General features: G+C 61.2%; 38 protein-coding genes. 24 read left to right on the plus strand and 14 right to left on the minus strand.

Translation table 11 applies throughout. From position 1 onward, the window contains the following. The 4 genes from KVQ74_RS27170 to KVQ74_RS27190 form a co-directional block, all read left to right on the plus strand. On the plus strand, window positions 1–698 hold a 698-nt coding region (locus tag KVQ74_RS27170), incomplete at its 5' end, for a bacteriophage T4 gp5 trimerisation domain-containing protein (RefSeq protein WP_404822766.1). Beyond that, window positions 688–1,431, plus strand: a complete 744-nt coding sequence (locus KVQ74_RS27175) for a DUF4123 domain-containing protein (protein ID WP_217834461.1) — start codon at window positions 688–690, stop codon at window positions 1,429–1,431. The genes KVQ74_RS27170 and KVQ74_RS27175, both read left to right, overlap by 11 nt. Then, the gene (locus KVQ74_RS29375; RefSeq protein ID WP_225930208.1) at window positions 1,428–6,338 is read left to right on the plus strand and encodes an RHS repeat-associated core domain-containing protein; all 4,911 of its coding nucleotides are present in this window, start codon (window positions 1,428–1,430) and stop codon (window positions 6,336–6,338) included. Before KVQ74_RS27175 ends, KVQ74_RS29375 begins: the two co-directional genes overlap by 4 nt. Next, complete coding sequence (locus tag KVQ74_RS27190) at window positions 6,335–6,760, plus strand: HEAT repeat domain-containing protein (protein WP_217834463.1); 426 nt, start codon at window positions 6,335–6,337, stop codon at window positions 6,758–6,760. Before KVQ74_RS29375 ends, KVQ74_RS27190 begins: the two co-directional genes overlap by 4 nt. Before the next feature lie 517 nt (window positions 6,761–7,277). Here the strand turns inward: KVQ74_RS27190 and KVQ74_RS27195 are convergent. The 8 genes from KVQ74_RS27195 to KVQ74_RS27230 all read right to left on the minus strand — a co-directional run bounded on the left by KVQ74_RS27195 (window position 7,278) and on the right by KVQ74_RS27230 (window position 15,624). After that, window positions 7,278–8,090 carry a VanW family protein gene (locus tag KVQ74_RS27195; protein WP_217834464.1) on the minus strand — a complete coding sequence of 271 codons (813 nt, stop codon included), beginning with the start codon at window positions 8,088–8,090 and terminating at the stop codon, window positions 7,278–7,280. Between the two features lie 354 nt (window positions 8,091–8,444). Further along, window positions 8,445–9,023, minus strand: coding sequence for a hypothetical protein (locus KVQ74_RS27200; protein WP_217834465.1), 579 nt, complete (start codon window positions 9,021–9,023; stop codon window positions 8,445–8,447). An 81-nt stretch (window positions 9,024–9,104) separates the two neighbouring features. Continuing rightward, a complete protein-coding gene (locus tag KVQ74_RS27205) occupies window positions 9,105–9,278 on the minus strand; it encodes a hypothetical protein (RefSeq protein ID WP_217834466.1) in 174 nt (57 codons plus the stop codon). An 11-nt stretch (window positions 9,279–9,289) separates the two neighbouring features. Then, window positions 9,290–9,532: a hypothetical protein gene (locus KVQ74_RS27210; RefSeq protein WP_217834467.1), complete on the minus strand. Its 243-nt coding sequence runs from the start codon at window positions 9,530–9,532 to the stop codon at window positions 9,290–9,292. 64 nt (window positions 9,533–9,596) lie between these two features. Continuing rightward, entirely contained in the window at window positions 9,597–10,667 is a 1,071-nt protein-coding gene (locus KVQ74_RS27215) for a lipocalin-like domain-containing protein (RefSeq protein WP_217834468.1), read from the minus strand. Then, on the minus strand, window positions 10,657–13,128 hold the full coding sequence (locus KVQ74_RS27220; RefSeq protein ID WP_217834469.1) for an ABC transporter permease: 2,472 nt from the start codon (window positions 13,126–13,128) through the stop codon (window positions 10,657–10,659). Before KVQ74_RS27220 ends, KVQ74_RS27215 begins: the two co-directional genes overlap by 11 nt. Further along, on the minus strand, window positions 13,125–13,778 hold the full coding sequence (locus KVQ74_RS27225; protein ID WP_217834470.1) for an ABC transporter ATP-binding protein: 654 nt from the start codon (window positions 13,776–13,778) through the stop codon (window positions 13,125–13,127). The genes KVQ74_RS27220 and KVQ74_RS27225 overlap by 4 nt, the downstream gene beginning before the upstream one ends. 133 nt (window positions 13,779–13,911) lie before the next feature. Then, window positions 13,912–15,624, minus strand: a complete 1,713-nt coding sequence (locus KVQ74_RS27230; protein ID WP_217834471.1) for a sulfatase-like hydrolase/transferase — start codon at window positions 15,622–15,624, stop codon at window positions 13,912–13,914. A 391-nt stretch (window positions 15,625–16,015) separates the two neighbouring features. Here KVQ74_RS27230 and KVQ74_RS27235 point away from each other — a divergent pair, with 391 nt between their 5' ends. The 19 genes from KVQ74_RS27235 (at window position 16,016) to KVQ74_RS27325 (ending at window position 35,544) form a co-directional block, all read left to right on the plus strand. After that, window positions 16,016–17,368 carry a UDP-glucose dehydrogenase family protein gene (locus KVQ74_RS27235; protein WP_217834472.1) on the plus strand — a complete coding sequence of 451 codons (1,353 nt, stop codon included), beginning with the start codon at window positions 16,016–16,018 and terminating at the stop codon, window positions 17,366–17,368. After that, window positions 17,365–18,402: an NAD-dependent epimerase gene (locus tag KVQ74_RS27240; RefSeq protein WP_217834473.1), complete on the plus strand. Its 1,038-nt coding sequence runs from the start codon at window positions 17,365–17,367 to the stop codon at window positions 18,400–18,402. Before KVQ74_RS27235 ends, KVQ74_RS27240 begins: the two co-directional genes overlap by 4 nt. Before the next feature lie 17 nt (window positions 18,403–18,419). Further along, window positions 18,420–19,166 (plus strand): sugar transferase, encoded by a 747-nt coding sequence (locus KVQ74_RS27245; protein ID WP_217834474.1) that lies wholly within the window; start codon window positions 18,420–18,422, stop codon window positions 19,164–19,166. Continuing rightward, window positions 19,166–19,813 (plus strand): CpsD/CapB family tyrosine-protein kinase, encoded by a 648-nt coding sequence (locus tag KVQ74_RS27250; RefSeq protein WP_217834475.1) that lies wholly within the window; start codon window positions 19,166–19,168, stop codon window positions 19,811–19,813. The genes KVQ74_RS27245 and KVQ74_RS27250 overlap by 1 nt, the downstream gene beginning before the upstream one ends. A 21-nt stretch (window positions 19,814–19,834) precedes the next feature. Beyond that, window positions 19,835–20,860, plus strand: coding sequence for a polysaccharide biosynthesis/export family protein (locus tag KVQ74_RS27255; RefSeq protein ID WP_217834476.1), 1,026 nt, complete (start codon window positions 19,835–19,837; stop codon window positions 20,858–20,860). A 17-nt stretch (window positions 20,861–20,877) separates the two neighbouring features. Continuing rightward, entirely contained in the window at window positions 20,878–22,470 is a 1,593-nt protein-coding gene (locus KVQ74_RS27260; protein ID WP_217834477.1) for a GumC family protein, read from the plus strand. Continuing rightward, entirely contained in the window at window positions 22,455–23,558 is a 1,104-nt protein-coding gene (locus tag KVQ74_RS27265; protein ID WP_404822770.1) for a glycosyltransferase family 4 protein, read from the plus strand. The genes KVQ74_RS27260 and KVQ74_RS27265 overlap by 16 nt, the downstream gene beginning before the upstream one ends. After that, window positions 23,555–24,925: an O-antigen ligase family protein gene (locus KVQ74_RS27270; RefSeq protein ID WP_217834479.1), complete on the plus strand. Its 1,371-nt coding sequence runs from the start codon at window positions 23,555–23,557 to the stop codon at window positions 24,923–24,925. The genes KVQ74_RS27265 and KVQ74_RS27270 overlap by 4 nt, the downstream gene beginning before the upstream one ends. After that, entirely contained in the window at window positions 24,922–25,890 is a 969-nt protein-coding gene (locus KVQ74_RS27275; protein ID WP_217834480.1) for a glycosyltransferase, read from the plus strand. The genes KVQ74_RS27270 and KVQ74_RS27275 overlap by 4 nt, the downstream gene beginning before the upstream one ends. Further along, window positions 25,883–27,019, plus strand: coding sequence for a glycosyltransferase (locus KVQ74_RS27280; protein ID WP_217834481.1), 1,137 nt, complete (start codon window positions 25,883–25,885; stop codon window positions 27,017–27,019). The genes KVQ74_RS27275 and KVQ74_RS27280 overlap by 8 nt, the downstream gene beginning before the upstream one ends. A 15-nt stretch (window positions 27,020–27,034) precedes the next feature. Further along, window positions 27,035–28,036, plus strand: a complete 1,002-nt coding sequence (locus KVQ74_RS27285; protein ID WP_217834482.1) for a polysaccharide deacetylase family protein — start codon at window positions 27,035–27,037, stop codon at window positions 28,034–28,036. Continuing rightward, on the plus strand, window positions 28,033–29,340 hold the full coding sequence (locus KVQ74_RS27290; RefSeq protein WP_217834483.1) for a lipopolysaccharide biosynthesis protein: 1,308 nt from the start codon (window positions 28,033–28,035) through the stop codon (window positions 29,338–29,340). Before KVQ74_RS27285 ends, KVQ74_RS27290 begins: the two co-directional genes overlap by 4 nt. Further along, complete coding sequence (locus KVQ74_RS27295; RefSeq protein ID WP_217834484.1) at window positions 29,337–31,256, plus strand: hypothetical protein; 1,920 nt, start codon at window positions 29,337–29,339, stop codon at window positions 31,254–31,256. The genes KVQ74_RS27290 and KVQ74_RS27295 overlap by 4 nt, the downstream gene beginning before the upstream one ends. A gap of 86 nt (window positions 31,257–31,342) precedes the next feature. Continuing rightward, entirely contained in the window at window positions 31,343–32,032 is a 690-nt protein-coding gene (locus KVQ74_RS27300; RefSeq protein ID WP_217834485.1) for a GNAT family N-acetyltransferase, read from the plus strand. Window positions 32,033–32,036: 4 nt separating this feature from the next. Then, window positions 32,037–33,227 (plus strand): GNAT family N-acetyltransferase, encoded by a 1,191-nt coding sequence (locus KVQ74_RS27305; protein ID WP_217834486.1) that lies wholly within the window; start codon window positions 32,037–32,039, stop codon window positions 33,225–33,227. Then, window positions 33,199–33,990, plus strand: a complete 792-nt coding sequence (locus KVQ74_RS27310) for a ChbG/HpnK family deacetylase (RefSeq protein WP_217834487.1) — start codon at window positions 33,199–33,201, stop codon at window positions 33,988–33,990. The genes KVQ74_RS27305 and KVQ74_RS27310 overlap by 29 nt, the downstream gene beginning before the upstream one ends. A 113-nt stretch (window positions 33,991–34,103) precedes the next feature. Continuing rightward, a complete protein-coding gene (locus KVQ74_RS27315; RefSeq protein WP_217834488.1) occupies window positions 34,104–34,796 on the plus strand; it encodes a GNAT family N-acetyltransferase in 693 nt (230 codons plus the stop codon). Between the two features lie 143 nt (window positions 34,797–34,939). Continuing rightward, the gene (locus KVQ74_RS27320) at window positions 34,940–35,233 is read left to right on the plus strand and encodes a type II toxin-antitoxin system RelE/ParE family toxin (RefSeq protein WP_217834489.1); all 294 of its coding nucleotides are present in this window, start codon (window positions 34,940–34,942) and stop codon (window positions 35,231–35,233) included. 2 nt (window positions 35,234–35,235) lie between these two features. Beyond that, window positions 35,236–35,544 carry an addiction module antidote protein gene (locus KVQ74_RS27325; protein ID WP_217834490.1) on the plus strand — a complete coding sequence of 103 codons (309 nt, stop codon included), beginning with the start codon at window positions 35,236–35,238 and terminating at the stop codon, window positions 35,542–35,544. On the opposite strand, the gene KVQ74_RS27330 is transcribed toward KVQ74_RS27325, so the two are convergent. Further along, window positions 35,525–36,346, minus strand: coding sequence for a class I SAM-dependent methyltransferase (locus KVQ74_RS27330; protein WP_217834491.1), 822 nt, complete (start codon window positions 36,344–36,346; stop codon window positions 35,525–35,527). The genes KVQ74_RS27325 and KVQ74_RS27330 overlap by 20 nt on opposite strands. 163 nt (window positions 36,347–36,509) lie before the next feature. On the opposite strand from KVQ74_RS27330, the gene KVQ74_RS27335 reads away from it, so the two are divergent. Further along, window positions 36,510–36,860 (plus strand): hypothetical protein, encoded by a 351-nt coding sequence (locus tag KVQ74_RS27335; protein WP_217834492.1) that lies wholly within the window; start codon window positions 36,510–36,512, stop codon window positions 36,858–36,860. Between the two features lie 136 nt (window positions 36,861–36,996). Here the strand turns inward: KVQ74_RS27335 and KVQ74_RS27340 are convergent, their stop codons facing one another. The 5 genes from KVQ74_RS27340 to KVQ74_RS27360 form a co-directional block, all read right to left on the minus strand. Beyond that, window positions 36,997–38,424, minus strand: a complete 1,428-nt coding sequence (locus KVQ74_RS27340) for a sigma-54-dependent transcriptional regulator (protein WP_217834493.1) — start codon at window positions 38,422–38,424, stop codon at window positions 36,997–36,999. Beyond that, window positions 38,393–39,886: a sensor histidine kinase gene (locus tag KVQ74_RS27345; RefSeq protein ID WP_217834494.1), complete on the minus strand. Its 1,494-nt coding sequence runs from the start codon at window positions 39,884–39,886 to the stop codon at window positions 38,393–38,395. Before KVQ74_RS27345 ends, KVQ74_RS27340 begins: the two co-directional genes overlap by 32 nt. 105 nt (window positions 39,887–39,991) lie before the next feature. Next, a complete protein-coding gene (locus KVQ74_RS27350; RefSeq protein WP_225930209.1) occupies window positions 39,992–41,083 on the minus strand; it encodes an SCO family protein in 1,092 nt (363 codons plus the stop codon). Window positions 41,084–41,100: 17 nt separating this feature from the next. Continuing rightward, complete coding sequence (locus KVQ74_RS27355; protein WP_217834496.1) at window positions 41,101–43,908, minus strand: multicopper oxidase domain-containing protein; 2,808 nt, start codon at window positions 43,906–43,908, stop codon at window positions 41,101–41,103. Window positions 43,909–44,075: 167 nt separating this feature from the next. After that, window positions 44,076–45,524 (minus strand): sensor histidine kinase, encoded by a 1,449-nt coding sequence (locus KVQ74_RS27360; protein ID WP_217834497.1) that lies wholly within the window; start codon window positions 45,522–45,524, stop codon window positions 44,076–44,078. Window positions 45,525–45,684: the final 160 nt, after the last annotated feature.

The following is a 45,684-nucleotide window of genomic DNA, read 5'->3' on the forward strand; positions in this document are numbered from 1 at the left end:
TGATCAGCGGCTGCCTGTACCACAAGGAAAACACCGCCCCCTACGAGCTGCCGGCGAACAAGACCCGCAGCACCTTCAAGACCCTGAGTTCGATAGGCGGTGGCGGCTATAACGAGCTGCGCATCGAGGACAAGAAAGGTCAGGAGCAGATTTTCCTGCACGCCCAGCGCGACTGGGACGAGAACGTCGAGCACGACCAGAAGATCCGCGTCGGCAACGAACGCCACGACACCGTCGAAAAGAACAGCTACAGCGAGTTCAAGGCCGAGGAACACCACACCGTCTACGCCGACCGCAAGGTCGAGGCCCGCGCCAACGACCACCTGACCGTCGGCGTCAACCAGCACATCAAGATCGGCACCGGCCAGTTCATTGACGCCGGCCAGGAAATCCACCTGAGCAGCGGCATGAAAGTCGTGCTCGAAGCCGGCAGCGAACTGACCCTGATCGGCGGCGGCAGCTTCATCAAGATCGACGCCAGCGGCGTCACCCTGAGCGGCCCGGCGATCAAGATGAACTCCGGCGGCGGTCCCGGCAGCGGCACCCCCGCCGCTCCGCTGATGCCCGGCGTGCTGAAACAGGCCGACGCCGACAAGGCCGGCCAGGTCCTCACCCCGGCCCAGATCAACACCCTCAAACGCAACGCGCCGTTCTGCGAAGAATGCGAGAAATGCAAGGCAGGTGCCTGTGCCATCTGATCGACTGACACCCCAGCAATGGTTGGCACAACAGCCGCTGCAAAGCGGCGAGCGGTTGTATCTGGTCATCAGTGCGGCGAGTGATGCCGACGCCCTGAAAACCCTGTACATGACCGAACCCACCACCCAGCTCATCCCGATCTGGGGCGATACGCCCTACGCCACCTGGCAGCCGGTGATGCCCTACGTCACCGAGCTCACGCCGAACTCGGCCTTCCTGCCCTGGATCGCCGAAACCGACGCCCTCGACTGGGGCTGGCTCGCCGTCTCGCGCTCAGAGCCAAACGAGGTGTTCGAACACTTGCGCAGCCTGACCCAGGTGAAAATGCCGGACGGCACGGAGGTGTTCTTCCGCTTCTGGGACGGGCGGCATATTCATCCGATTCTTGAAGGCCTTGGGGAAAAGGCCGGAGAACTGTTACCGGTGTTTGATCGGTATCTGATCAATGGCCGCCGTCTGGACATCGGGCCGAGGGTTGTGCCGAAAGTGAAGGACTGGCCGTGGTGGGAGGTGCCGAAGACCTTGCTGGACGGTTTGATGGCGGAAAACCCGTCCACGGTGATCAGCAACATGATGCAGTGGTTGCAGGAGGAACATGCCGAACTGTACTTCGCGTTTCCCGAATCCAACCTGCAGCAAAAAGTGGCGCGTTTTGTAAAACGCACGCCACTCACGGAAGAAAATTTTACCGGGCTGTTGAAGGCCCATCTGGAGAGTGAGGTGGCGGTATGAGCATTTTGATGGGTGAGATTGTTGGCAACCTCACGGCAAAACAGCCTGATGCTCAGGCCATCATCAATGACTTCAAAAAGTGCCTGAAGGATTACCGTGAACATGCCGAAGCCTGGTATGGCGGCATATTGGATGCCGAACAGCAGTTCAAGGTCGGCGACGAAGTCGGTACGCAGGACAAGGACAGCAAGAAGGAAAACACCCTTTATGCCAACTGCCCGGCCAATGGCAAGCTCACGCTGATACACAGCTTCGAGTCCGCGCGCTTTGTTCCGATCGGCAATACGCCCGTGCGCCTGGTGCCCGTGGTGGATGGCCGGTTCATTGGCAAGAATGAAGTCGGTCCGGAAATCAACAAGACCATCGACTCGACCGGGATTCTGGAGGTCTCCGGGCTCAAGCCTAATCAGCAATACAAGATCACGTTCTTCCCGAACCCTACTCCCGCGCAGATCGACAGCTTGTTCAACTCCTATCAGGGTGTCATCGGCGAGCTGGGCGGCTGGCTGCAAACCGAGTGGAGCACCAGTTTTCTGCCACTCTGGCAGGCACATACTGACGCTTCGCTGGGCGGTCGCGCGCTGCAGGAGCTGGAGGCGGCGTGGGAAGGTTTTCTGAAAGCGATCATGGGGCTGTGGGGCGATATCAAGAGCCTCTACAACCTGGTTGCCCACCCTCGCGAAAACTACGAGAAGCTGAAAAAATTCTTCACCGAAGAGCAGATCAAGAAAATTTACGACGCCTCCGCCGAGGCCATTCACACCGCATTATTGATTGCCAGCGATGAACCACTGATGTGGATCTACGTGGCCGCGATCATGGCCTGGGTGAAGATGCTGCCACCGCAGACCTGCACCGAAGTCCTGGCCCAACTGACCACCGAATTCCTGCTGAACATTCTGGTGGGTATCGTCCTGACCGGCGGCCTCGGTCTGGCCGTGCGTATTGGCACGAAGGTCATCAAAGGTGTGCAAAGCAGCGGCAAAGTCGTGAAATTGATTGAAGACTTTACCGGTATGTTGATGAAGGTCAGCAAGACCAAGGCCACTCCACATACCGAGGCGGCAAGACCTTTGCTGCTCAATGGCAATTCGGGGTTCAATCCTGCCCGAAAAGCCAACGTCGAGATCGCCCCGCCGAAACCCGCCGAAACCGCTAGCGCACCGAAGACGAAACCCTCCACTTCCGGCGGAAAACTGGAAACTGACGCACAGGTTCAGGCGCGTGGAAAAACGGAAGCCGCTTCGCGGGTCGAACAGGTTGAACCGGTTGACAAGGCTCCCAAGCAATCGAAGAACCCGGCCGACGAACCCAGCGAATGCGCAGCCAACACCTGCAAGAACGGCGACCCGGTGTCCATGGTCACCGGCGAGGAACTGCTGACACTGACTGATGGCGAACTGGCCGGACTGCTGCCTTTCGAGTGGACACGCCTGTACCGCAGCAGTGCGGTAGAAATCGATGGTCGGCTCGGACACGGGTGGAGTCACTCCCTGTCCCATCACTTGCAACTCGACGATGAGGGCGTGCTGTGGACGGATAACGAAAACCGCCAGACCCGCTTCCCGATGCCGACCGAGCAACGTCCGGCCATCACCAACAGTCTGGCGCAAGCCGCGATTTTCCTGGGAGATGCACCGGGCGAGCTGATCCTCACCCAGGCTGGATCAAAGGCACGTTTCTATCATTTCCGTGCCGGACGCTTGATCACCATCAGCGACGCCTACGACAACCGGTTGCACATCAGCTACGACCTGGTTGATCGCATCCAGCGCATCGACAACGGTGCCGGTCGCTCCCTTCTACTGCGTTATGACAACCGGCACATCGTCGCGGTGGATTATCAGCAGCAACGCTCCGAGTACAACGACCGTGGCGAACGCCAGGATCCCTGGCTGACCATTCAGACACTCGTCACCTATTGCTACAACGCACAAAACCAGCTCGTCTCATCGACCAACGCCGTCGGCGAAACCGAGCATTACCGCTACAACCAACAGCACGTCATTCTGGAGCGGCAACTGGCCGGTGGCGCCAGCTTTTTCTGGGAATGGGGGCGTGAAGGCAAACATTCCCGCTGCGTACGCCATTGGGCGAGTTACTCAGAACTGGAGACGCGCTACGAGTGGGACGATAAAGGCTCGGTCACGGTCTTCAACCCCGACGGCAGCGAGCAGATCTATGTGCATGACGAAAATGCACGTCTGGTCAGCGAAACCGCGCCTGACGGTGGGGAAACGCAGAAAGCCTATGACGATGAGGGTCGACTGGTCGCAGTCAAGGATCCGATGGGCGCCATCACTGAGTACCAATACAGTGCAGCCGGCCGCTTGATGGCGGTGATTCCTCCTGAAGATGCACCGACTCGCTACAACTATTTCAATGGCCAGCTCATCGATGTCCAGCGGGGCAAGGCGCGCTGGCAGTACGACCGCAACCGTCAGGGCGACATCACACGGCAAACCGATCCTCAAGGCCACGAAACCCACTACAGCTACGACCGTCAGGGCCGCCTGCTGGAAATCCAGCACCCCGATGGCAGCCGCCATCAACTGGGCTGGAACAACCTCGGCCAGTTGCTGGAAGAACGTCTGCCCGACGGCGGCCAGCGCAAGTATCGCTACGACGCACTCGGCCGACAGATCACCCGTCAGGACGAAACCGGGGCTATCACTCAGTACCAATGGGATGCGGTCGATCGCCTGATCCAGATCACCTTGCCCGGCGGTGCCACCCGCGCGCTCACCTACAACCCGTATGGCCGCGTGACCGCTGAACGCGACGAACTCGGCCGTGTCACCCGCTACGAATACGCCGACAACCTGCACCTAGTCAGCCGCCGCATCAATCCCGACGGCAGCCAGTTGCGCTACCGCTATGACAACGCCGGGTTGCTACTCACCGACATCGAAAACGAACGCGGCGAGCACTACAAACTCGATTACTACTCCAACGGCCTGATCCAGCAGGAAACCGGCTTCGACGGACGCCGGACCGCTTACGAGTACGACCTCAACGGCCAATTGCTGAAGAAGACCGAATTCGGCGACGACGGCAGCGAGCTGGTGACCGAATACCAGCGCGATGCCTCTGGCCGTCTGCTGGTGAAGACCCTGGCTGACGGTGAAGAAATCCATTACAGCTACGACGCCCTGGGGCGACTGGTCAACGTCGACGACGGGCACTGGCCGCTGGCCTACGAATACGACGTACAGAACCGTCTGATCACCGAGCACCAAGGCTGGGGCACCACACGCTACGAATACGATAACGTCGGCCAACTGAGCCACTGCCGCCTCCCCGACGGCAGCAAGCTCGACTACCGCCACCAGTCCGGCGGTCGCTTGAGCAGCATCGATCTCAACGGCTCGCGCCTGACTACTCACCAGTTCAGCGCCGGTCGCGAGCACAAGCGCCAGCAGGGCCTGCTGCTCAGTCAATACGAGTACGACGAACAAGGACGTCTGCAAGCGCACAACGTGGATCAGCGTGACAAAAACCTGTTCCAGCGCCGCTACGCCTACGATGCCAACGGCAACCTTGCCGGAATCGACGACAGCCGCAAAGGCAACCGCAGCTACCACTACGACCCGCTTGATCGTCTGATCAGCGTCCGTGGTGCCACCCCGGAAAGCTTCGCCCACGACCCGGCCGGCAACCTGCTCGGCCAGAACGACCTGCCCGTCGCCAACCTCGCCAACGTCAAAGGCAACCGCCTGCTGATGCAAGGCGACCGCCACTACGACTACGACGCCTACGGCAACCTGACCAGCGAACGTCGCGGCGCCAGGCAGAAACTCGTCACCGAATACCGCTACGACTGCCAACACCGCCTGATCGGCGTCAGCCTGCCGGGCGGCAACAGCGCCAGCTACAAATACGACGCCTTCGGCCGCCGCGTCGAAAAAACCGTCGACGGCCACACCACGGAATTCTTGTGGCAAGGCGAACGCCTGATCGCCGAAAGCGCCGACAACCGTTATCGCAGCTACATCTACGAACCCGGCACCTTCCGCCCGTTAGCCATGCTCGACGGCCAAGGCCCACTGAAAGCCACGCCGTTCTACTACCAACTCGACCACCTCGGCACCCCGCAGGAACTCACCGACTACAGCGGCGAAATCATGTGGTCGGCCAAGTACCGAGCGTACGGCAACCTAGCTGCGCTGGATGTCAGCGAAATCGACAACCCGCTGCGCTTTCAAGGGCAGTATTTCGACACGGAGACAGGGTTACATTACAACCGACACCGCTACTACAATCCGGGGACTGGACGGTTCTTGACGCCGGACCCGATCAAGCTCGCGGGTGGGTTGAATAACTACCAGTATGTCTCGAACCCTACCGGGTGGGTGGATCCGCTGGGCTTGAGTGAATGTCCTGGAGCTAATGAAAAAGAATCTTCAGCAGCCTCCGAAAAAAAGCCAGAAGAAAAAACCAAAGTAAATGAAGGGAATCCTGATGCGCCATACACCGGGCCAATACCCAAAGCAATGCAGGACAAGATTTTGTATGGTACTCGTAGCCCCGGACATAACAAACCCGTCGGTGGACACTCTCCCCAGGTAATGAACTCTCCTAACTATCAATTCGACGTTGTCAGCACCAACAAAGATGGAACGACTAGCGTTAGAAATTTCAAAATGATTTTAGAACGCAAAGACGGGACTACTGGCTGGTCTGCGGCAAAATCCCCAAATAGGCATACCATTGCACCTAAGGACTGGAGCGACTCAAAAATCCTTAGAGTTACTGATGAGGTGGGGGCAGAACCTGGAAAAATCTTAAGGAACGAAAATGGAGTACTCGTCACGGAACACACAAAAATCATTGATGGTGTCGAATGGCAAGTAATTAAAGAAAATGATGTTATTACCTCTTCTTATCCTACAGGGGGAACCCCATGAACGATTCTGAAAAAGACGAAATCTATGAAACCCTCTGCTCTCGAATTGGTGATTCCGAAAGTTCAAACTGGACGGAGTACACTACAGAAATTGTTGCAAAAACCGTTCTTGCAGATTTCAAGGACGATCAATGGCATCGACTTGAGAAAGAAATACTCTCAAAACCTGAATTTTGGCAGCAACGTTGCGCAGCTGCGATGGGAGAGGATCGAACAGAACATTCAATAAGAATACTAAAACTTTTACTTTCCAACTCAAGTTATATTGACGTGAAGATCATATCAATATACGAGCTAGACTGGGCGGAGGTTAATATAGAAAAAAAATACGCTCCCTTTATAAGAGAGGTCATGGAAAAAATACCTTCTGACGAAATCGAACCAGAACTAACAAGATTGCTTGCCAAGGCAGAGTCCGCTTAAAAATGTACTTATTCACTACCATCCAAACACATGAACATATGAACATATGAACATATGAACATATGAACATATGAACATATGAACACAATCGAAAGCCAGACCAAAAAAAAACACAAACTCAACAAAAACATTCACCTACAAAAAACCAACCAACCCTAATACCAAATCTATAAAATGAATACGAAAATATAAAAAAAACCAGGTGGAAATATAGTCTTTGACGACATTTTTCATTTAGATCGCACCCTCTCCACCTCACTAATAGCAAATCAATTAAAGGAAGATCCACTCCAGGCAAGTCCCCCCAACAACCGAATTCTAGATATCGGCTGGCACCCGGAATTCGACGAAAAAATGCTGTTTTAGAGTTTCACTAATCTCAAACTTCGATTGGGAACATCCTCTATTCTCCGAAACAGCAAAAAACCGGATCGAACTCGACAACGTCCTGCAAAACGCTATGACGATACTTCAGAGCTCAGCGCCGTGATTGCAAGTCACACGAATAGCAACGACGCTACTCAACCACGCCCTCCAAAACCTCATACTTAACCACCACCCGATTCCGATAAAGCATCCCCCGCTCCACCACTTCCCCTACCTGCCCCTTGTTCCGCACCTCCCGCCAAATCTCGTTCTCCCGATACACCCGCTCCCCTTCCCGCACAAACCGGTGCTCCAACTGAAACACGTGATAGCGAAACTCCCGCTCCCGATCACACAGCAACTCTCCTTCCAACTGCTGTTCCCCGACCTTCAACTTCAACTGGAAACTCCGATCCGTCGGGTTGTGCAGTACCAGATCGACATAGTTGTAAAAGATCGCCGCGCCGGAGCCGAATGGCAGTACGCGGCCGTCATCCGGAAAGGGATCGAAGCTATGGTTCGAGCGTTCGACCACAACCAGGGGTGAGTGAATGGCCATCCAGTGAATCAGGTTGCTGAGTTGGCAGATTCCTCCGCCGATGCCTCGTCTGGCTTCGCCAAAGGACAGTTCCATGCCTTCGACGTAGCCGAGTTTGCGGCTGGGGCGGCCGACGAGGCGGCAGAAGGAGAAGTATTCGCCGGGGGCGATGGTGACGCCGTCGATGGCGGCGACGGCGAGTTTTAAGTTGATGACTTTGTTGTGCTGCAGCGTGAGGTCAGAATCGCCAAGTTTGCGGATGAGTTTCGAGGTGTGTTTGAGGTAGCGGAACGGCAGGCGTTCAGCCATGGCAACGGGTTGTGCGTAGCGCTTGCGAGTGCAGTGCCAGGCGAGTTGGCGGAACAGTCTTTTTTGCCACACGCGCATCCAGTAGAGGATCGGGTGATAGAGGGAAAGTGGTTTCATCCGTGATGAAACGGCGATGGCCGTTATCGTCCTTGCGTTGAAAAAGGGCGGCGCATCTTAACGTGTTACTGAAGGGAAGTGCTTGATGCACTCCGGAGATGGTGTCCGCCCAGTGTAATGGCCTGGCAATCCATGCACCGGTAAAGAGCCCTGACACTGGGCGAACGGGGTGGATTTTAATGGAAGTTGGCGGATATGTCCTCATTCACATGGATGAAAATTTATGTACGAAAAAGTTAACGGATATTCATCGACAAACTTTGTTAAAACTCACCGCTTCGGACATTTAATATGATTGTTCTCATACAACAAGCTGTACAAGAACAATCCCTTTGTAGAGTTAAAACTCCACCCTTAATGTGTGGTAGTCACTTTTAACGTATCGGTATAAGTGACGATGACGTTTTGCCCGACTTTCAGATTTTTCAGTTTCGCTTGAATTTCAGGCGTTTCGACGTCGAGTACTTTCGATTGACCGGAGGGGTTCTTCAAGGTGACCTGATTCTTCGCCAAATCAATTTTGGTGATCTCCAGTTGTACCTGAATCTGCCGGTAGGCTTCGCCGCCCGGATTGCTGCTGCCCGGCGCGTTGCGTAATTCCCCGGTTCGCTCGACGGTGCCGGGCAAACCTTTACTCACTTCGGTATCCAGAACAGAGACGAATGAGCGGGTGACTTCGATGTTTACCTGATCCCCGACCTTGAGGTTGGCCAGGTTTTTTGCCTTGTCCGTGAGCTGAACGTGGACTTGCTGGCCTTGCTGCCCCTCCAGAACCACTTGATGACTGGCCGGATCGACCGCCAGCACCTTGGCGCTGACCCGATTGGCCTCCAGAACACCCGACAGCGGAATTTCAGCAGCCAGCGCCGTGAGGCTGGTGGCAGACAGCAGGGTTGCGAGGGTGATGGCGTGCGTCAGTGCTTTGAGCTTCATAAGCGCTACTCTCCCTGAGATGAAATGACGCCCGGCACTTGATCGCTTCGGTGCCGGGGTGCCAAGGAGCATAGACGCAGATCAGCCCTGCTTCGCGGTTTCCTGCGCGGTGGACTCACCGCTGGGCGTGCCTTTGCCGCTGTCTTTGCGCCGGTTCGGGTCGGTGGGTCGCAGGGCGTCATTGTCACGCTCGGTCTCGCCCGGCGGACGGGGTTCGTCGGGGTGCTGCGTCGTATCGGCGGGATCATGGTTCATGGTGGCTGTCCTCAGGCTCCGGGGTCGTCGAGTTCCCGGGCGACGTTCGCGCCGGGTGCGTCCTTGTGCAGGTCGTCAGCCTTGGCCCGGAGGATCTGCCACTGCTCCAGATCAATGGCGCCCTGCCCCAGCATGTCATCGGCGATGCGTTGCAGGTCGAAGTAGTGAGCGTCGGGCGACTGCTGCCGGTAGGTTTCGTCATCGAACAGACGTTGCCAGGTGGTGAGGTCGGGAGGCTGGAGATCGTCGCTCATGATGGAATCCTCGACTGGGTTCTCCCGGTAGAGGTTCACAGGGCCGACAGAGTTCAGAAGGGATTCAGTACCCGGTCATTTCCAGGTAACCCTGCCCGCCCTGACTACCGCTGATGCGCACCGGGCCTTCCCAGTAAGGAATGCGCAGGTTCATCCAGGCCTGCGGGTTCAGCGCATCGATGCGGATGTCGAGGTGTTTTTCCGGGATGGCGATCGACCAGCGCACCGGCATCGAGCGACCGGCGACGCTGGCGGTGTCATGTGGGACGAGCTGGATTTGCCCGGCGTGCAGGGTCTGGGTCTGGCCGTCGGCGGCGATCCAGGTGCCGGTGAGGTACGGCGCACCGTCCTTCTGGCGCATGCGGTAGAGCATGACGTGCTCGCCGCTGTCCAGGTGCAGGGAGAACCAGTCCCAACCGGTCTGGTTGGCGGTCAGGGGTTGGCTGCTCCATTCGCGGTCGAGCCAGGCCGGGCCGCTGACGGTGTAGGTCTGGCCGTCGATCTGCAGGGTGCCGTTGGCCTGGAAAAACGGCTGGCTGTAGTAGTACGACGCCTGGCCCTGTTCGGATTTCTGGCTGAAGCCCTTGTCGCCTTGCAACACCAGCGGGCGGCTGGAGGTCAGGCGCAGTTGGTAGCTGAAGTTCTTGTCACGGGCGCTGAGTTGCAGATCGCTCAGCGGATCGCTGGCCTGACTGACGAAGCGCCAATCGTCGATCCACGCGTCGAAGGGCGTGAGTTGCACGTCGGCCTGACCCACACCACCGCGAGCATAGCGTTCGGCGGCGTGATGGACGCTGGCTGAAGTCACTGCCGCATGGCCGAGCCAGACGGTCTGGTTGGCCCAGCCGGGTTGCTGTGGATTGGAGTTCAGGGCGCTGCGAAACAGCGTCCATTGCACGCCGAAGTCGTTGCCGTTCTGATCCTTGAGATTGGCCGTGACGTACCACCACTCGATGCGAAAACCGTCATGGGCGCCGTGATCCGCCGGGAAACTGAACACCCGCCCCGGCACCACCGGGGTAAAGGCCTGCGCCTGATTGCCCATGCCGGCGAACCCCTTCTGCTCCGGTGCCGGTGGTTGGTCGCAGCCCGCCAGCAGCAACGCGAACAGCAGCGCAATCGCGTTAATCCTCATGGGCAAACGTCCTCAAAAGATCCGCCGGTTGCGTGCGGTACAACGAATACAGCGGCCACGCCGACGCCAGCAAGGTCGCCAGCAACGCCAGTCCCAGCAATTGCAGCAACTGCCACGGGAACACCCGCAACGGCAGGCGCCAACCGAACGCCTGAACGTTGATCACTGCATCCAGGCACCACGCCAGGGCAATCCCCAACGGCAGCGCCAACATCAGAGTCAGTACCGCCAGCAACCAGGTCTGGCCGAGGTTGAGCAGCATCAATTGGCGGCGCGTCACGCCCAGCGCCCACAGCGGCGCGAGTTGGCCGAGACGACTCTGGCTCTGGGTCAGCAGGCTGATGAACAGCGCCACGCCCGCGACCGCCAGGGTCAGGCTGTTGAGCGCAGCCGTCGCGGCAAAGGTGCGCTCGAAGACCTGAACCGACCAGCCCTTGAGTTGCGCCTGCTCGACAATGCGGCTGTCATCGAGCTGAAAGCGCGCCTGCAAGGCACTGAGCAACGGCGGGATGTTCGCCGGATCGATACGCAGATTGAAGCGGTTCGGCGTCAGTTGCGGCCAGACCCGCAACAGATGAGTGCTGTTGACCAGCACATGACCCCGGGGGTTGCCGTAATCGGCGTAGACCCCGACGATACGCGGCGACCACGGCCCGCTTGGGGTCGGAATCGTCAGGTGATCGCCCGGCCCCACCTTCAGGCGGCGGGCCAGTTGTTCGCTGAGCATCACCGCATCATCCGCAGCCAGCGACGCCCATGGGTTTTCACCCCGCGCGTCGAGCAACGGCCAGTGCTGGCGATAATGCGGATGATCGATCACTCCGAACACGTCCGCCGGCCAGCCTTGCAGGGTCACCGACACCTGCCAGTTGGGCAGCACCGCCGCCACGTTCGGCTGCTGCTTGAGCCAGCTGTACATCTCGCGGGACTGCGCCGGGTTGCTCGGGTTGAGGTACAGCTCGGCGGTCAGGCGTTGTTCGAGCCAGTCGTTGAAAGTCTGGCGAAAACCGGACGTCATGCTGCCGGCGCCGATGTTCGCCGCCATCGCCAGGAGCAACGCCATCAGCGCCAGACTCAATGCCGGCAACTGTTGTCGGCAATCGGCGAGAAACCATTGCCCGAGCACCGAGCGACTGCGCCCGAGCAACCCGTTCAGGCCGACGCTGAGCAACACCGGCAACGCCAGCGCGGCGCCGAGCAACAGCCCGGCCATCAGCACAAAGCCACTGCCCAGGCTGTCGCCCCAAAGCAATGCCACCAGGGCGATCGCGACGAACACGCCGGCCACCCAGCCCTGACGTCGCAACCAGCGTGCATGTTGCTGATGCCAGGCCTGGGGATCGGCCACCGCCAGCAACGGCAGACGCGCCGCCCGTACCAGGCTGTTGGCGCCCGCAAACAACGCACCGAGCAAGCTCAAACCGATGCCGCTGAACCACCACCAGGGACTCAGGCGCAATTGCCCCGCCACTTCTGCGCCGTACAGACCACGCAGGCTGGCGGCGACGTCCGGCAATAACACGCTCGCCAGCCAATAGCCGCTGATGACGCCAAGCATTCCTCCGAGCAACGCCAGCACGCCGAGTTCGAGGATCAGGCAAGCGATCAGCATCCGCGCGCTGACGCCACAGGCTCTCAGGGTGCGCAGCAACCCTCGACGTTGTTCCAGCGCCAGGCCGATCGCCGCGTGGACGATGAACAGGCCGACGATGAATGAGAGAAATCCCAGGGCATCGAGGTTGAGGTGAAAACTTTCGGTCAGCCGCGCCAGGTTGTTTTCTTCACCACTGCTCTTGAGCTGTAGCAAGCCTTTGAACGCCGCCGGCAACTCATCGTGAAAGTCCTTGGGCAGCAACAGCCGCGACAGTTGCCCGGGCTGATCGAGTACGCGCTGGGCAACGCCGATGTCCACCAGCAACACACCGGGGGCCATGTCCTGTTGTGCCAGCAAGGGCGGTAACGGTTGGCCGCTTTCAGTCTGTGGCGTGGCACCTTCGGAGAGATTCAGCGCGTGCAGGGTTTCCGGGGAAATCCAGGTGCTGCCCGACCCACTGAAGAACTCGACGACGCGCTCGATCGGCATCGCCTGCCCGGCCACCGCGCTGTCGCCGGGCAACGACACCGGTTCAATGCCCATCAGTTGCAGACGCTGGTTGTCATGACCCTTGAGAATCAGCCGACCTTGCAGCACCGGCGACACCGGCCAGCCCTGGCGGCGCAGGTCGATAAACCATTGCTGGGTGAAGGTTGCGCCATTCGGCGTGCTCAGGCTCGCCTGGGGCTGGCCGCCGATCAACTGGCTGGCCCGGGCATAGCTGTCCCGCGCCTGACTGTTCAGCGCTTCGACCCCGGTCAGCAGACTGGTGGCCAGCCACAGCCCGGTCAGCACACTGAAGAATTGCACCGGATGCCGGCGCCAATGGCTGAGCAGCGCGATCAGGGTCTGACGCAGGACGTTCACGTCAAGCGCCCGCTGGACAGCACCGCGCGTTCCGCCAGCCGCGCCGCTACCCGTTGACTATGGGTCACCATCAGCAGAGTGGTCGGGGTGTCGTCGAGCAGTTCCAGCAACAGGCGCAGCACCTCATCACTGGTGGCCTCGTCGAGGCTGCCGGTGGGTTCGTCGGCCAACAGCAGTTTCGGCTGCGACGCCAGCGCCCGGCCGAGCGCCACCCGTTGCTGCTGGCCCCCGGACAATTGCTCGGGATAGCGTTTGAGCAACTCGCCCAGACCGAGGCGCTGCACCAGATGATTCTGCCAGCGCGGATCGTGACGTCCGGCCAGACGCGCCTGAAACGCCAGATTGTCCTCGACACGCAGACTGCCGATCAGGTTGAACTGCTGGAACACCAGGCCGATTTCCGTGCGGCGCCAGTTCGCCAGTTGGGTTTCGTTCATGGCATCGAGGCGATGTTCAGCGCTGTGAATGCTGCCGCTGTCAACCTTGTCGAGCCCGGCGATCAGGTGCAACAAGGTGCTTTTGCCACTGCCGGACTCGCCCATCAGCGCCAGGCTGCTGCCGGGTTTGAGCGTCAGGTCGACCCCTTGCAGCACGGGCAACGGGCCTTGGGGGGTGAGGTAACTCTTGAAGACGTTTTCAACGCGAAGCATGCCGCCACCTGATCGGTCAGTGTCGGGCAAGGATAGCGGATGAGTGGGGTGAAATGCGTTTTGTAATCGGGTCTGGATTGTGTCTGGCTGGGGATCTTACCCCCTCATCCCGGCCCTCGCCCTCCGGACAGGGCTAGGGTGAGGGTTGAGCTTGTCCAATCGCCACATTGGTCGCGGACTCACCCGGCGTCACAACACTCCCCAAATCAATATGCTTCCATTCAGGCTTGGCCCCCAGCCGCGCATTGAACCGATAGTTGAAGGTGAAGTCATCCGCCGTCGGCACCGTCAGCGGCTTGCCATACACCGCTTCGATCCCCGCCAGGTCATAGCCCATCAACTGCAGCAGCGTCGGGAAAATGTTGTAGTGGCTGGAGCGATCCTTGTTGCCGGCCAGTTGCGCCGACCAGTCCAGCGTGTGCAGTTGATCGCCCTGAATCACCACCAGCGGCACCAGCCCTTCCTCCTCCACCGGGTCCCCGCCGCAATGGGTGTTGAGCCCCGGATTGCCGCGTTCATGCAAATCCTGCCCGTGATCGGAGGTGTAGATCAGCAGCGCATTGTTCAGATTGGCCTGGGCAAACACCCGGGCGAAAAACTCGCCGACGTTCCACAGCACGGTGTTCTTGTAGGCGTTGCGGTACAGCACCCAGTCATCCGGTTGCCCGTTGAAGCCGTCGCGTTTGCCGGTGTCGGCCACTTCGGTGAACTGCCCGCGTGGCAGGGTCGGACGGTAGGCCATGAAGGCGTCCGGGTATTTGTCGTGGACCGGGAAATGCGCGCCGACCTTGTTGATCAGCACCAGCTCCGGCTTGTCGTTGTTGAGCAGTTCGATCAGCTTGGCGGCCGCTGCCATGTCGCGGTCGCGCACGCTGGTCTGGTCGAATTGCACGAACTCGTCGATGTCCTTTTTCTCGGCGTCGGTCATCAGGTTCTGCAGGTTGCCGCCGGTGCGCTGGGCGTCGATGTACACCGTGCGCATGCCGGCCTTTTTCGCGTACTGCCAGATCGACGGCAAGGTGCTGTTGATGCGCATGTAGTCGGCGCGGGTGCCGCCGTAGCGCAGGGTGACGTTGGTGTCGGCGCTGCAATTGGCGATGGAGGCGGCGTAGCCGTAATTGAAGATGTCGACGCCTTCGTGCGGCTGCTTGAGGTTGCTGCGTACGCCGAACGGCGCGTTGATGTCCAGGTAGTTGCCGGAAATGCTCTCGTCGATGATCAGCACGATGTCATGGCTGATCGCCTGACCGTTGCGCGCCAGGGTCACCGACTCGCGCGGCCCGACAGTGTTGTGCAACGCTTCGTAGCCGAACAGATTGAGATAGGCCAGCGGCGTGTACATGACCGGCAAGCCCCGCGCGCCCTCCCCGGCGCGCACGAACAGCACCGCACTGAGCAGCAGCACCGCGCAAACCGGTGCCGCCACCCGTAACGCATTCGGCACCGGCATCCCGTGCCGGGGCTTGAGAGCGATGCCAAACAGAAGCAGCAGCCCGTTGAGCACGGCGTGAAGGATCGCCTCGCGGTACTGATACGCCGCCTCCTGGATGAACCCGCCGGAGTACACCAGCGAGACGAAACTGCTGTAGGTCAGGTAATCGGCCGTGACTCTTGTATAAACATCGAAGAACACCGCCGATAAAAACATCGCCAATGCGAACAAGTGGCGAATGAAACTCTGCCTTATATAGGCGGTTAGTAATAATGCGAAAGTCAGCGCCAAAAACATCGCGCCAAAAAGCAGTACTGCAAAACCGCCCCCGATAGTATTTAACCGATCAAGGTAATAATCGGAATAAAGCAGCAGATAGATAATTAAAAGCAGTTCTTTCAGATATCGAAACATGGCGATTCCGGGCGTGACCGACGGCGGCTGGTCAACGATTTGTCGGTCAAAACCTGACACTAGCACCGAGCCATCAAAGCGCAAGAAGTGTCGGACTATTCCAAAAAGCGTCAAAAAAAAGTTGACTCAAATCTGACACACCCGACTCTCTGAAAGCCCCGTATTTCGAGGCCTACGACCGTTTATCGATTTCTTTTAAATGTGAAAAACATGTCAAGAACGGGACAAACCCAGCTACAGCAAGCACTTGATGGCCAATCGCCCCCAAAATTGGGGCTGTTATACACCTGCAACATGTCATTTTGCTGACACGCTTTTCAAACCCTGCGCTATACCCCTTTTGACAGTTCCAATTCGATCATCTTTCCAGAACCTTACGAGGCACGCCGATATGGACGTGAGCGTATTTGGTACGGGCTATGTTGGCCTTATACAAGCTGCAGCACTTGCCGATGTCGGACATCGAGTTATGTGCGTTGATATTGATCCGAACAAGATCAAGCAATTACAACAAGCAGTTCCGCCAATTAGTGAGCCTGGTTTATCGGCAACTTTGGAAGAGAACATCAAGGCCGGCCGTCTGCTGTTCAGCACCCAGGCCAGCGATGCCGTTGAACATGCCGAAATGATCTTCATCGCCGTCGGTACGCCGGCCGATGAGGACGGCTCCGCCGACCTCAGCCACGTACTCAACGTCGCCCGCCAGATCGCCAGTTTCATGGAGGCCGACCGCACGCTGATCATCAAGTCCACGGTGCCGGTGGGCACGGCGGACCAGGTGTTGAGCACCGCCCGCAACGAGTTGCAGCGGCGCGGCAAAAGCGAGCTCACCGTGCGGGTGGTCTCCAATCCTGAGTTTCTCAAGGAAGGCAGCGCCCTCGCCGACTGCATGCGCCCGGACCGGATCATCGTCGGCACCCGCGATGACGAAGCGCGCGAGCAGATGAGCCAGCTCTACGCGCCGTTCTGCCGCAACCACGAAAAACTGATGTTCATGGACAACCGCAGCGCCGAGCTGACCAAGTACGCAGCCAACGCGATGCTCGCCACCCGCATCAGCTTCATGAACGAATTGGCCAACCTCACCGAACTGCTCGGCGCCGACATCGAAGCGGTGCGCAAGGGCATCGGCTCCGACCCGCGCATCGGCTACCACTTCATCTACCCCGGTTGCGGCTTTGGCGGTTCGTGCTTCCCCAAGGATCTGCGCGCCCTGCTGCACACCGCCGAACACAACGGCATGCCGCTGAAACTGCTGCGCAGTGTCACCGACGTCAATGACAGCCAGCGGCACATCCTGTTCAACAAGCTCAAGGCCCAGTTCCCCCAGGGACTCGCCGGAAAATCCATCGCGATCTGGGGCCTGGCGTTCAAGCCGAACACCGATGACATGCGCGAAGCCCCCAGCCGTTACCTGATGGACGCGTTGTGGGCCGAAGGGGCCAGCGTGCAGGCCTACGATCCGGAAGCGATGTCCGAATGCCGGCGCCTCTACGGCTACCGCGACGACCTGCACCTGTGCGCCACCCGCGACGACACCCTGGAAGACGCCGACGCGCTGGTGATCTGCACCGAATGGAAAAACTTTCGCGTGGTGGATTTCGAGTTGCTGGCCGACAAGCTGCGCTCGAAGGTGATCGTCGACGGCCGCAACCTCTACAACCCGGAACAAGTGGCCGCCGCCGGCCTGCACTACAGCGGCATCGGCCTGCGCCACATCGTCCCCGAAGGACTGCGGCCATGAAGGTTCTCGTCACCGGCGCCGCCGGGTTCATTGGCGCTCATTGCGTGCTGCGGCTGTTGCGCGACGGCCATCAAGTGCTGGGCCTGGACAATTTCAACGGCTACTACGACCCGCAGCTCAAGCATGATCGGGTGCGCTGGGTACGCGGACAGGCCGGGGATTTCCAGCTCGACACGGTGGACCTGGCCGACGCACCGGCAATCAAGGCGCTGTTCGTCCGCGAACGGCCGCAAGTGGTGGTCCACCTCGCGGCGCAGGCCGGGGTGCGTTATTCGCTGGAAAATCCCCGGGCGTATCTGGACAGCAACCTCAACGGTTTCCTCAACATCCTCGAAGGCTGCCGCCATCACCCGGTCGAGCATTTGATCTACGCCTCGTCGAGTTCGGTATACGGCGCCAACCAGCACACGCCGTACTCGGTGAAGGATGGGGTCAACCACCCGCTGTCGCTGTACGCCGCCACCAAAAAAGCCAATGAGCTGATGGCCCACAGCTACAGCCACCTGTTCGGCATTCCCAGCACCGGTCTGCGTTTTTTCACGGTGTACGGGCCTTGGGGCCGGCCGGATATGTCGCCGATCCAGTTCGCCCGGGCGATCAGTGAGGGGCAACCGCTGAAGTTGTTCAACTACGGCGAGCACCAGCGTGATTTCACTTACATCGACGACATCGTCGAAAGCATCGCGCGGCTGGTGCAACTGCCGCCGCTGGCCCACCCGGAATGGGACCGCGAACAGCCCGATCCGGCCAGCAGCATGGCGCCGTGGCGGCTGTTCAACATCGGCGGGCAACACCCCGTCGCACTGAAAACCTACCTGGCCCTGATGGAAAAACACCTCGGCCAGAAAGCCATTGTCGAGCTGCTGCCCCTGCAACCGGGCGACGTGCTCAACACCTGCGCCGAAGCGGCCGATCTGGCCCAGGCCACCGGGTTCCAGCCCCGGGTAGAGCTGGATGAAGGGCTGGGGCGTTTCATCGCCTGGTTCCGCGATTACTACCCCACTGCCTGTCGCCCACGAGCCGTTCACGGCTGATTTCAGCAGAGGACTTTATGACTGGACATGAAAAAGGTGTGCCGCTCCAGCAGTTGCAGCGTGACAAGCGTATGGATCCCGAGCAACGAATGCGCCTCGATGCCGCGATCCACCGTCAGGGTCGCGGCTGGGTTACCGGGCGCGATGGCGGCCGGCCCTGGACGCTGTCGCGTACCAACCGGGTCATGGCGTGTCTCGGCGCACTGATGATTCTGCTGCTGATTTCCCCGCTGCTGCTGGGCCTGGCGCTGGCCATCAAGTTCACCAGTTCGGGGCCGGTGATGTTCGTGCAGAAACGCACCGGTTATCGCGGGCGCAAGTTCGGCATGTTCAAGTTCCGCACCATGGTCGCCAATGCCGAAGAGTTGAAAGAGTCGCTGCGCCACCTGAACAAGCACGGTGTCGACGCCATCGACTTCAAGATCGACAAGGACCCGCGAATCACCGGCATCGGCAGTTTTCTGCGGCGCACCAGCCTCGACGAACTGCCCAACCTGATCAACGTGGTGACCGGTGACATGCGCCTGGTCGGCCCTCGCCCGACCTCGTTCAATGCCTACCGCTACAAGGACAGTCACCTCGCCCGCCTGGCGATCTACCCCGGCATGACCGGCCTGTGGCAGATCTCCGGACGCAGCAACATCGACTTCGACCAGCGCGTTGAGTTGGACCTCAGCTACATCGCCGAGCAGAGCCTTTTGCTTGATCTGAAGATCCTGTTGAAAACCCCCTTCAAAGTATTCAGCGGCCACGGAGCAAGCTAATGGACGGTTCAACCAACAAAAGCCTGAGCATTGCCAGCCCCAGCGAGTCGAACCTGACCTCGACCGTGCTGGATCTGGATCTGCGGATCCTGTTCCTGACCGCCGCCAACCCCGGCGCCGGCACCACCACCAGCGCCCTGGCGCTGGCCAGCCAACTGGCGCAGATGAGCAGCGGCCTGGTGCTGCTGGTCGACGCCAGCCAGTCGGCGAACAACCTCACCCAGCAACTGAACCTGAGCAAGGAGCGCGGCCTGCGCGACCTGCTGTTCAACCCGGACAACCCGCCGCTGTTGCAGGACTGCGTGGTGCAGGTCTCGAGCCTGCCGTTCCATGTGCTGCCCAACGGCCGGCCGATCCGCACCATGGAACACCTGACCGCCGAGCGCCTGAGCCCGCTGCTCGACCAGTTGGGCAGCCAGTACCGCTTTGTGGTGATCGACGGCGACGCGGTGTACTCCGCCGCCGACACGCTGGTCATCAGCACCCAGGTGGACGGCGTGGTGTTCGTGGTACGCGCCGAGGACACCCGTTGGGAAGTCGCACAAGCGGCCGTGCAACGGTTGACCCAGGCCGGGGCGAAAGTCGTCGGCAGCGTGTTCAACCGGCGCAAGTACTACATGCCCAAATGGCTCTACAAAAACCTGTAAGCGAACGCGAAGGATGACGCCATGAACGCCAAAATGCTTGTCCTGCTGTTGCTGCCGCTCGCAGGTTGCTCCAGCACTTCCGAAACCCAGACCATGCCGGTGAATATCCTCACCGCCGCCCCGGCCAACGCCCAGGCCACCGACATGCCGATGGTCGAGCAGACCCTGCGCCCGCAGGATGTGCTGGACGTGATCTTTCACATCAGCACCAGCGGTTCGGACGCCTACCGCGTGCAGTCGGGTGACCAGATCGGCCTGAACTTCACCGCCGCCAGCCAGCTCAACGGCAATCAACTGGTGCTGCCCGACGGCACCATCGAACTGCCGGGCGCCAACACCTCAGTGAAAATCGCCGGGCTGACCAGCGATGAAGCGCGCCAGGAAATCCAGCGCGCCTACCAGCGCAAGCAACTGTTCCAGCCCAACCGCAACCAGTTGACGGTGCAGATCATCAGCCCGCTGACCAACGAGCAGAATCTGAAAAGCGCCCTCAACCACCCGGCCACCGGCATGAGCCGGGAGATCACCGTGGGCACCGACGGCTACGCGAGCTTCCCGGAAATCGGTTCGGTGCCGCTGCAAGGCATGACCATCAATCAACTGGAAACCTTCCTCAACCAGAAGTACGCGCAACTGCCGGGACGGATGAGCGTGGACGTGCTGCTCAAGTCCACCGCCGGCAACGAGATCTATGTGCTGGGTGAAGTCGGCCAGCCCGGTTCCTACCCGATCCGCCGGCCGGTCTCGGTGCTTGAAGCGCTGACCCTGGCGCGCGGCACCAACGTCAAGGCGCGGCTCGATTCGGTGGTGATCATGCGCCGCAACGGCAATCAGGTGCAGGCGGTGCATTACGACGTCGAGAAGGCCCTGTCCGGCGAAGCGCCGCAAATCGCCTACCTGCAACCGAACGACATGCTCTACGTGCCGAAAACCAAACTGGCCAGCGCCGGCGATCTTGCCCGGCAACTGGCCGACGTAGTGCTGTTCCAGGGCGTGGGCTTCAGCTTCGGCTATCGCGTTGACAACAAAGGCAGTAACAACAACTGACTCTCAGGTGACCGATCATGAATCCAAAGGAAAACTACCTGCATGAGTTCTTCAGGATCTTTTTCGCCAACAAACAACTGGTGAAACGGGTCTTCCTGATCTTTGCAGTGATCGCGCTGGTGCTGCCGCTGGTGCTCAAACAAAGCTTCGATATCACCGCTCAGGTGATCGTGCAGTCGAAAAAACTCTCCCAGGGCGATGCGACCACCTCCCTGACGGTGGACAACGCCACGTTCATTCCGCCGTCGCTGGCGGACATGGAAACCGAAAGCAACATCCTGCGTTCGCCGGCATTGATCCGCCAGACCATCAGCGAACTGCGCGACAAGGGCGAATACACCCCCTCGCCGGGCATGTTCAGCAAACTGGTGGGCGAACCGTTCAAGCGCTACGTCACCTCGCCGCTGCGTCAGCATGTGATCAACCCGCTGCGCAATGCCCTGGGGCTGGAAACCGATCCGGTGCGTGACACCGCGCTCGACGCCCTGACCCAGCAAGCCGTCGACAGCCTGAAGATCGAAACCCTGCCGGGTTCCAACGTGATCTCCATCGACTACAGCTTCAACGATCCGAAACAAGGCACCGCGTTCGTCGCCGCGCTGTTGCAGAACTATCTGGTGAGCCGTCAGGCGCTGCAATCGATCGACCTGCCGCAGTCCTTCTACGAAACCAAGAAGCATCTGTATCAGGTGCGCCTCGATGGCCTGGAAGGCAACCGGCAAGCGCTGCTGGAAAGTGTCGGCTCGTCCGATCCGAAAGAGGAAATCACCTTCCGCCTCAACGCGATCAACACCGAAGAGCAAGCGCTCAGCCTGTATCAGGATCGTCTGCTGCAAAGCCAGCGCTGGCTCGAATACCTGAAAACCGCCCTGGCCGCCGCCAGCAACAACAAGCTCAACGACTACACCTTCCCCTTCACCTTCACCACCACCGTGGACAACGTCGCGTTCGAAGACCGTGAGGTGAAACAGCTCGGCGAGCAACTCACCACCCAGGTCAGCCGTTACATGAACGATCTGGCGGTGTTCCAGCCCGGCAGTGAGCCGATGCTGCTGACCCGCGAGCAGATCGCCCGCACCCGCCAGCAGTTCCTCAAAGTGGTGAGCAACCGCATCCAGGAACGCACCACCGATCTGACAGTGGTACAGCAGGTGATCGATCAGAAGACCGCGCGCATCGCCGAGTTCAAGAACCGTATCCATCAGTTGCAGCAGACCCAGAGCAAGCTGCGGCAGATGGACACCGAGATCGATGCCCTGCACGCCGCATTCTCGACCTACGCCCAGCGCTTTGCCGAGAGCAGCACCAACGGCTTGCTCAACGACGACCTGTCCAACGCCCGGGTGTTGAGCCCGCCGTACGAACCGACCGAAGCGGCGTTCCCCAAACCGATGCTGATCATTCCGTTCGGCCTGTTCACCGGTCTGCTGCTGGCGATGGCCCTGGTGTATGTGCGTGAGTTCTTCGATCACCGCTTCAAACACCCGGCGCAAATCAGCCACGAACTCGGCTTGCCGGTGCTGCTGGTGCTCAACGACGAGAACACTCAGCCGGGCAATCCGCACAAGAACTGGACCGTGCCAAGCTTTGTCCACTGGGTGCGCAATTGAATACGCCAGCCACTCCGACCGCCGCCCTGCCGATCATTCATTTGCTCAGCAGCGGCGGCTTCTACGGGGCCGAGCGGATGTTGCTGGATCATTGCCTGGCGACGCCGGGACAGCATCAGGTGCTGTTCCTCGACGCGCCACCCGCGTTGATCGAGCGCTTCCGCCAGGCCGGAGTCGCCGCGCAGGGTTGCACGGGGCTCGGTGGCTTGTTGCGGCACCTGCGCCAGCGCCGGGCCGAGCGTCCGCTGATCAACACCCACAACTTCAAAGGGCTGTTGTTCGGCTGGGTCGGCGCCAGCCTGTTGCGCCTGCCGCTGGTGATTACCCAGCACGGTTTCACCCCGCGCAGCCGCAAACAGAAGTTCTACACCTGGCTGAGCCTGCAACTGTGCCGCACCGCTTCGGTGGACCGGGTGGTGTGCGTGGCCGAAAGCATCGCAAGGCTGCACCGCCAGGCCAGCGTGCGCGCGGACAAGCTGCAAGTGATCCCCAATGGTTTGCCGGCCGGCGTCGCGCTGACGCCGGACGCCAACCGCCAGCGCTGGCTCGCCGGATACGTCGGGCGGCTGAGCAGCGAAAAAGGCCCGGATCTGTTTCTCGACGCGTTGATCCCGCTGTGCCTGCAACACCCGTCGCTGGATGCGGTGATGCTCGGCGACGGCCCGGAACGCGAGACATTGCAGGCGCGGATCGACAGCGCCGGACTGGCGCAACGCATCCACCTGCCGGGTTATCAGACCGATATGCAAGCCTGGTGGCAACGCCTCGATGCGCTGGTCATCAGCTCGCGCACCGAAGGCACGCCGATGATTCTGCTGGAGGCGATGCAGGCTGGCGTGCCAGTGGTGGCGTTCGCTGTCGGCGGAATTCCCGATGTGCTGGAGGATCGGCATAACGGTCTGCTGGCAACACCCACTGACACCCGCGCCCTCGCCCGCCAGCTTGACGCGCTGCTGAGCGAGCCCGGTCTGGCCCGCCACCTGCGGGACAACGCACGACGCACGCAACAGGATCGCTACGACCTCAAGGCCCTGGCCGAACGCTGGTCGCAGCTGTACATCCGCACGGCACGGGAGGCACGCGCATGATTTTCCCGCTCTCGATCATCAGTCTGCTGGGCCTGGCCTGCATCGCTCTGCTGGCCAGTCCTTATCCGTATCTGGCGCCGGGTGCGGTGCTGGGTCTGGTGGGCTTCGCGGTGCTGTTCCGCAAGCCGACCTGGGGCCTGCTCGGCATCGCCGCGCTGGTGCCGTTCGAGGGCTTCTTCAAGGACAACGCGCTGTCGGGCAGCAAACTGCTCGGCGCTTCGCTGGCGGTGATCCTGATGCTGCAACTGGCGCTGCACCAGATCCCCGCCGAACGCCTGCGCAGCAACATCTGGCGCTACCTGCTGGCGTTCATGGCGCTGTACTTTCTGAGCACCCTGACCACCGATGACCTGGGCATGTCCCTGGGGCACCTGCGCGAGCTCAGCGTCGGTCTGATTCTGTTCGTCATCACCTTGCTGATCGGTCGTGAATTGAACCTCGACCTGTTCGCCCGACTGGTGACCCTGGCCGTCAGCGCCACCTGCGCCATGGCGATGTTCTCCAGCAAGTTCCAGGATCAGGGCCGCGCCGCCGGCCTGCTCGAAGACCCCAACGCGTTTGCCCTGTTGATCGCGTTTGCCGTGCCGCTGGCGCTGCTGCTGGTGATTCGCGCGCCGAACTGGCTGCAGCGTCTGGTCTGGGGCGGTTGCTTCCTGCTGCTGCTCGGCGGCATGACCAAGACCGAATCCCGCTCCGGGCTGGTGGTACTGGCGCTGAGCCTGATCATCGGTTGCTGGCACTACCGCACCCAACTGGCACGCATCCGCCCCCGGCACCTGGGTTTCGCCATGCTTGGCGCGGTCATCCTCATTCCTCTGGCGATCGCCGTGATGCCCGCCGGTTACATCGCTCGCATCCAGTCGTTGAGCGTATTGAGCGCTGGCGCCAGCGGTCACCACGACGAATCCCTCGGCCGGCGCGCCTCGTACATCGTGGTCGGCAGCCAGATCATCCGCGAGAATCCGCTGCTCGGCTCCGGCCCCGGCACCTTCCCGCTGCACTATGCGACCACCGGTTACGCCAAGGCGTTTTCCGCCAACCGCAAGATCGGCGACCTGTACCGCCGGGCGCACAACACCTACCTGGAAATCTTCAGCGAGCTGGGGATTCCCGCCGGCCTGCTGTTCGTCGGCATGCTCGGCCTGGGCCTGTACAACCTGCTGCGGGCGCGCAAGGCGTGGATGCAGCGACGCAACGCCGAGCAGGCAGACATGATGACGCACCTGGGCATGAGTTTCCTGTCGCTGACGCTGTTCCTGATGTTCCTCAGCGCGCCGAACCAGAAATACCTGTGGATCATGCTCGCGCTGACCAGCGTCCTGCGCCTGAAAGCCGAGCAGGCACCGTTGGCGGAGGCCAGGACATGAGCCGGATCAGCATCGTCATCCCGATGTTCAACGAGGCGCGGCACATCGGCCGCACACTGCTGGCCGCGCAAAAAGCCGCACACGCGGCGAATGTCGAGTGCGAGCTGATCGTGGTCGACAACGGCTCCAGCGATGACGGGCCGCAGATCGCCCGGCAGTTCGGCGCCCGAGTGCTGAGCATGCCGGGACTGACCATCGGCGCCCTGCGCAATCGCGGCACGGCCATCGCCAGCGGTGAATGGCTGGCGTTCATCGACGCCGACATCGAGATGCCCGAAGACTGGCTGACCTCGCTGTTCAAGCTGGAGGGCGATGGCATGGCCAACGTGTTCAGCCTGGATCTGCACACCCCTGCCGCCGCCCCGTGGTACGCCACCGCCTGGCAACGCCGCACCCTGCGTCCGGTGACCCAGGCCACTCACATTGTCGGCTGGCTGCCCAGCGCCAACTTGTTGATGCGCCGGCGCTGGTTCGACAAGGTCGGCGGTTTCAACGAAACCCTGCGCACCGGCGAAGACAAGGAGTTCACCCTGCGTCTGCGCGAGCACGGCGCACGCTTGCTCTCGGCCAACAAGAGCGTGGCCCTGCACTGGGGTTACGAAATGAACTGGCGCGAATGGATGGGCAAGGAAATGTGGCGCCAGGGCAGTCATCTGCAACTGCTGCGCAGCCACGGTTTCAGTCTGCGGTTACTGCGTTTTCCACTGTTGTCGCTGGCGGCGTGGGTGCTGGATCTGCTGGCGATATCCGCGCTGCTCAACGGTTTTCCCCATCACGCGGCGATCATGGTCGCAATGACGCTGCTGCCAGCCCTGGTATTGAGCGTGCGTCAGAGCCGCCGGCAACACAGTCTCGGCCTGACCCTGCAACTGTGGGGCCTGCATTGGGTGCGCCTGCACCTGGCCGGCGCCGCGTTCATTCTCAGTCTGTGTCATCGCAACGCCAGGAGGCCTGCCCGTGGCTGAATTCATTTTTTGGCTGTGCCTGCTGCTGCCGGTCTACGCCTACCTCGGTTACCCACTGCTGCTGAGCCTGCTGGCGCCGCTGTTCCCAGCCTCGCGCCACACCCAGGCCGCGCCGCTGAACATCAGCATCGTGATCGCCGCGCACAACGAGGCGCGGCATATCGAGCTCAAGCTGCGCACGTTGCTGGCCCAGGATTACCAACCCGCCAGCCTGCAAATCATTCTGGCCAGCGACGGCAGCACCGACGACACCGTGGCCTGTGCCCGCACAGTCGTCGACCCACGAATCACCGTGCTCGACCTGCCGCGCCAGGGCAAGGCCGCCACCCTGAACGCCGGCGTGGCGCTCAGCAGCGGCGACATCCTGGTGTTCACCGATGCCGACAACCAATGGTCGCGCGACACCCTCGGCCACTTGCTCGCGCCGCTGAGCGATCCACGGGTCGGCGCCTGCGCCGGGCATATGGTGATTCCGGTCACCGGCGGCGGCTTGAGCGTCGGCGACAGCCTGTATCGGCATTACGAAGGCTGGTTGCGCCGGGTCGAGAATCGCACCGGCTGCATGGTGTCCGCCGATGGCGCGTTGCTCGCCCTGCGCCGCGAGCTGTTCGAGAACGTGCCGGCAGAGGTCAACGACGACTTCTTCATCAGTACCTGCGCACCGGCGAAGTTCAAACGGATCGTCTACGTGCCCGATGCCCAAGTGATTGATCACGGCGTCGATGACGCGGACAAGCAATTCCGTCGTCGTCAGCGGGTCACCGTCGGCGGCCTGCAAAGCCTGGCCCAGCGCCGCGAGCTGCTCAATCCGCTGAAGCATGGTCTGTATTCCATCGCCCTGATCAGCCACAAACTGATCCGCCGCCTCGCGCCGGTGCTGCTGCTGCCGCTGTTGCTGAGCAACTTCTGGCTGTGGGACGACCACGGTTTTTATCGCCTGAGCCTGATCGCGCAACTGCTCGGTTACGCCATCGCGATTGTCGGTCTGCTGGATTCGCAACACCGCTTACCCAAACCGTTCCGCCTCGCGGCATTCCTGCTGGTGACCCTGGCAGGCATGAGCATCGGCCTGTGGCAATTCCTGCGCGGCCAGCGTTACGCCCAGTGGAACCCTGAACAGAACCGTTGAGAGAGGGACAGCGCCATGGCGATCAAACAACTGATAAAACGCACCAGTGGCTGGCTCTATCTCAACTCGTCCGTGGGGCGAAACCAGTTGCACGGCGCCGGGGTGATCCTGATGCTCCACCGCGTGTTGTCCAACGACCGCGCCGCCGACCTGCCGCACCGCAACGAACTGTGCGTCGGGCCGAAAGCCTTCGAGCATCTGCTGGTGTGGCTGCGTCGGCATTTCGATTGCGTGCCGCTGATGGAAATCCTCCAGCCCAACGCCCTGCGCACCGAACGCCCGCAAGTGGCGCTGACCTTCGACGATGGCTGGCGCGACAACGCGGTCAACGCCTTCCCGCTGCTGCAAAAGCATCAGGTGCCGGCGAGCATTTTTCTCTCCACCGATTTCATCGGCAGCCGCCAGCGCTTCTGGTGGGAAAGCCTGGGGGAAACCCTGTGGGGCAGCCATGGCGAAAAACCGCGCATGCACCTGATCGAGTGCCTGCACGCGATCCACCATCCGCTGCCGGTGCTGCTCGACGACATCGATGTCGACCGGCGCAGCCTGGCCCTGCTGCATTACCTGCAAAGCCTGAAAAGTCTCGAACCGCAGATGCTCGAACGCCTGACCGATGAATGCCCGCAAGATTCGCTGCCACAGGCGCTGGACTGGCATCAGGTGCGGGCGATGGAAGCTTCGGGACTGGTGCGTTTCGGGCCGCATGGCGCCAGCCACGCGATCCTCACCGGCCTCGATGACGTGCGCCTGAACGAAGAAATCAGCCGCAGTCGCGATGCCCTGCACAACAGCTGCAACCGGCCGCTGCCGGTGTACTGCTACCCCAACGGCGACAACGACGCGCGGGTGCGCGAGCAGGTCGCCAATCATGATTATCCGTTCGCACTCGGCACCGGCAGCGGCATCTATCGCGGCGGCGGCGATCCGTTGAACCTGCCGCGTTTCGGTGTCAGCCAGTACGCCGCACGTACACCGGAACTGCTGTCCTGGCGGATCTTTCGCGGGGCGCGGCCATGAGTCAGGGCAGCTACCTCAGGCACCTGGCTCTGAGCATGGGCACCAAACTGGCGATGATCGCCCTGCGTTTGCTGCGCAACGTGTTGCTGGCGAGGATCCTCGGCCCCAGCGAACGCGGTCTGTTTGCCCTGCTCAGCACCTTGCCGGACCTGATCAGCGCCGCCACCAGTGGCGGCCTGAACACGGCCGTCGGTTATCAGGCCGCCAAGCAGCGGCCGATGGGGCTGCTGCTCAGTCAGGTGCTGGTGTTCGGTTGCCTGCTGGCGGGGTTGTTGACGTTGCTGGTGGTGGCCCTGGTGCGCGAGTTCGGCACGGACCTGGACGTGACGATGCAACTCGGTCTGCTCGCCTGGCTGCTATTGCTGGCAGTGCCGCTGACCGTGCTCAAGAGCGGTCTGCTGACCTTGCACAACGCCTCCGGTGGCGTGGTCGCCTTCAATGCCTTGCGCCTGGTGGAATCCCTGGCGCCGCTGCTGCTGTTTCTGGCGTTGTTCTGGATGTGGAAAGAGGCCGCGCTGGAAGCCGCACTCATCAGTTGGCTGGCCGGCATCAGCCTGGTGGTGCTTGCCGGTTGGGTATGGCTCAAGCGGGCGCAGCCGTTGCAACTGCAATGGGATCGCGCCAGCCAGAAAGAATTGCTGCGCTACAGCGCCCGCAGCCATCCGGATCTGCTGTTCCAGCAAGTGATTCTGCGCTCCGATTACCTGTTCATCGGCGCCCTGCTCGGCAGCACCGCCCTGGGTCACTACGCGATGGCCAGCGCCGCCGCCGAACTGCTGCTGATCGTCCCGGAAGCGGTGACCACGCCGCTGATGAAACGCCTGCTGCAACAGGACGCCGGCATGGACAAACTCACGCCGCTGGCCCTGCGCCTGACCGCCACGGTGATGCTCGGCGCCTGCCTGGGCATGGCGCTGATCGGCGAATGGCTGATCGTCACCCTGTTCGGCGTCGCCTACCAACCGGCCTATCCGGCCTTGCTTGCGCTGCTGCCGGGACTCTTGGGCCTGTGCTACGCGAGCATCCTGCGCCTGGACTTGCTGGGCAAGAATCGCCCCGGCACGGTGTCGCTGTTGATGGGCCTCTCGGCCCTGCTCAACCTCGCCCTGAATGTTGTGCTGATCCCGACCTACGGCATCGTCGGCGCGGCGGCGGCCTCGTCGATTGCCTACCTGGCGGTGACCCTGGCGATGCTGGTGCTGTATTGCCGGTTGAGCGGCGTGCCGTTCTGGCAGACCCTGATCATCCTGCCCAGTGACATCGCGCCGATGTGGCTGATGCTGCAACGCCGGAAGGCCGCATGAAACGCCTGGCCCTGCTGTTCGGTCTCGGCCTGACGCTGGACGCCTTCGCGGCGTCGATGCGCTGGGGCGACATCCGTGACGGCAGCCTGTACCTGCAAGCCGATCGCCCCGACACCGTGACCGTACGCTGGGCGCCGGCGTGGCAGGCCGATGCCAACGAAGAGCATCTGTACCTGCTTGACGGCCAGGGCAAGTTGCAGGGCGAGCGGTTGATCAAAGCCAGCGAAACCCGTGGCAGCCAGAGCTGGCCGCTGACGCCGGGCGCGGCGAGCTATCGGCTGGAGATTCCCGGCTACAGCTTTCGCAATTACCGCATCGAACACGACGCTGACACCGTCGCGCTGTTCGCCCCGGCCAAGGTGCATTTCAGCGCCGAAACCCGTAACGGCGACGAGTTGTATTTCAAGATAGCGGCGGGAGAACACGCGGTACTGGCGGGCAAGTTCCACGGCGGCGTCAGCGCCTTGCAAGCGCAGCGGGTCGGTGATGGACAACAACTGTCACTGGCGCTGAACCCCTATCGTGCCTATTGGCAGTTCGATCGGCTGGCCTTGCCGGTCAGCGAGAAAGAACAAATCTGGCGCCTGCGCCTGCAAGGCAGCGGCAAGGCTGCGTTCTGGCTCGACGGCACGGCCAACCTGTTCGCGCAGACCGCGCAGCAGCTCAAACCGCTGCGCGAAGACGACGGCCAGACCCAGCTGACCCTGCACAAGGACATCCTCGGCCCGACGCCGAACCTCGGCGTCGCCCTGCCCTATGTGATGCCGCCGCCCTCAAGCTTTGCGGTACTGGATGCACTCAAGGCACGGGCGGCCAGTTACTACAGTTTCGTCGACATCACCCAGCGCAAACCGCATTACGAAGACGCGTTCCGGCAGCTCTATCAGGAGCGCTTCGGCATCACCCAGGACATCACGCTACTGGCCGGCAGTCAGCGCCAGGCCGACTTGCGCGCCGACAGCACCAGCAACAGCGGCCTCGACGCCTGGCTCGCCAGCACCCGCGCCCTGGGAGGCAAAGGCATTCACTACATCGGTTTCGCCGACGAACCGAATCTCAACTACCCCGACTATGCCAATTACCAAAGCCTGTTCACCAGCATGGCCCGTCAGGTGCGCAGCGATCCGGCCAATGCCAGGGCCGGCGTACGCATCGCCATGCCCGCCAGTTCACGGCTGATCAACGGCCCGTTCGCCAGCAACGCGGCGGACAAGCGCGGCATCGATTGGGCCAGGCGCCTGCTGGCGGAATCCGGCGAACAGATCGACGCCCTGGCGTGGCACGAATGGATGATTCGCGATCTGTTGGCAACCCGGGTCTACCGCGACAGCGTGCAGCGCGCCGCCAATCTCGTCGGGCTGGACGCCAACGGCCGCCCACGCAAGGCGTTGCTGCTGGACCAGACCAACATGTCCAGCGGCTCGAGCCTGAGCCCTTACGATCAGGAAACCCATTTCGCCTCGTTGTGGTGGGCCTCGGTAGCGATCAATGCGGCCCAGGACGGCTTGCTGGACATGCTCAACTGGTTCCAGGCAGCGGACGAACCGAATTACCCCAAGGGCATGTTCAAAGTGCTCGACGACGAGCATTTCGAGCTGAAACCAGTGGGCATGGCCCAACAGTTCATCCAGCAACATTGGCTGCACAGCGTCATGCGCCTGGAGAACGATGCGTTCGAAGTCGACGTCCTGGCCATGGCCACCGACGAGCAACGCGGCTTGCTGGGTGTCAACAAAGGCACACGCCTGCAACGGGTCGACCTGAGCGGAGCCCACTGCCCGTTGCTCAAGGGTTCGTTGCGCTACTTCGGCGCCGACAACCGCAGTCGCGACGCACCGTTCACATGCCAGGACGGTCGCGTCAGCTTCGATTTGCCAGGGGAAACCCTGTTCGCCCTGAGCTGGATCGCCTCATGACCGTCCGCCCCATGCAGTGCCGCGCCGGCATGTCGCCGCGCGTTGCATCACTCCACTCACGGCCAATGCCGTCAGGAGTCACCGACATGAGCGTCTTGAGCAAACTCAGCGAACACATTCATCAAAAAGGCCTGCGCGCCACCCTCGGCAAGGTGTGGCGGCATTACGTGTATTCCCACGAAGAATTGCTGTGGATGGAACGCGACCTGGTCAGCCCGGTGCCACCGCACAAACTGCGGCCCTACGAGCCGCTGCGGATGGAAACCATCACCGCGCAGAACGCCGTGGCCTTCAGCAAACACTTCGGTGACCGGGTCGGGACCATGGCTGAACTGGCCAACGAAGGTCATACCGGACACATGTACCTGAACGAGGATGGCGACGCGGTGGCCTTCATCTGGGGCAGCAAGCGCGACTACCACGACCGTCATTACTACGGCTGCTGGTTCCCGGTGAAACCCGGCGAGTTCTTCGAGTTCGGCGGCGAACAGATACGCGCCTACTGGGGTTCCACGTTGTCCGTCGACTTCCAGCTGAACCTGTGGAAAGCCATGGCGGACCAGGGTTGCAACAAGGTGGTGGACGTCTGCGAGTTCCACAACATTGCGGCGCTGAAGCTGCATATCCGTATGGGTTACCACGAGCAGGGGCGGATCATGAACGTCTACCATCTGTTCGGGCACTGGCGCTTCTATCGCGAAACCCGCTACAGCGGCTCGCGCCTGGACGCGCTGCGCAAACCCTCCCCTGCACCTGTCACGGCAACGGCGGCCTGAGCCTATGGCGCGATTCGAATGGCGCACGTCCCTGTGCGCACCCGACTTCCCGGCAGCGGCCTTTGAAGCGCTGCGCCTGCGGGTGACGGACCACACGCCGTTCAACAGCCTCGGCTGGTTGCACGCGGCAGAGCAGGCGCTGGACAGCCATCAGCGCCTGCACATCCTGCTGGGCTGGGAAGCGGACGAATTGCGCCTGTGCCTACCCCTTGTCGCGAGCCGCGAACCGTTTTTCGGGATCCGCTTCAGCGTGGTCCGTCACCTGGGCTACCCTCTCGCCGATCGGCTGGCGCTGCTGTCGCAATTGAATGCGCGCGACCTGCGCCAGGCATTGGTGTTTATCCGCCAGCGGATACCCCACGCCCTGCTGCAACTCAACGAACTCTGCGAGCCTGCCAACGAACACGGCGGCCTCAACGAGTGGATGCTTCTCAGCTCGACCGGCGAGCGGCGTCTGAGTTGTCGGGCACCGGTACACCTGCTCAGCGAGGACGACCGTCAGGAAGTGTCCGGTGATCCGCGCTACAAGCTGCGGCGCGCGCGCAAACGGATCGCCGCGTGTGGCGCTCAGGTACGACGGATCATTCCCGACGCGCACAGCATGGGGCCGTTGCTGCAGGCCATCAGCGAAGTCGAAGCGGTGAGCTGGAAAGGTGACGAAGGGGTCGGCATTTTTGCCACGCCGCGCAGCCGCCAATGGATCGAAAACGCCTTCACCGCCCTCGCCGCCCATGGCCTGGTGCGCGTAGTCACACTGGAACTCGACGGCCGGTGCATCAGCTACCGGCTCGGCCTGCTCGAACAGGGTCGCCTCTACGATTACAACCTGGCGTTCCTGCCGCAATACGCCGATCTGGGCAGCGGCCGGGTGTTGCTCGAAGAATGGATTCGCTGGGGCCTGGACGATCGCTGGCGCTGGATCGATGCCTCACGGGTCAGCCTGGAAAACTCCAGCCATCAACTGCACGAACGCATGACCGGCCAACTCGAACACTGGCGCTGGAGCTTCTACTCCTGGCGCCCGAGCGGCCTGCTGCTGGGGCTGGCGTTGCGCCTCTGGCAGCGTCTGAAACCGACTTTGCAGCAATGGCGGGCCAAACGTGTGGCCGCTCCCACGGCGGCTATTGCCAAACCGCTTCCCGGCACCATCACCACGGAGGGCGAACATGCCTCGCCAAGTCATAGTCAACGCTGACGATTTCGGCCTCAGCCCGAGTGAAAACGCGGTGATCTTCAGCGCGTTCCAGGCCGGGGTCATCAGTTCCGCCACCGCCATGGCCAACATGCCGGCCTTCGAAGCGGCCTGCGCCATGGCCCGTCATCCGCTGCTCGAAGGGCGGATCGGCCTGCACTTCAACCTGACGTATGGTCGCCCCCTGAGCCAGGCGATTCTCGCTCGCCGCACCTTCTGCGACAGCCACGGCGTGTTCGACCTCAACCTGCCGCGCCACAGCCTGTGGCTCGGCCGCGAGGATCGCGAGGCGGTGCAGCAGGAATTGCAGGCGCAGTGGCAGCGTTGCGTCGATCATGGCGTGCGCCCCAGCCATCTGGATTCGCACCAGCATGTCCACAACATCTGGCCGATCGGCGAGATCGTCGCACGCTTCGCCGCCCATCAAGGCGTACCGGTGCGCCTGGCGCGCAATCTGGGGCAAAACCTCAGTCTGCCCAAGCGCGTGTTCAAGGGCTTGCTCAATCAGCGTCTGCAAGGATTGGCGGGGGCGACGGCGGATTACGTCTGCACCCCGGTCGACCTGCGCAACGCCCCTGCGCCGACCGACGGCGTACTGGAAATCGTTGCTCATCCAAACCAGCTCGGGGCTGATTTCGGTGATGCCTACCTCGAACCCGGAGAGTCCCTGAGCCGCGTGCTAGAGCAGCGGCTGCCGGGGGTTCCACGGGTTTCCTATGCCGATCTGAACAGGGAATTTCTGCGCGGTGCTGCCGCACTCGAGTGAGTTACACAACTTGCAATACTTTCAAAGCTGGCGCTTTGACATGAACTTGCAGGCTTGATCTATACCCACAAAAGCGTCATCCACAACACCGGGCTTCGGCCACGGAGGGCATCATGAGCATCATTGAAAAGTTGAGCGAGCGCATCAGACAAAAAGGCCTCGGGCGCACCTTCGGCACGTTGTGGAAACGTTATGTGTTCTTCCATTGGGAGCTGTTGTGGATGGAGCGCGACCTGATCACCCCGGTCCCGCCGCACACGCTGCGCCCCTACGATGGCCTGCGCAAAGTCGACATCACGCCGCAGAACGCCGAGGCCTTCGGCAAGCACTTCGGCGACCGGGTCGGAACCATGGCGGAACTGGCCGTCGAAGGCCACACCGGGCACATGTACCTGGATGCCGACGGCCACGCGGTGGCGTTCATCTGGGGCAGTCTGCGCGACTACCACGACCGCCACTATTACGGCTGCACGTTCCCGGTCAAACCCGGCGAGTTCTTCGAGTTCGGCGGCGAAATGACCCGCGCCTACTTCGGCAGCAGTCTGTCGGTGGATGTCCAGGTCGCCCTCTGGCAAGCCATGGCCGCCCAGGGCTGCCACAAAGTGGTGGACGTCTGCGAAACCCACAACATTCCCGCGCTGAAACTGCACATCCGCATGGGCTACCACGAACAGGGCCGCGTCACCCACGTCTACGGCCTGTTCGGCCGCTGGCGCTTCTTCCGCGAAACCCGCTACGACGGTTCACGCCTGGAACCACTGCGCAAACCGGGGCGGGCGGGGGTTACGGCGGCTGCGCGGGCCTGACAGCCTATATCCAACTGTAGGAGCAGCCTTCGGCAGCTCCTACAAAACCAACGACCTTTGCCTACAGACTCCGACGACACATCCAAAGTTGATGAGCGAAGTGGCTGACTGCCTGGCTGTATCCATACAGATACAGTTTCCGGATGAATTATCTCATCCAACAAACAGCAGTTTTCGCAGCATGGCACTCGTCTGTCAGGGATATACGCGCCAAGGTAGCTATTGCCCGTCGCATTGATCGCGCGTCAGCAGGTAATCTAGGCGACATCAAACCAGTCGGTGATGGTGTGTCCGAGATGCGCGTGGATGTTGGTGCGGGGTATCGGGTCTACTTCACGATGCGTAACGGTGCAATCGTTGTTCTGCTGGCCGGAGGTGATAAATCCTCCCAAAGTGCAGATATCCGACGCGCAAAAAAAATGGCAAAGGAGGTTTAACAGTGAGCCAGACTTTGACAACTTTTGACATGGCGACACTGCTGGACAGTGACGAGGCCATTAGCGAGTACCTCTCCCAGGTATTGGCAGACGGCGACAACGAAGAGTTTCTTCGGGCAATCGGTTATGTGGTAAAGGCCCGTGGGATGACTCAAATAGCCAAGGATTCGGGTATGGGCCGCGAAAGCCTGTACAAGGCTTTCGCGCCGGGTGCAAAACCCCGTTTTGATACGGTTCTAAAAGTCATTCACGCCCTTGGCATTGACCTTTGTGCTCAGCCAGGACATTCAATCAATCACTCGACGCGCTGATTTTCTGCACGACGAGGGTAAAACACATCGGCAGCTGCGCCTCCTGATTCAGGTAGCAGTCATACGCCTCCTCCCGGTTCGAGTGCGGGTATTCCTTGAAATGCGCGATGTTCAGCCCGGCGTCGATGGCCGCGCTGAAGATGGCGCCGAGGGTGTGTACGAACCAGTAGGACGCGGAGGCCGGTTGCTCGACCTTGCCGACGTAGACGATCGGTTCCTCCTGCACAAACGGCTCCTGGCGGAAATACGACGTCGCCAGGCGGAAGGGATCTGACGCCGCAGGATCGACCATCTCCAGAAACGGGTGGGTTTCGTAGATCACCAGGCGTCCGCCGGGCTTGAGGGTCGAGGCGACGTGACGGAAGAACTCGGCGATATCGGGCATCCAGTTGAGGACGCCGATGGTGATCAGGGCAACATCGAACCGCGCCAGCAGCGACGGCGGCAGATGATGGATGTCGGCTTCGATGAATTGGGCATTGTGCGGGGATCGGACGTTCAGCTCACGGGCCTGTTCGAGAAACGCCGTCGACTGATCGACACCCACTACCTGCCGTGCGCCGAGGGCGAACAGCGAGAGGCTTTCACGGCCGTTGTTGCAACCCAGTTGCACGACGTCCTTGCCCTCGATACCGACCTGTTCCAGCACGCCGCGCAAGGTGTCGTCGAGGCAGGAAAAGCCAAGGTGCGTGACCTCGCCGAGCAAGGCCTGCCAGTCGGGCGAGTCCTGGTGATGGCGGGCAGAATCGTTCCACGCCTGACGATTGCTCTCGATCGCGGCTTTATTGTTTGGCACTTCCATGGCGCACTCCGGGCGATGCTCTGTATTGAGCGGCCCGAGTCTAGATCAGCCCGGCGTTGCCGGTTGTTATGAACTTGTAAGCCGACATCCCGGGCAACAGTGAATCCTGCACACGCAGCTATAGTTAATAGCCTTGGGGAAACACGCACTCGCAGGTGCCGCCATGCAAACGCGCAACCGGCTGTTGTTGACTGGCTGTCTGCTCATCGCCACCCAGGCGCAAGCGCTGGACAGCAATTTCAATTATTACGGGCCGGACCAGCCCTTCGCCCACCCTGCTCCGCCGTCGCTCAATGCGCCACCGCCGCGCGACTATGAAGACGAGGCGCCGCAAGACTTCATCGTCATCCCTGATCGCCACGTGTTCCACGACTCGCAACTGCCGACCGTAGCCGATGCCACCGTGCGGGTGTTCGTGCGTAGCTACGATCCTGAGCGCGGGATCTACGTCAATGACGAAGTGCTCGATCCGACGTGCCTGCTGGAGTGTCTGAGCCGCCAGCAGCAACACTGAGCCTGGCAAACCAACGCCGACCCTGTGGGAGCGGGCTTGCTCGCGAATGCGTCGGATCAGTCAACGCTTCGCTGAACGACACTCCGCTTTCGCGGGCAAGCCCGCTCCCACAAGTTTTTTGAACACACTGCCGGCCTCACCACTGGCGCTTGTCCGGCCGGGCCAGGCCGAGTTTTTCGATGCGATAGCGCAACATGTCGCGGCTCAGGCCCAGCAGACGGGCCGACTTGGTGACATTCCAGTCGGTCTTGTCGAGCATCTTGCGCACCATGTCGCGCTCGACTTCCGGCAGGTTCATCGATTCGTTGTTGCTGGCCGGGCGTGGTTCGAAGTGAGGGACTTCATGCTGGTGCAGCGGCGGCTCGTCGACCAGGCTCATGCACACGTTCAACTGATGCGCGGCGATGGTGTCGCTCGGTGCCAGCAACACGGTCTGTTCAAGCATGTTGCGCAGTTCACGCACGTTGCCCGGCCAGGTGTAACTGAGCAGCAGTTCTTCGGCCTGCTGGCTGAAATGCAGGTTCGGCTTGCCGTAGCGCTTGCCGTGGCTGGCGAGAAAATGCCGGGCCAGCAGCAGGATGTCGTCGCCCCGGGCATACAGGCGCGGCACTTTGATCGAGATGATGCGCAGCCGGAAAAACAGGTCGCGGCGGAACTTGCCCTGCTGGACCATCTGCTCGAGGTTGCAATTGGTGGCGCTGATCACCCGCAGGTTGACCTTGCGCTCCTTCACCGAGCCGACCCGGCGAATCGTGCGGTCTTCCAGCAGCTTGAGCAGCTTGGCCTGCAACAGCAGGTCCATTTCGCCGATCTCATCGAGAAACAGCGTACCGCCGTCCGCCGCCTCGACCAGCCCGACCCGGCGATCCTTGGCGTCGGTGAACGCGCCCTTCTCATGGCCGAACAGTTCCGATTCCACCAGATTGGACGGAATCGATGCGCAGTTGAATTCGATGAACGGGCCTTTGCTGCGCGCGCCGTCGAAATGCAGGGCGCGCGCCACCAGTTCCTTGCCGGTGCCGGTCTCGCCTTCGACCAGCACCGGCGGCAGATCGGAATTGGCCATGCGCCGCTCGGCGTCGAGCAATTGGCCGATCGTATTTTTCAGGTATTGCATCGGCGACGACTCGCCGATCAGCGCCTGGACCCCGGATTTCTGCGCCTCGCGCTCCTGATAGAACGACAGCGTGCGCTCCATCCGCTCGGTGGCCAGGGCCTTGTCCAGCAGCAGCTTCAGTTCCGGCAGCGCCACCGGTTTGGTGACGTAATGAAAGGCGCCCTCCTTCATGGCCACCACCGCGTCTTCGACGTTGCCGTAACCGGTCATCATGATCACTTTCAGATCCGGCGCGCTGACGCGCAGCTTCTGGATCAGGTCGTGCCCGCTCATGCCCGGCAGCGAGTTGTCGGTCAGCACCACGTCCGGCATGAAGCGGCCCAATTGCTCCAGCGCGTCCTCGGCGCTATGGCAGACAGTCACCTCGAAGTCCTTGCGCTCCAGGTAGGTCTGAATATTTTCCGCCAACAGCTCGTCATCCTCGACCAGCAGAATGCTGTGTTCCATATTCCCCTCCCGATGCCACTTTAAAGTTAAGGCTGACTCGAGTTCCTTCCTGTTCGCGGCTGGTCAATACGACCGAGCCCTGAAACCGCTCCATGATTCTTTTGACCAACGCCAGGCCGACCCCGAGGCCGCCCTGCTTGGTGGTGAAAAACGGCTTGAACACCAGTTGCAGTTGCTGCGCGCTCATGCCTTTACCGGTGTCGCCCAGCGTCAGGCGCACCTGGCCGGCATGCGGTGTTTCAATCTCGACAGTCAGCACACCGCCCTTGGGCATCGCCTCCAGGGCATTGGCAAACAGGCTATTGAGAATTTGCGTCAACAGCACCTTTTGGCTGACGACCGGCGAGCAATGCTGCGGGGTGAATCGCACTTCGACGCCGTTACGCCGGATCAACGCATCAAAGGCACCCAGGGTGTCCTCGACGGCCGGCAGCAGGTCCACCGCTTCACCGTCATCGCTCATGGGCCGCAACGACACCAGCAGTTCGCGGACCCAGCGCGACATGCGGTCGACCTGACTGATGATGTCGCCAATGTTGCGCTGAGCGCTCTGGCTCGCCACTTCCTGGGCAAGTTCGGCGCTGGAACGGATGGTTGCCAACGGGTTGCGCAAACTGTGCGCCACCGCCGAGGACATCTCGCCGAGGGCGACAAAGGTTTCGTTGCTGATCAGTTGCTGTTGCTGGCTTTGCAGCAGGCTCGAGGCGCGCCGCACGATCCAGAACAGCCCCAGATAAATCGCCGCGCCACCGAGGATCGTCGCCGCCCAGATCGACGCGAAGCCGCGATCAATGCGCTCCACCAGATCCTCCGGCTCCTTGTAGATCTCGACCATCGCAACCACTTTGCTCCGGTCGGCGTTGAACATCGGAATGTAGTTTTCGATGAACAGGTATTTGGGCTCGCGGGACAACTGCTGCTCGGGTTTTTCTTCGTCGATCTGGTGGTAGCTGGAAGACACCGGCACCTTCATCTCGAACGACTCATCCAGTTCGTCATCGTCCTCGAAGCGCACGCCGATCAGTTCGGGGTTGGTCGACCAGATCACCGTGCGGTCCAGGGCATACACCGTCGCCAGCAAAATGTCCGGCAAGTGCTCGACGTGATCGAGAAACTCGCTGCGCGCCGCGTTATGCGCCGCCGGATCAACATCGGGATAGTGCGAGTCTTCGCGCGGATCGAGCATTTCGCCCATGGTGCGTTGCGGGTTGATACCGGCGTGACGGATTTCCGCCTCACCGATGGACTGCACGAATTGCGCCGTGAGCAATGAGTCGCGTTCGACGCTTTCGGTGACCACAAACCGGGTGGAGATGTAACCCAGGCCCAACGCCACCGCCGCGATGATGAAAAAGCTGGCCAGCGAGAACCAGCGCAGCAGATTGAACTGCCCGCCCCAGACCTTGATGGCCGCCAATGCTGCGTTCGGCGCAGCCGCTTTTTGTTCTTCCAGTCGTTGCATGGGGGTGCCCTGGCGTTTTTTGTGTCGGGTCGGTTACCGCCGCCGTCACGAATGAGTGTAGGTGGCAATAACCGTCACACACGGTTCACTGATGCTATTTCGCCGCTATTGCATACGACTCACCGTTTCGCTCGCCGTACTGGCTGTTTCTGGCGTCAACGCCCCGTCGGCCAAGGGTTGCACGGACGGATGCTGGCGCTCGGTTTCGTTGTTCAGAAACTCGATGATCGACTGCGCCGACTGCTCGTCCAGACGCAGATTGGGCATCGGGATGCGCTCGTACTTCTCGAACAGTTGCAGTGCAATCGGGTCTTTTTCCGCCAGCACTTTGTCCGGTTCGCGAATCCAGCGATTGAGCCAGGCCGGATCGCGCTGGCGGGTCACGCCGATCAGGTCAGGGCCGATGTTGCGCATGCCGATGCCTTCGCCGTCCTGCGGGCCGAGGCTGTGGCAGGAGGCGCAGCGGGTGCGGAACAGTTCCTCACCGTTGCTGGGCGGGCGGATCTGCGGGGCGTCGGCGTAGTTCTGTTCGGCGCTCGGCTGTTTCCAGTTCTGCAAGGTATTGGCCAGTTGATCGGCGAGGATCCACGGATTCTCGAACGGCGAAGCCTTCATCCAGCGCCCGGTGCTCTGGTTGCCGACGATCAGGCTCAAGTTGTGATCCTTGCTGCGGCCGTTGTCGACGCCTTCGATGAACAGCCCGAGTTTCTTGCGCAGGTCGGTGACGTCTTCGAATTCACCGGTGAGGAATTTCCAGCCGGGGCCGACCTTGAAACGCTGCGAGTACGCCTTGAGCACTGCCGGCGTGTCACTCAACGGATCAATGCTGATCGAGTAGAAGAAGATGTCCTGCCCGACCCGGTCCCCCAGCAGTTTCTGCACCTGGCGCAAGCGCGCGGTTTCCAGCGGGCAGGAGTCGCTGCAGGAGGTGAAGATGAAATTGATCACCACCACCTTGTCTTTGATCAGGTCGTCGAAAAACCGCACCTGCCGACCGTCCTGGTCGGTCAGCAGGGTGTTGGGGAAATAGTCGCCACCCCAGGGGGTGGCGGATTCGGTCGCAGCGGCAGGCGCCGGTGCGCTGGCCTCGGGTTGCATCTGGTGCGCCACCAGCGCCCGGCTGCCAAGCAGACAGGTCACCAGTACCAGCACCAGATGCATGCCCAGGGCCTGGGAGCGCGGCGAACGTTGTGGCATGACGGCTCCCTCCCTTTTCATTTCTTCACGTTCACTTGCGGGCCGAAGCCATCGCCAGTGCGGAAGGTTGGCAGCGCGGCGGAGTTGACGTAGCGCACGCCATCCCAGCTCGGCAGCGGTGTCGGCATCAACTGCAGTTGCCCGGGTTTCTCCAGGTCCCAACGCAGCAGCATCGAGTTGTCCTCATGCTGAGTGTTGTGGCAGTGCTCCATGTAGGTCCCGGCAAACTCGCGGAAGTTGATTGCCATCTCGACGCTGTCCAGACCATCGTTCTCCGAACCGATCCGATAGACGTCCTTGCGCGCCCATTTTTCCCACTCTGGCGGAGCCTTGCCGCCCCGACTGAGGATGATCCCCTCCTCGAAGTGGACGTGTACCGGATGGCTCCAGCCCTTGCCGCCCAACTTGATGTTCCACACCTCGAGGGTGCCGAACCCGGCGACGCCGGCATCGGTCGGACCACTGGCCAGTTTGGTCGCCGTATTCAGGCGACGCGGGTCCATGTGGAAGCCAAACCCGCCATCGGTCTTGACCGTCCACGGCGCCTCATCGGTGCCGTCGGAACGGCCGAAGGTGAAGGTGCGGTGACGGGCGTTGGCCAGCAGCGCCTTGTCGGCAGCATTGTCGCGGTGGATCTTCAGCGGGATCATCACCATGCCTTCAGCCTTGCCCGGTTTGGCCGGTTCGTAGGCTGCCGGATCCATCGCCAGATCCTGACCGGTGTAAGCCTTGACGTTGAGCTGCAGGACCTTGCCCACCGCCGGATCGCCCTTGTCCCACTGCGGGCCTTTGCTGGTCTGCTTGATCACTGCCAGGTATTTCTCGGAGAGCACATCGGCCAGCGAAATCACGTCTTTGGGGCCTTTGCCGTCGTCATGGGACTGCAGGTTGACGAAGAACAGCTTGTCGCCGGGTTTGATGCCGTTCTTGGCGAAGTTGACGATGATGTCGAAGCGCTCGGCGATGCCCTGGGTCGGCAGAATCGCATTGTGGTTCTGTTTATCGCCATCGGCGTCCAGGTCCATGCTGCCGTCGAACGGTACGCTGTGCTCCATGATGTTGCCGTCGTTGGCAATCATGTGGAACGGCACGCGGCTGTACGACACGCCGGAGTTTTTCGGCCCCTGGAACTCACCGCTGGTGCCTTTGACTTCCCGCACCAGCGCGAGCTTGAAGTAGCGCGACACCGAACCATTGAGAATGCGGAAGCGATAACTGCGTGCCCGCACATCGAGGGTCGGTTTCCACTGCCAGTTGACCAGCACCTGATCGCCGAGAAAGCCGTCGGTGTTGAACGGGTTGAACCACAACTGCCCTTGCTGATCCCAGGCCTTGTCGGCGAACAGCAGGTTGACGTCATAGTCGCGGTTACCCCACGGCAAGGCGCTGCCGCTGGGCAAGCGCAGGTTGACACCGTCGTTCACCGACTCGTTGCCACGATCCAGCGCGCTGTAGTAGTTCATCATCGCCGCGTTGCCCTTGTAGACGTTCTGCGCGGTGAAATCGAGCATGTGGTCGTGGAACCAGTGAGTGCTCATGGTTTCGCGCCAGTCGCCACGAATCTTGATCGTGCCGTGGTCGCAGGTTTTCTTGCTCGGTTGCAGGTCGTTGACCCACAGGGTCTCGCCCGACGCGCAAGGGAATGCGGCGCGCGGATCTTCGGCCTTGGTGTTGATGCTGTCGTAACCGGCGAGCTGGATCGGCCAGCGATAGTCGTAATACTGGCCGGGGAAGAAAAACGCGTTGGCATAACCGTCGCTTTCCGCCGGCGCGTGGCCGTTGTGCTCGTGGGTGGTGATGGTGTGCAGGCCGAAGCCCCGGTTGGCCGCCGGATCGATCGGCAAGCCGTTGTAGTGACGCATCATCACCGGCTGACCGTAGCGCACCATCAACAGTTTGGGCGGCAACGTGCCGTCGAAGGTCCACACCGAGTTGTGATCCTGCACCGGCATGTTCGGATGGAAACGCGGATCGACGCCCTTGGCGGTGCCATCGGTCAGCGGTACACCGGCGGTGTTGTGATACAGGCCACCGGGGCCGAACTCGCCGACCGCGTAGCCGTGCATCTGCCGACTGTCACGCAGGCCACCGTTGACCCGCGCGCCGGTCTGCACGGTTTTGTACGCCGCTTGCGGGTAGAACTCGTTCCAGCGCTGGTGCGCCCAGCCCTTTCCTGGCGGACGTCCTTCGGCGGACGAGCCGATGTGGCGGTTGAGGAACAGTTCGATCTGCGATTGCCATGGGTTGCGGTCGACCACGTTGGAGAACTGGCTCGGGAACGGCGTCAGCCCCGGTTGCCGCAGGAACGCATCCAGTGCGGTGCCGGGTGGCGCGCTGCGAGCGACGTTGTTGGGGTCCTGCGCCGGTGCCGGGCCAATCGCGGCAGGCGGAAAGCCCAGCGGCGCGGCCGGGGTGGTCGGGTCGAGTTTTTCCGGGCCGAACTCTTCGAACAACACCAGTTGCTGGGTAAACGGCAGGGCTCCGTACAGCGGGCTCGGCTTGCCGTTGGTGGGGTAATTGAAACTGGTCTGCACCGACGGCGGCAGAACGTTTTCCGCGCGGGTCGTGTTGCGGGTGCCTTTGACGCCATCAGGCAGATCGAAGGAGTCTTCGTTGGCCTCCGGCATCGTCAGGATGGCGTTGAGTGCCGTTGCTTCATCGGCCGGCTCGTCGTAGTACGCCGAAGGGTCGGACGTCTCCGGCTGCCCTTCATCGTCAATCGGGCTCGCTCGGACCACGGTCATGGTGCCCAGGGTCAATGCCAGAAAGACACTCAAGGGTGTCAGCAGGAACAGCTTGTTGGGGTAACGCGTTGCTCTGTCCATCACCAGCCGCCTCATCTAAGGAAGGGGTGATGGTGTTTTGCAATTACCTCGCCAATAAATTATTTCCAGTTGTAACAAGGGTTTGGCCGCGCTGTTGAATTCCCCACTCCCCGGTGACCGGGGCCTGACACCCACTGCTGGGGGAAGTTCAGATTATTTTCGGGCATTCATTGAATCAGTTGAAACGCCAGACGAACGGTCGTGCCCTCGCCTTCGCGGCTGTCCAGCGTCACGCCACCGCCGAAGCGTTCCATGATCCGTTTGACCAGCACCAGCCCGACCCCCAGACCACCCTGCTTGGTGGTGAAAAACGGCCGGAACGCCATGCTGCGCTGTTCTTCACTCATGCCTTTGCCGGTGTCGCTGAGCATCACGCTGACGCCACGGCTGTCGGTCGGCTCCAGGCTGATGGTCAACGTACCGCCCTTGTCCATGGCCTCCAGGGCATTGGCCAGCAGGCTGTTGAGAATCTGCGTGAGCTGCACCGGCTGGCTCAGCACCATCGGCGTGTCCTGCGGATGAAACACCACCTGCACCCCGGCCCTGGCGATCTGCTGCTCGAACGCAACCAGACTTTCATGCAGCGCCGCCACCAGATTCACCGGCTCCGGCTCGTCGTTGAGCGGACGCAAGGACTGCAGCAACTCGCGCACCCACTTCGACATGCGGTCGACCTGGCCGATGATGTCCTTGATGTTTTTCTGCGCCGGCCCGGCATCGAACTCCAGCGCCAGCTCGGCGCTGGAACGAATGGTCGCCAGCGGATTGCGCAGACTGTGGGCCACCGCCGAGGACATCTCGCCCAAGGCGACAAAGGTTTCATTGGCGATCAGCTGCTTCTGCTGCACCGCCAGCAAAATCGCCGCCCGCCGCACGATCCAGTACAACCCCAGATAAATCAGCCCGCCGCCGAGCGCGGTGGCCACCCAGATCAGAACCAGTCCACGCTCCATCCGCGTGATCAGGTCCTTGGGCTCCTTGTAGATCTCGACCATCGCCGTGACGCTCTTGCCCTCGGCGTCGAACAGCGGGATGTAGTTCTCCAGAAAGATGTACTCCGGCGGCACCACGAACTTCTGTTCTTCGCGCGCCTTGTCCACGTCGTGATAACTGGCGGACACCGGAATTTTTTCACTGAAGGCCCGATCCAGATCCTCGTCGGCATGAATCCGCGTACCGATCAGCGCCGGGTTGGTCGACCAGACCACCTGTCGATCAGGGGCATAGATATTGGCGAGAATCACGTCGGGCAAGTGCTCGATGTGATCGAGAAACTCCGACCGCGCATTGGCCCTCGCCGCCGGATCGACATCGGGAAAGTCGTTGTCCTGACGCGGGTCGATCAACTCGCCCATGGTACGGATATTGGGAATCGACACATGACGCACCTCCGCCGACGCAATGGCCTGAATGAACTGCGCGGTCAGCAACGCATCACGCTGCACACTCTCCTCCACCACAAACCGCGTCGACACCGTCCCCAGCGCCACCGCCACCGTGCCGATCACCGCCATGCTGATCAACGAAAACCAGCGCAACAGATTGAACGGCTGCTTGCGCGAACCCAGGCGCAGACTGCCCTCCTCGACCGGTAGCGATTTTGACTGCATGTTCATGGCGGCGACTTCCCGATACGTCCCTATAGGGTTATAGCCCACGGTTGGGGGTTTGCCCGGTTGCGGGGGGTGAACGGCCCCATGGTTGTGGTTGTGGGCGTGAGATGTTTTTTGGGCAAGCTTGAGATCGCAGCCCTCACCCTAGCCCTCCCGAAACGTC

The sequence above is a fragment of the Pseudomonas botevensis genome (genome assembly GCF_019145475.1).
GTDB classification, from domain to species: Bacteria; Pseudomonadota; Gammaproteobacteria; order Pseudomonadales; family Pseudomonadaceae; genus Aquipseudomonas; species Aquipseudomonas botevensis.

Coding starts and splice junctions, on each gene's coding strand:
- KVQ74_RS27255 (WP_217834476.1), top strand. CDS start 19,835: ATGAACGCCAAAATGCTTGTCCTGCTGTTGCTGCCGCTCGCAGGTTGC.
- KVQ74_RS27230 (WP_217834471.1), bottom strand. CDS start 15,624: ATGTTTCGATATCTGAAAGAACTGCTTTTAATTATCTATCTGCTGCTT.
- KVQ74_RS27335 (WP_217834492.1), top strand. CDS start 36,510: ATGCAAACGCGCAACCGGCTGTTGTTGACTGGCTGTCTGCTCATCGCC.
- KVQ74_RS27315 (WP_217834488.1), top strand. CDS start 34,104: ATGAGCATCATTGAAAAGTTGAGCGAGCGCATCAGACAAAAAGGCCTC.
- KVQ74_RS27345 (WP_217834494.1), bottom strand. CDS start 39,886: ATGCAACGACTGGAAGAACAAAAAGCGGCTGCGCCGAACGCAGCATTG.
- KVQ74_RS27250 (WP_217834475.1), top strand. CDS start 19,166: ATGGACGGTTCAACCAACAAAAGCCTGAGCATTGCCAGCCCCAGCGAG.
- KVQ74_RS27205 (WP_217834466.1), bottom strand. CDS start 9,278: ATGAACCATGATCCCGCCGATACGACGCAGCACCCCGACGAACCCCGT.
- KVQ74_RS27290 (WP_217834483.1), top strand. CDS start 28,033: ATGAGTCAGGGCAGCTACCTCAGGCACCTGGCTCTGAGCATGGGCACC.
- KVQ74_RS27225 (WP_217834470.1), bottom strand. CDS start 13,778: ATGCTTCGCGTTGAAAACGTCTTCAAGAGTTACCTCACCCCCCAAGGC.
- KVQ74_RS27260 (WP_217834477.1), top strand. CDS start 20,878: ATGAATCCAAAGGAAAACTACCTGCATGAGTTCTTCAGGATCTTTTTC.
- KVQ74_RS27330 (WP_217834491.1), bottom strand. CDS start 36,346: ATGGAAGTGCCAAACAATAAAGCCGCGATCGAGAGCAATCGTCAGGCG.
- KVQ74_RS27190 (WP_217834463.1), top strand. CDS start 6,335: ATGAACGATTCTGAAAAAGACGAAATCTATGAAACCCTCTGCTCTCGA.
- KVQ74_RS27350 (WP_225930209.1), bottom strand. CDS start 41,083: ATGCCACAACGTTCGCCGCGCTCCCAGGCCCTGGGCATGCATCTGGTG.
- KVQ74_RS27240 (WP_217834473.1), top strand. CDS start 17,365: ATGAAGGTTCTCGTCACCGGCGCCGCCGGGTTCATTGGCGCTCATTGC.
- KVQ74_RS27360 (WP_217834497.1), bottom strand. CDS start 45,524: ATGAACATGCAGTCAAAATCGCTACCGGTCGAGGAGGGCAGTCTGCGC.
- KVQ74_RS27310 (WP_217834487.1), top strand. CDS start 33,199: ATGCCTCGCCAAGTCATAGTCAACGCTGACGATTTCGGCCTCAGCCCG.
- KVQ74_RS27300 (WP_217834485.1), top strand. CDS start 31,343: ATGAGCGTCTTGAGCAAACTCAGCGAACACATTCATCAAAAAGGCCTG.
- KVQ74_RS27320 (WP_217834489.1), top strand. CDS start 34,940: ATGAATTATCTCATCCAACAAACAGCAGTTTTCGCAGCATGGCACTCG.
- KVQ74_RS27295 (WP_217834484.1), top strand. CDS start 29,337: ATGAAACGCCTGGCCCTGCTGTTCGGTCTCGGCCTGACGCTGGACGCC.
- KVQ74_RS27195 (WP_217834464.1), bottom strand. CDS start 8,090: ATGAAACCACTTTCCCTCTATCACCCGATCCTCTACTGGATGCGCGTG.
- KVQ74_RS27355 (WP_217834496.1), bottom strand. CDS start 43,908: ATGGACAGAGCAACGCGTTACCCCAACAAGCTGTTCCTGCTGACACCC.
- KVQ74_RS27200 (WP_217834465.1), bottom strand. CDS start 9,023: ATGAAGCTCAAAGCACTGACGCACGCCATCACCCTCGCAACCCTGCTG.
- KVQ74_RS27285 (WP_217834482.1), top strand. CDS start 27,035: ATGGCGATCAAACAACTGATAAAACGCACCAGTGGCTGGCTCTATCTC.
- KVQ74_RS27305 (WP_217834486.1), top strand. CDS start 32,037: ATGGCGCGATTCGAATGGCGCACGTCCCTGTGCGCACCCGACTTCCCG.
- KVQ74_RS27245 (WP_217834474.1), top strand. CDS start 18,420: ATGACTGGACATGAAAAAGGTGTGCCGCTCCAGCAGTTGCAGCGTGAC.
- KVQ74_RS27215 (WP_217834468.1), bottom strand. CDS start 10,667: ATGAGGATTAACGCGATTGCGCTGCTGTTCGCGTTGCTGCTGGCGGGC.
- KVQ74_RS27270 (WP_217834479.1), top strand. CDS start 23,555: ATGATTTTCCCGCTCTCGATCATCAGTCTGCTGGGCCTGGCCTGCATC.
- KVQ74_RS29375 (WP_225930208.1), top strand. CDS start 1,428: ATGAGCATTTTGATGGGTGAGATTGTTGGCAACCTCACGGCAAAACAG.
- KVQ74_RS27210 (WP_217834467.1), bottom strand. CDS start 9,532: ATGAGCGACGATCTCCAGCCTCCCGACCTCACCACCTGGCAACGTCTG.
- KVQ74_RS27340 (WP_217834493.1), bottom strand. CDS start 38,424: ATGGAACACAGCATTCTGCTGGTCGAGGATGACGAGCTGTTGGCGGAA.
- KVQ74_RS27235 (WP_217834472.1), top strand. CDS start 16,016: ATGGACGTGAGCGTATTTGGTACGGGCTATGTTGGCCTTATACAAGCT.
- KVQ74_RS27275 (WP_217834480.1), top strand. CDS start 24,922: ATGAGCCGGATCAGCATCGTCATCCCGATGTTCAACGAGGCGCGGCAC.